Origin of the sequence: Flavobacterium sp. CSZ (assembly GCF_015350725.1) — a bacterium.
In the GTDB taxonomy this organism is placed as follows: domain Bacteria; phylum Bacteroidota; class Bacteroidia; order Flavobacteriales; family Flavobacteriaceae; genus Flavobacterium.
This window is the reverse complement of the sequence record NZ_JADKPQ010000013.1, coordinates 57,672-115,342: the sequence shown is the minus strand read 5'-3', so window position 1 is coordinate 115,342 and position 57,671 is coordinate 57,672. Positions and strand designations below refer to the sequence as shown.

The window sequence follows — 57,671 nt, the reverse complement described above, 5'->3', positions numbered from 1 at the left end:
TACGCCATAATAATGCTTCGGAATGATGTGGCTCTTTATTTAGTATAGTCTGAACTATTATCAGAATATTTTCGCAGGTTTTTTTATTTTCAATAGATAACAACAAATCATCTTCATTTGAAAAATCAAGTGTATTGTATAATTCTGTGATGTGATTAATCTCGTTTGAAAACTTTTTCATTGATGTGCATTTATAGGTAGACGAAATATAAAGAAATAAATAAAAAGGCTAAAACAAAATCCTGCTTAATTTTATTGCCTATGAAAACAATCAAAATATAATTCTCAATTAACTCCATACCATTTTATAATTTGGAACTGAAGGCGTTTCAATGTAAAACAATTCACGGTCTATCTCAAACTCTACTTCCAGGTTTTCAAGATTACTCGTCCTTACCTTGGATAATAATTGTTTAAACTCTTCAAAAAGAAGCTTTAAGGCTCTTGCTTTAATGACAGCTATTGATTAATTTCTTAATGCTAATTCCTATGGCATAATTTGGGTCTAAATAACTATTTTTACCAACTTATATTGGATTTGTATCGATTCTGGTTATCAAAATGGGATGGTCAACCTTCTGTGAGTTTATATATATATCGGCATGTGAATAATGCGAAAAATACCTTAACAATGAAGACATTTAAATTCTTAAAAAACAAATATAATGTTGAGCTCCTAATTGATATAGGCACTTATCAAGACATTCCATATTATTTTTTTGAAAGTGAGCTTCATCACACCGATTTTTATGAACTTATATTTTTCTCTAAAGGAAATGGCTATTTAGAACTCGATCAGCAAAGAATTGAAATTTCAGATCATACCGTGATTTTTATTTCTCCATTTCAAAAAAGAAGATGGTTTTTAGACAAGACAAAGGTGGAGTGTTATTTCTTGTTTTTCCAGGATAGCTTTCTCTCTAATTTCTTCTCGGATAAACTATTCTCTTTCAGGCTGCAGTTTTTCTACAACAAAACCAAACCGCTCTATCTAAAGGTTGATGATGACTTCTTTTCACAGTTGTCCAATATAATTCAGGAGCTTCTGCGTGAGATCAAAACATTTAGATCAGATAGCCAACATATTATTCGGGCGCTGCTCTACTTTATATTAATCAAACTCAATCGAGTCTATTCAGAGCATTATCTTCTGTCCTCGGAAACAGAAAATAATAGCATTGCATTTATGTTCAAAGAGATTTTACAAAATCAGGTCCGTAAAACAAGAAGCATTGACCATTACGCAAAGCAGTTAGGTATTAGCAGAATAACACTAAATAAATGCATCAAAAAGCAGTTCGGGGTAACGGTTTCTGAAATGGTAAATGAATTTATTCTCTTTGAGATAAAGTCTCTGCTGTCTTATACCAAGCTCAATATAAATGAAATTTCATACCTCTTGCAATTCTCCCAGGCAAATCATTTAACGCGTTTCTTCAAAGCGCAAACAGGGCTCTCTCCAAAAGAATTCAGAAATGCTTATCAAAATGGTAGTTCTGTTATCTAACTGGTAATTCATTCTCCTTACAGATGTGGTAGATTTGTAGTTGAGAATATTTTTATCAAAAGATAGAAAGGCATGCTTATCCAAATCACTAATCAGTATGGTCTTTTCTCAGTAGGAGTCATTTAAAGTATTAGATAATTAAAAATAGCCGTTCGATGAAAAAGCAAACCAAATTTAGATATGTCTTTATTTTGATCTTGCTACCCTTCTCCCTATTGGGGCAGAGACAACAAACCATTGAACTGGCCACTTTGTATAAAAAAGAAAAACTGAAATCTGTAAATAGAGAGATCAAAATCGTCTCGAGTGATAGTGGAGCTTATCTAAAAATATTGGAAAGTAAAAAGGAAGGTATTCTATGGCTGGCTGCTCGGGACTTTAAAAATGGCACAATTGAAATTGAAATGCGGGGAAAAGACGTTTTCCAAAGAAGTTTTATTGGAATTGCCTTTCATGGTGTGGATGATATTCATTATGATGCTCTTTATTGTCGCCCTTTCAATTTTTTTGCCAAGGACTCTGTTCGCAGAATTCATGCTGTGCAATATATTTCTCATCCGGATTTTACCTGGGAAAAATTAAGAAATGAAAAAAATGCGGTTTTTGAAAAAGAAATCATCAATCCACCAAACCCCAATGACTGGTTTACAATGAAACTAGTAATTGACAAGACAAATATTAAAGCGTATATAAACAATGCAACGCTGCCTTCGCTGATAGTGGAAAAACTCAACAATCGAAAATCAGGAAAAATAGGGCTATTTACAGCAGATAGCAGCGGAGGAGACTTTAAAGTCATTAAGATAAATTATAAAAAATAAACCTATTTCTAAATCCTTAACCACAGAGTTTCCCACTCTTGTAAAAAAGGGTATTTCTTCTGGCAGATCTGTCTGCCAACTTTGTTCTAATCTATAAATAAATTTACAGTTATGAGAAAATCAATCATGAAAAACGTTTTATTGCTGGGGTCAGCAACTGCACTAAAAAGTTTAAAAATCTTTCATACTATCCTATTGACGGCGCTGATTGTTTTGAGTTTTTCTGCATGCTCCTATGATCTTGCTCAGGACCTTAATGAGCCTTTGCATGTTGCATTATTTATTGATAAGGACACCATGGCTGTATATCTGAACAATACAAAGTTGGCCGATACTGTTTTATTTAGCCCAGGCGCTGCCAAAAACTTCTTTATAACCGCTCCATGGGAATATAAAAACAGCGCTAAGGTTTTGGTTTCTAATTTTAAAATCTCAGCATTTAGAAATTAATAAAATAGAATTTTTAAAGAACTAGAGCAAAGCGCAATTATTGAGTTCAAAACTAAAGATAATAAGAATCTTCATCAGGACGATTTGGAGTTTAACAACTGGCAGAATTTGTGGCAGAACTCATAATGCAATAAATCAGATACTATTTTTAGTCTAATAAATCGGTAAAACATGCATCAGGTGTAACAAAATGAAAATATGCAGAAACTCGGAAATAAAAGCGGCACATCAAAAAAATTAAAAAACTGAAATATTAAATGTGAATTAAAAATAAGCAAACTATACTATTACTATGAAAAGAATACTTTTAATGATCTTGCTTACTACACCCCTTTTTGCTGCTCCATCACCCAAGGAGACTTTTAGCATCTGGGGAAGGCTTGTAGATAATGGTTTTAGCCCTATTGAATCATTTTCAATTAAGGTTTTCCAACTCAATACTTTTACAAATCAAAAAAAAATAATCCAGGATTTTAAAGTCGCTGACAATAATGGAGAATTTTTAATAAAAAACCTTACTCCTGAAACTTATCTTATTGAAATTACAGTTGAAAGTTATACCAGGTACAGCATCATAAAAACAGTTGGAAATAAAAACGAATCCCTTGGAGAAATTGTTTTACAAAATACCTGGTAAGAAATTTGAAAAATAGATTCTTATCTATTGTTGGAATAGATGCCTTTTCTTTCAAAAAAGACAACATCAAATATTCTTCAATTAGCTGTCCATCAATTAAAAGGCGCCAAAACTTGTCCTTTAGTGGCAAACTTTAGCAAATGACCACAATGCAGCCGATATCTTTTTTGCCAAAGAAAGTTAAGACTCTGAATTTTTAATATTTATAAATAATTTATCCACTCAAAAAAAACTATTTCATCTATAGCAACAGCAATCTTTTTTTTTTAAACTAAAACTCTTCTATATGCTTTATGGATAGCTGATCCATTGCCAAATAAAAGCCACAGGAGTCCGATATACCTGCAAGGGCTTTTAAATATTTTAAAAGCTGTTTTTGTAATCTCATCAATAATGAAATCTTCTGCTCCTATCTGCAATTATTAATTGCTGTTCAGATGAGTCTAAAAATTGGTTAGTCCCATATAATGAACAGATTTCTATTTATTTTTGGCAATTCTAAATCCGAACCCATCATTTCGTGTCCCTTTTGGTGATTGATATCTTACTTCTGGCATATGAATTCCATATTCTAATGGTCTTTCTCTCTCGTCTTGTGTTTCGTAAAACCAACTGACTCCTTTTGAAATTTTATACTGTCCTTCTATAGGTCCTTGAGGGTTTCTTTTATTAACCAAGCTATCCTTTTGGGGATTATACCAATCAAAAACCCATTCGCCAACATTCCCAGTCATATCATATATACCAAGCTCATTCGGTTTAAGAAGTCCTACTTTATGAAATGTGCTGTTTGAGTTTTCTTTAACCCAACCAACTTCAATTGCATTATTACTGCCGCTATAATTATATTTTTTTGTTTTCATTCCACCTTTAGCCGCGTATTCCCATTCTGCTTCTGTTGGAAGTCTTCCTCCTGCCCATTTTGCAAATTCATTTGCTTCGTCCCAAGTTGCAAGCATCGGGTTTTGGTCGATCCACTTGTAATAAACTTTAATACCATGCGCATTTTCAATAGGTGGACTAGGCATTTTTCTGCCTGTTTCTTCACAAAATTCTTTAAATTGTTTAACCGTTACTTCATATTTACCAATGTAGAAATCATCAAGTTCAACTACTCTATGAGGACTAGTAAATCCTTTTATAGAGTCACCCTTCGGACTTACAACAATCTGGTTTTTGCCTTGTTCAAAAGTTCCGCCTTCCACAAAAATCCATTCAATTTTCTCATCACTTTTCTTGCAAGAATTGAGAAATAAAAATCCAATTAAGAATATAAATGTTCGTAAAGTCATTTAAATATTAGTTAATGTTTATAAAATTACTGCCAGCTCATGTATATAACCTAACAAAGGTTTGCAATTATTTACTCAGCAACCCCCTTTGCGAGGTGCACGTTTATAAATTATCTTACTATCACGTTCTACATAGTCGCCAGATATAATTGGATATAAATACTTGGGCGCGTGGGATACACTATGGCTTTTTATAATTATTGTGTCGTTAACTTTCAAGCTTTTTAACTTCTGAAATTCATTGCTGCCAGACTTTTCCAATCCAAAACTAAGTATATAATGATCACTATTAATCTTTACCATAATTCCAAAACCTAATCTTGCCCCTGACGCAAGAGAAACAGAGGTTACAACTCCCTTCATATTGACATAATCTTTAATAGGTTTTCTTATTTTAGCTTCACTAGCATACACTTTTTTACCTGCGGGAGATGCTTCCCATTTTCTAAACATTATGCCATCAGGGGTAGCCTCCCATTTTTTCAGTACATCTTTCTTTTCAGTATTAGAAAGGTTTTTGACTATTGACTTTTTAGAAATTTCATTTTTAATTTCACAATTAGCAAATACCAACCCACTTACTACAACCAAGAATAAGACTAGCACATAAATGATTTTTTTCATACTTTTTACAGCTTTAATTAATAACATAGTTTACCTTCTTTTTAAAGTCTGCAACAAAATTACTTTGATATATTTCGGCTTGAGAGATAAAAATTGTAAATAAAAATGTAAACTTTGTAAATAAATTATTGACAATATGCTTCTTAGTCAAAATCTGATCTCCGGAAAAAGTAAATATCTATTTGTATTGACTTTTATATTGTTTTCTGCTATAATCTACTCAGCCTTTCCTGCGCAAGATAATGACGGCTTTGACTTTGCTAGAAGAGAAATTTTACTTCGGAAAATCGGACATGAATTGCTTTTACAATCAGGCGATAGTACATCAAGAGTACTGCCTGTGAAAAAAATTTCAGAAAATGAATATCAGATTAGGTTTGAGAATGATTTTAGCTTTCAACCAGATTCATTGGTAAATATTACAAGTCGTTTATTAGTCAAAGACCCGTTAACAAGTCATTATATCGTTAAGGTTTTGAATTGTGGTAACTCTAGTGTTGCTTATGCATATGTTATATCCAAAAATGAAAAAGATGATATTGTAGCCTGCATAGGAAGAAGACAGCCCAAAGCCTGTTACATGATTAACATTAAATTCAAACCAGCACAAATAATTACCGCAGACAACAAATATCTTCTGGGAAGTCTGTCAATTTTAGCATTCGTGGGTTTTATTTTTCTAAAATCTGTTAAGAAACGAAAAGAAATATCTGATAATCAAAACACTGGTACTTATTCTTTAGGATCAGTGCTCTTCGATACAAATAGTCGAAAGCTTATTATAAATGGAAATACAATAGAGCTGACCGCAACAGAAACACGGATATTGCTTATTTTCGCTTCCTCTCCAAACAAAACAGTAGAAAGGAACCGCTTACAAAAAGAAATATGGGAAGATGATGGTATAATTGTGGGCCGTAGTTTAGATATGTTTATATCTAAGCTTAGGAAAAAACTTGAATCTGATCCAAATATTAACATTGTTGTTGTACGCAGCAAAGGTTATAAACTTGAAATTAACTAGCAGGAAATATTTTACCGACAAGAGATCTTTCAATACTTTTATTTTTGAAAATTACATCTACTCAGTAAATAGGTTAAGTTTTTTTTTATTGCATTTTGCTCCAATCCCCAACAGGAGATCTAAACCAAATTCATAATACTAATGGGAGACAGACACTAAATACGGTACGCCAATCTCTTCAAATCCCCATAAAATGTATAGAAATTTCTCCTTTTGAACTCATCACAGACAAAAGGTATCCTACCTATCTCAAATGATCTCACAAAACAATTGGAGGACCAGATTGCCTTTATCAAAACCTCAATAGTACGCCTTTGATTTCTGCTTGTTTTTATGTACTCTTAGGAAATGATTTTTATATTTATATTCTCTGTATACTGCAACTATTTTAGTTCTCAAATCCTGATTAAAATAAAAAAAATCTGCCTCGAAAAGGAAGCAGATTTATATAATTTAAAGAAATTATTCTTAGTTATTACTCACTAAGAGCTTAACTTCAATATTAGATCTTGTCGCATTTGAATAAGGACAAATCTGATGCGCTTTTTGGGTCAGTTCCTGAGCTTCTTCAATAGAAACTCCAGGAATATTCACATCCAATTCTACTGCCAGACCAAAACCACCGTCTTGGTTTTGCCCGATACTTACTTTTGCAGCTACCGAAGTTTCACCTGTTTGAGTTTTGGATAAACTAATAACACGATTCAGTGCACTATCAAAACACGCTGAATATCCTGCTGCGAAGAGCATTTCGGGATTGGTAAAGTCATCATTGGCTCCGCCTAAAGCTTTGGGCATCCTAACCTGAAGGTTCAAAATTCCGTTTTCACTTTTTACCTGTCCGTTTCTTCCGCCTTTTGCAGTAACGCTGGTTGTATATAATGTTTTCATTTTATTTTTGAATTTTATTTAAAATTTTCCCAACAGTTTCTTTGAGTTCCAATAGATCTTCTGTTGTTAGATTGAGTTTCTCCTGCATTTTTGCAGGAATTTCACATGCTTTTTGCTGCAAATCTCTTCCTTGATCAGCTAAAAAAACTTCAACAACCCTTTCGTCTTCTTTTTTTCTTTTTCTTAGGACAAAACCCTTAATTTCAAGTTTTTTTAAAAGCGGTGTTAAGGTTCCACTGTCCAGATACAGTTTTTCCCCTACCTGATTCACCGTCAAGCCATCCTTCTCCCAAAGTACCATCATCACAAGATACTGCGAGTAGGTAATTTGAAGCTCATCGAGAAATGGTCGGTACAAACCAATAATTTCTTTTGCGATAACATAAAGCGGAAAACAAACTTGGTTTTCCAACTTGAGAGGGTGGTAATTTTCCATAATTTAATAGCAAAAAGTGGAGTTAATATTATTTTCTGATAATAAATTCCTTCATAGGAATTCTAACTTTCTTCATTTGGGAAAGCCAGTCATTTTGGGTGTCTCTGTAACCCAGATATAAAAGGGTAACACTTTTTAGACCTAACTCCTTAAGGTCCAAAATCTCATTTACCACTTCATTGCTAAAACCTTCAGCCGGAGTGGAATCAATTCTCAGTTCGGCTGCCTGAGCCATTGCTAAACCTAATGCAATATAGGTCTGTCTTGCTGTGTGGGCAAAATGCTCTTCAGGAGTTTGAGCTGCGTAGATTTGCTTGATCTGATCAGTATAACTGCTGAAACGACCTCTTGGTAATTCTCTTACATCAGTGTGATGATCATAAACTTTATCGATTTTCTCGTTAGAATAACTCTCCCATGCGGCAAAAACCAATACATGAGAACAATCTCTCATAACTTCTGGATTTAATGCCCCTTTTACCATTTTCTCTTTCAATTCCTGATTCTCTACAACAATCACGCGGAAAGGCTGTAAACCAGATGAAGTTGGAGCTAATCTTGCAGCCTCTAAAATTTTATTTAAATCTTCTTCCGAAACTTTTTTTGTTGAGTCATATGCCTTAACGGCATGTCTCCAGTTTAAATCTTCTATTAACGACATTTTTTATTATTTTATAAATTAAATATTTGAATCTTAAAATTATTTGAATCAAAATAATAATGCAAAGCTACAGAATAATTAAATTGCATGCAATTTAATTATACGAAATATATTTTTCAAATGAAGTTTATACTATTTGCTTGCATACCAATTGGTGCTAAAAAGCGATTAAGAAAAATTACTTTAACTTAATCGCCCTTTTAAAAACTGCTTAAATTTTATTTTTTAATGCCTGCTTTAATACGGTTTTACTATAATTAAAATTTAGGCAATAAAACTTTGTCAATTACATGAATTATTCCATTTGAGCATTGCACATCTGTAGCGACAATGTTACTTACTCTGCCACTTGCATCGGTGATTTTTGCACCACCAGTCAGGCCAATGGTAAAGTTTTGTCCTGCAAAAGTACTTACAAGCTGACCATTTGTTAGAGCTGATGACTGAACATTTGCACCGGCAACTACATGATACTTTAAAGTTGTCTCAAGAACATTCGATGGAATGGCAGGAAGTCCTGAAAATCCAGTTTCGGTTAAAAAACTTGTAAAGGCTGTATTTGTAGGAGCAAAAACAGTAAAAGGTGAACTGGCTGTTCCTGATAATATTGCTGCAAAACCCGAGGCCGGATTATAGGTCAAAGCTGTTACCAGAGTTGTAAAATTTTTATTGGCAATAGCATGATTCACAATAGTAGGAAGTCCAATAACCCCGTCAACTACATGAACAACTCCATTGGAGGCTTCAATGTCGGGAGTTGTTACTGTCGCGCCACCATTTGTTTTACCTCCATTTACATCGACATTCGCCCCCTTTTCGATATACATACTGATAGTATTTGAAGCTGATGCGCCGCCCTTAGCTAACGTTTTAACATAACCCGTTGTAATTTCACTTGATTTTACTTTTGCACTTAAAACATGATTGAGTAATATTTCCTTTAAAGCAGCAACAGGAACTGCATCAAGATTAGCATAACCTTTAGCAGACAAAAAAGCAGTAAAGGCCGTATTAGTAGGTGCAAAAACCGTATAAGAACCCGAAGAGTTCAATGTGGCAGTGAGACCTGCTTTTTCCAAAGCAGCAACCAAAGAGCTAAGATTAGGATTTGCTTTGGCAATTGATGCGATTGTTTGAGGTTGCTCAGATGGGTTATCATCATCATTATTACATGAAATACTGACTAAAGTAATTAAAGCTAAAAAAGCAATTAATTTAAATTTGATTGTTTTCATAAGATATTTGTTTTTTTATTAACCTAGCTAAGTTAATTAATTTTGTTTAACAAAAACACGAAAAGATTAAACAAAATAAGCATTTTAACATTTACAGACTTTCATACCTAACTAAATAACAAGCACTTACACAAAAACAATAACAGATAAATGTAAGTCTGAAAAAAAAAGTTGACCACAAAGCAATAAATCAATAAGCAAATGAAAGAGACTTTGCTAAATATACCAGTATACTCAAATATACTTTATGCTCTAATTATGAATATATAAAAAAACGTTATACATTTAAATCCCCTTAAAACTAATAAAATGATAAAGAACGGTAATATTCTAATAATAGAAGATGATGAAGATGACAAGGAGATTTTAGAAGATGTAATCGTATCTCTTGGCAACACTAACAAAATCGTGTGGAAAATTAATGGAGCGCAGGCACTTTCCTACCTATGTGAGAGTAATGAAAAAATGCTGATTATTTTTTGCGATGTAAACATGCCCATTATGAATGGACTGGAATTAAAGCGCCTTATAGATGCTGACCCTGTTCTCAGAAAAAAAAGCATACCTTTTATTTTTTATTCTACCGCAGCAACTGAAAATGCTATTGAAGAAGCCTACACCACACTTAGTATCCAAGGTTTTTTTAGAAAAGAAAATGACTATCATAAAACAAAATCAATTATCAATAATATCCTGGAGTACTGGAAAAATTGCGTTCACCCAAACACATAAATTTACTGCTTTACAATCTTTGAAAAAGAGCAGTAACTCTCTTGTTTTTGCTTAAAATACCTTATCAGCTTATCAAATCAAAATAATTGTGAAGGTAAATTTTTCTTGCTTTAATTAATTATTTTTAACTCCAACTGCTATTACTTTTCGGATCATAAAACATCACTTAAAAAACCTATTTCATCTAAAGCAACAGAAATCTTATTTTTAAAGCTAAAATTCTTCTATATGCTTTATGATACGCCTGAGTGTTGTAATGGCAATTTCCTTATCCCTATCCTCAGGGGTATACGATTTGCTTCTCATAGAGTTATAAGATAAATCTTTCTTGTGTGAAGAAGAAAGATAAGGTACAATGGTTTTGAAAACGCAGTTCAGGGATCTGGCCTTTAATATTCTTGCCTCATCCCCTGCTCTTAATATGAGTCCCATCTGATCTATGGAAAGCGCGCACTCCACCTTATTATCTGACCTTACATTTTGATCTGGCTCACTGCTGCGCTGGATATCAGTCGACAATCGCATTTTTCGCTCCAAATAGGCAATTTCGTACCTGAACCAGTCCTCCAGAACATATCTTATATTTTCTCTGGTAGGATCAAAGCTTATTTTTTCATTGAATAACAATTGGCTAAATTCTTTATGCCAAAGCAATAGGGCGTTTATTTTCCCCTCTAAAGACTCCTGTAAATTAAGTTGGTTTTCAATTCGATGAGTAAAGTTTATAATATATGGAGGATAATTAAAATTCATCTCAATGAGTAGCTGATCCATTGCTGAATAAAAGCTTGATGAATCAGATATATCTGCAAGGGCTTCTAAATATTTTAAAAGCTCTTTTTGATAGCATATTTCCCTGTAAGTAATCTTGTTTTGCGCTTTATCTGAAATTGAATTATTAATAGCAGTAAACACTATTTCAATTAGAGAGCCATCTGTAGTACTTTGCATTTTTTTAGCTTTAAGCTCTTCGATTCTGAGTAAGATTTCTTTTTTGCAAACTATAAGGTAACGGAGAGGAACCCGCTCGTCAAGACTTAAGTATTGCGCGTAACGGCTTTGAATAAAAGATAACAATTCATACAAAGTATTAATTACTACATCTACAATAGCCGCCAGAACTCCGCTAAGAGCAACATCACTTTTTTGGTATTCCATTACCTTATCGAGCAAATAAACAAAAGAAGAGTGGTGTTTTTGCAACAGTAGACGGATTTGACTTTTTTGGTGTAAAGCAAATACTTCGTTTTTGAGTTGAATTTGAATCTTATGGGATTCTTTTGAAAGATTATCGGCAATAAAAGCTAAATCTTTCTCAGAGAGATCATCGATACTTGTTTTCTTTGGATCTAAGGTTTCCAATATCAATGAGTCTATCCATTCTAAGGGATATACAGTAATCATGATAGTATGGTTTAATGGACATAATACAATAAAGTCTAAAGGTTTTTAAATCTTCCCAGTGTAATGTTACGATACTGGGAAGGCGACATTGAGGTATATCTTTTAAAAAAAATACTTAATTTGGAAAGACTGCTGAACTCAAAATCCTGGGCAATGAGTGTGATTGATGATGGTGAGTTTTCCAGCACATTTTTAATCTCGTTAATGATCGCCTGATCAATGAGGCTTTTTGCAGTTTTACCTGTTACCTTTCTGACTATTTTATTGAGGTAGTCCGGTGTTACAAATAAAGCCCCTGCATAATACTTTACACGGTGCTGTTTTTTGCAATGAATGGTCAGTATGGTCAGAAATTGAACCGTAAGGTTCTGGCGCCTGTTAATCTTAAATGGATTTCCTGTTGAATACCTGTTAAAAATAAATTTTAGTTCATGTAAAAACAAGTCAAAACCAATACGCTGTAACTCTGAATCCTCAACACTTACCCGGCTGTCTTTATTTACAAAATAAATCAGTTTATAAATCAGTGAGAGTACCTGAAAATCTTTGTCCTCAAGACTGATTTTAGATGAAGAGTCTCCAAGTAAAAAAGCAAAAGAGTCCACGAGTTCTTTTTTCAGGCAATTTTCAAATGCAAAACCTGATGTAAAGCAAATTAAAAACAATTGTAGTTTCCCCTTTACTTCAAATATGCTGCAATAAGAGTCTTTAGACAGGACCATCAGATCCTGTGCTCTAAGTTCAGTGGTAAACTCTTTTATCCTAATTTTAAACTCTCCTGATTTTATTAAAACAACAGCATAATTGCGAACTGAAAAGGATTCATTTGAACTAGTTTTAAATACATATTTCTTGATGATGTATATATTGAGACCCTCTTTGGGAAAGTCCTTTAATTCTGTATTGATGAGATCCTTAATCATGTTATGATAATTTCATAAAAGAATAAAAAAGATAAAAGATGTATTGCATGGTTCTACAATTTATCACTAAAGGACTTTTCCATAAAATGATTTTAGAGTATCTGTGATGATTCTTAGTTCATTATATGAGTATTAGTGTTGCTTTCAAATAAAGTTTAGTTAAGCGTAGCGAGCATTGCTATTATGGAGATAACAGCAAGTTGATTTGTCTCTAAAAAAAGTTTAGTGTTTTTGTTTGCTCCTGATTTATCCCAGTCACGGTCCTTGCGCTCATCTGCCGAATAAAGTGAATACCGCGAAATCGATGTGACCGTTAATATCGTTTCTTTGTCATCCTCGCTAAAGGAGCTCTCAGCGATAACTGTATTCTCATAGTTCATTATGTAGCTGCAAGAAATGGAAAATTCTAACTCACGCTTCTCAATTAAAGACTGTAAAAAGTTAATGAGGCTTATTTTTGCAGCGCTGCTAAGTGCACTATTTTGCACCATCAAAATCATGCTCTGATCAGGATCGGCCATGATGGACTCGACAATTTCATCTGTAAAGTATATTAAATTTTTATTGGTACTTGTCCCTTTAAATTGCAATTCCAAAAAACTGACTAGCTGGGTAATCTCCTCCATAGAGTTAGGATACGGATTTTGCAACCAGTAGAGTGTTAACTCATCATAGTAGCTTTTTCCTTTGAAGTCAAAAGGATTTGAGGGATTCTCTGGATTTGGTAAATTCCTTTTTGATTTAATTATCGAACTTTCCCTCTTATCAGATGCATTCAAATCTGAATCAGTGGAACAAGAAATTAAAAAACATAATAAAATGCTGCATAATGATAAACTTTTCATAATTAGGATTATTTGATGTGAATGAGAATTGCTTCTCAGTTCATTTCATCCGGATTAGCGGAACTTCATCGGGCACGATGCCAGATCTTTTCGCTATTGAATTCATGACAAAGCTATCTTCTGGAAAAATTCCCCGCAAGAGAACTAGGGCGGATTTATTGAATTTTCAGTATGGATTTATAATAAATCCACACTACTTTTTCAACATATAAAAGACTACAATTCAAATGTTTGCATTAAATTTGAAACAGATTAAGATAAAAATTAGTGTAACGGCTGTTTTGAAGTGATACAGATGCGTACTACTTCAAAATAGCTCCCCCCAATTATCCTATTATGAATCAAAATCAAACACTTGCAATCTTTCTTTTGCTTTGTCAGGCAATCTCAGCGCAAAAAGAGCATCAATTACCAGACTCACTACAAAATAAGAGTTATGATTATCTCGACGATAAAGCCTACCAACTTAAAAAAGACACCTCCAGAGCTATTGTTTATTTAAACGCCTATTTATCTAAGGCAAAAAAAGAACAGAACTGGAAAGAAATAGCCAATGGTTATCGCAATTTATCCAACCAGACTTCTGATAAAATCACTCTTATATACGCCGATAGCGCAATATATGCTGCAAAAAAAACAAACAATAACACTATAATAGGGTCTGCTTTCCTATCCAAAGGCATCGCTTACTACGCCCTAAAACAGCATAATTATGCTCTGGATAATTATATTACAGCAAACAGTTATTTAGCTAATTCAACTGACAAATACCTTATACATAAATTAAAGTATCATATTGCGCTTGTCAAATACTACTTAGGCTATTATGATGAGGCCATTTCATTACTAAAACAGTGTATCTCTTATTTCAAGAATGAAAATTCCCAACCCTATTTGAATTCACTGCATTTCTTAGGAATTTGTTATAACAAAATAGGAGAATATGGACTCTGCGGTGAAACTAATGCATTAGGGCTGGCAGAATGCAAAAAATTAAAAAGCCCTGAAGTGGAAGTATATTTTATTCATTCCAAAGGAATCAACGAGTACTTTAAGCAAAACTACACCTCATCTATTAAAAATATTTCATCCTCAATTGAAGGACTAAAAGAAAAAAATGACTTTGGAAATGAATCCGTTGGTTATTTCTACATTGGCAAAAGTTATTGGAAAATGGAAAAGTACGAAAAGGCGCTACCCTATTTTGAGAAAGTAGATCAGCTCTTTATCACAAAAGGTTATCTGCGTCCCGATCTCAGAGAAGTCTATGAGCTACTAATCGATTATTATAAGACTAAAGGTAATCCTAAACTTCAATTGTATTACGTAGATCAATTGCTCAAAGCCGATAGAATGCTCAATGAAACCTTTCATTATTTAGTTGGAAAAATAAACAAGGAATACAATACTCAGGAATTGCTCATCGAAAAAGAAAATTTAAAAAAGGAGCTTTTTATAAAAAATCATAAATACTCTGTTTTGATTGGTTTCACGACCTTTCTTTTTTCCAGCTTTATTTTTGTCAACTATCGAAACTTTAGAAATAAAAAATTTTACAAGAAACGATTTGAAGAACTAATGTTGGAGATTAATAATTCGAAAGATAAAATAAGAACCAAAGAAAAAAATGAGAAACCGGCAATGCCGGGTATTAATACTGAAACAGTTCAAATTATATTAAAACTTTTAGAGAAATTTGAAAATGAAAAAAAATATATTGAAAAAGATTGGAAACTCTCTAGTCTGGCTGCTTTTTTTAATCACAATCCAACATATCTTTCTGCTATAATTCATCATTATAAAGAAAAAAGTTTCAACCGATATATAAATGATCTTAAAATAGACTATATCATATCTATACTTTATATAAATAAATTGGTGCGAAACTATACCAACAAGGCTTTGTCTGAGGAAGCTGGTTTTAGCAGCACTGAAAGATTTGTTAAAGCTTTTAAAGCTAAAACTGGAATTTCAACAGCTTATTTTATTGAGCAAATTAAAAAAGAAAACACTAATTCAAATTTATAGTTATTAGAATAAAATGGTAATTTATCATAATTTTAAAAAAGCAATAATGCTTTAAAATATTCAGTAATTTTCACGGTTTGAATCCCGTTGGGGTCACAAAGCCAAATGGCGCCAATTGAAGACAATTGGCGCCTTTTTTTTTCATATATCCTCTAAATATAAGTTTTACTCGTTTTTACTAATTTGTTTTTTAAAACGTCAATGAAGAACTTAAAGGAAAATTTTACCAATAAAGGCGAAAACAATGCTTAAAAAAGAAATGCTAAATGTTAGATTTGAGCAAGCAAACTAAACCAAATTTTCCAATCCAAAAGCAGCTATTTGATCTATAATTGGTAAAGTCTTCAAACCAAGTTCTGTTAATGTATATTCTACTCTTGGAGGGATTTCAGGATAGGCCTTTTTACTAACCAGTTTGTTTTCTACCAGAGAATTCAATTCCTGAATCAGCATTTTTTCACTAATACCTACTACAGCTCTTTTAAGTTCTCCATATCTAATGGTTCTGCTATTAAGCTGATACAAAATCATCATTGTCCATTTTCCTCCCAATAAGCCTAGAGCTTTTTTTACCGGGCAATTTTCGTCACATGCATTAATTATTTTCAGATTTTTTTCCATTGATTTTCAATATTTCTAACTATTTGGTAAGTACCCAACTAAAACGTAAGTACTTGTACAAAAGTAAGTTATTAATTAGTTTTACCAAAAAATTAAAACAATTAAATAAAAAATAAAATGAAAGTATTAGTATTTGGAGCCACAGGCTCACAGCAATTTCATGTAATTGGAGAAGCAAAAAATAAAGGCGCAATTGTTTATGCTGCTACAAGTTCAGAAAAAAACTTTTCAAAACTAGAAGACGCTGGTGCAATCCCTGTATTAGGCGATATGTCTGATGCATTAAAAATGAAAGAAATCACTAAGGAAATTGATGCTGTTGCTTTGCTGATTCCTGTTTCCTTGCCTAATCCGGCAGATGGATTTCAACTTGCAAAAAATGTAATTGATGCAGCTAAGGAAAATGGCGTAAAAATGATAGTTTGGAATACCAGCGGATTTCTGGCACCGCAAAAATTAGGAATTCCTATGGAAGATGTAAAGCTGGATACCAAGGAATATCTTCAAAATTGCGGAGTACCCTATGTTATTATTGAGCCATCTATTTATGCTGAAAATTTATTGGCTCCTTATACAACCGATTATGTAAAAAGTGAAAAAAAAGTAGCTTACCCAACTCCGGAAGATATGCCTATTGGTTATATTGCATCAAGAGATGTCAGCGCTTTTGTGGCAGAAGCTTTATACAAACCAGAACTATCTGGACAATCCTTTCTTGTGAGCGGTTTGGATAACCTGAAAGGAAATGGTCTTGCCGAAAAATTCTCTCTTGGTTTGGGCGATAAAATTGATTTCTACGCAATGCCTCCGCAAGAATTCGGGGATAAATTAAGTATTCTTGTTGGAGAAGAAAGCGCCAGAGGTGTGCAAGGATATTATGAAATGTTGGCAAGTCTGCCAGTATATCCCACAAAATTTAATCCTAAATTGCAGGAGGTTTTAGAAAAACTGCCTGTAAGAATGACTCCAATAGAAGAATGGGTTAAAATCCATAAACATTTTTTTATTAACTAAATTGTAAAAAAAAGCAGCAAGAATAGACTCTTTTTGCTGCTTTTTTATGCCTTAAATTCTAAAAGGACTTTGTACTTTAATGATAGAATTTATAAATTATTTTTCCAAAACTTTATTTATTACATATCGAAATCTTAAATACAGTAAGGCAGATGATGTTAACAACCCCAAAGTCAAACCGTACCAGATTCCCTTTACTCCTGCATTGAAATAAATGCCTAAAATGTAGGCCACAGGCAGGCCAATAAGCCAATAAGCAACAAAGGTTATCAAAGTAGGAATATTTACATCTCCCATTCCTCTTAGTGTTCCTAGTCCAACGACCTGAGTACCATCAAAGAGTTGAAATAGCGCGGCAATTATCAATAATTGTGCAGCCAGCGCTACTACACTTGTATCATTTGTTATCAAATAAGGTAAATATTGATTAAAGAGTGTAAAAATTAGAGCAAAGAACATCATAAAAATGATAACTAGATGATAAGACGCATAAGCAAATTTCTGAAGTCTTTTGTAGTTCTGATTTCCAAAACTATTTCCAACTTTAATAGTTGCCGCCGATGCAATTCCCCCTGCCATCATGTAGGTCATTGCCGCAAGGGTTATTGCTGTCTGATGAGCAGCTTGCTCCGTTGCGCCTATATTGCCAGCCATTAAAGCCGCAACTGCAAATACTCCAATTTCAAAAACATACTGCATCGCTACAGGTAATCCTACTTTTACCACTTTTACAATTTTTGAAAAATCAACAAACTTAACAGAGAAATGCTTTATATAAACCCTAAAATTCTCTGATCGAAGCACATACCACATCATAACCAGCATCATTAAAACCCGATCTATTAATGTTGCAATTCCTACCCCTTGAACTCCCATTGGCTCAATCCCAAACATGCCCTTTACCAAAATCACTGCTATAATTACATTGAGTACATTTCCCCATATCGTTATAGACACTGCTTGTTTTGTAAAACCTAGTCCTTCTGCAAATTGTTTAAAGGTTTGAAATACCATTAAAGGCAGAATAGATAAACTTAAAATAAGTAAGTAAGGTTTTGCCGTTGCAACCACCAGAGGATCCTGATCCGCATGCTGCATGGCAAACATAGAACCATAGTACACTACTAAAAAAAGAAATACTGCAGCTGCAACATTAAGCCATAAGCTGTTTGACAGAAGCTCGGCGCATTCCTTAAAATTTGATTTTCCATTTTCTTGCGCAATCAATGGTGTTAATCCGTAGGCCACACCTAATCCTATGACTAAAACGACCATAAAAACAGAATGAACCAGTGAGACTGCCGCCAAAGAAATAGTTCCTGCATAGTGTCCTATGATAATGGTATCAAAAGTCTGTACCAGTGTATGTCCCAACTGAGAAATTACTACTGGTCCAGCAAGTGTTATTGTGCTTTGGTAATATATCTTATTAGATTTATATTTTTTGAGCATATTAAAAAATTAACTGCCTCAAGGCAGATTGAATGTATTGAAAAAATATACTGTAAAATTTCATTTTTAAAGTATAGCAATTCTTTTATTGCAAATTTATCTTATTCTATAAAAACTGCTATGAAAATATACCATTTTGATAATCTGACAGGAACTGCGTGCTGGTAATTCCTGTCTGGGTTTTAAAAAACCGCATCATATGTCCAGGTTCCGAAAAATGAAGATTATAGGCAATCTCAGCGACAGTCTTTCCAGAATGTATCAGATCATTTTTTATTTCGAAGAGCAGTCTTTGTTTTAAGAGTTCTGTAGCGGTAACATTAAACTGTTTTTTTACACACGTATTAATTGAAATCCTGCTCACATTTAATAAAGCTGCATAATCGTCAATTCTCTGCTTATCCCTGATATGCGTTTCGAGTAACTTTTTGAACTGGTAAGCATAATTATTTTCGGCCCTTTCAATTGAGAGATTATTTTTCTGGGCATATATCCTGTTGAACTTCAAAAGCAGGTAATAAGTAAGAGAGCGGATGATATGAATACTGTCTGTCCTTTGCGCTGCCAATTCTGATTTGATTTCCATAAGCTGCTCAAGTGCTTTTTGCAGTTCTTCTTTTTCAATAGTTATATTTAAAGGAAAATTTAACTGATAGAAATAAAGAAGACGATACGTAAAGTATTTATCTGAGAAAAAATCGTTAAGAAAATTTTCCTGAAAAACCAAAACAGTAAAATCAAGTCCCTCATTATCCAATATCCATTGTCTTTTCTGAAAAGGAGAAATAAAAACCATCGTATTATCAGTTATATTGATTTTCTGCTGATTTAAAATCAGAGTTCCCTTCGCCTTTTTAAAAAGCAAAATTTCAAAAAAATCAGTGTTAAAAGTATCTCGCTCCAAATATCTTTCGCTTAGTACATCTCCATGCAATACATTAAGAAGCATCTCAACACCACATTCTGCTTTATGAAATTTTATTGTTTTCATTCCTTTCTCATTCCTTTTTAATCTCTTAAAATCGTTTTATTAATTTCAGCCTGCTTTAGTAAATTTACAACTTCATTTGCAAATAACTGCCAAATGCAAAAATGAGCCATAATAAATTACAGCCCATTTTATAAAATTGAGTTCTAAATTTATTTAAGAAAGCAGGTATTGATCAGTTGTCTGAATTTTAGCGTAAAAGAATTCTAATGCTGCTAAAAATGAATTGTGTACATCGACAGATTTTACTTTTTGTTCGTTAATCTGAAGGTCCATCGTAGCACAGGCATCGCCAATCACAGTACATTCAAATCCAAAATCAACAGCTGCTCTTGTTCCTGCATCTATACACATATGAGTCATCATTCCTGCAATAACCAAATGCGTTATTTTCTTTGACTGTAAATATTCTAAAAGATCGGTGCCTCTAAAACTATTAGGAAATTGTTTCGTGATTACTTTCTCGCTTTGCAGTCGTTTTACATTTTCATGGATTTCCACTCCTTGAGTTCCAGAAACAAAAAACGGAATGCCTGCGCCAGATATATGCTGTACATGAACAATAGTATCATTTTCTTTTCGGAAATGTTCCAGTATTTTTTTTGCATTTTCACTTGCCGGAATTGGATTTACAAGTACCAATGCGCCATTTTCAAAATATTCTTGCTGTATATCTATTAGTAGTAATGCCTTTTTCATTTTAATTAATTTTTTAATTTTTATATATGTCAAAATTAAAAACTCGTGCAGCGATATCTGCTGCCAAAACACTTTCAAAACATACCATTTTGATAAGCAAAATTTTCTATCTATGCTATTCTCAATTTCATAATCCTATTTTGCTCTTAAAACTTCAGTCCTATTTATAAACAAAAAAGAAGCCCTGTGTGTGTCAGCATCAACAGGGCTCCAAACTATCAAAATTTAAAAGAAACTTCTTTTGGTGGACAACCTTGGCTAATACAGTCCCTTAATAAATTGATAATTCTTTTCTAATGGGTTTTCTTTGTTATTCAATTCTTTAGACTTAATAAGCTGCAGTGTTATTGATTTTATTCTTATCAGAAAAACAATGGCAAGAAGCACAAAAATTAAAATCATAATGGAAAAAACTTGTATCATACTATTTTATTTTTAAGTTAAAAATCGATTAAGGCTGTCAATTATATTTACTATTATTATTTTCTAAACATTGAGCGGAAACGCTATGCGATCTCTCTATTATGCTCTTTGGTCTTTTTTTTGTTATACTTTCATGCTTATTTACCTTGTATAAAATGCCTGTAACACACATAAAAACTATTATTGGAACCAGATAACAGAAACGAATCATAGAGAATTGTTTTTTATTTTATTTTATGTTCAAAATATATTCCGCCAGCTGATCGAGTTTCTGCTGATCCAGCTGCGATTCAAAACCTGGCATCTGTGGATAGTCGGGACGTTTTTTACCTGGATTTTTTATCCATTTCTGCAAATCAGCCACGTTACCTTTATAGATTTTCGCCATTTCAAAAACTGGAGGTCCGACTAATTTTTCATCTATTTTATGGCAGGAGGCACAATACTGGCTGAATACCTTCTGCCCTTTTTCTGCTTCTGACATATCTGCCGAAGCTGCTCCGGCTTCTTCTGCTTTCATTTTGGTTGCAGCTTTCTTTTTCAGGATTTGAAATTCATCGGTTTTAATTTTTACCAGTTCTCTATGTTTTTCCAGCGAATTTGCCCTGTAGATCTGCCTTCCTGAGCCCATACACAAAACCGTAATTCCAAGGAGCATTGCTATTTTATAAAAGTCTTTTTTAATGTTTTCCTTTTCGCCTGTCAATCTCTTCCAAATAAGCCACATAGCGGGAACGGCGAATGCAACTCCGGAGAAAATCACCAAAATCAGGTTCCACCCCATACCTTTAGACGGTAATGTCAGCAATACAAGAGGACCAATCATACACTGGCATAAAGAGGCAGTTAATGCCAAAGAGTAGCCTTTCTTTTGAATATCGTATCGGGTAAATTCTTGATATATCTCTTCAAAGGGGTAACTCTTGCGGCTGTTGTACCAAAATATAAACAATCCCGTAACTGCCAGTGAAGACAGGATAAAATGCAGGTATCTGGGGAAAACATTCGGAAGAAACAATGCGTCTACAAAGCCTTTTACTAAAGCCCATTTTTCAGGGAAAAGCATTAGATTGATATTAGTTAGAAAGATAAATGGAATAAACAGAAAGATAACAGTTGCCAAGGCCAGAATCGAAATATGAACCGCCTTGTGATTCTCCAAGGTTTCCCATGTATATTTATGCAAGTAAGTGAGCAGAAACGCCACTGTAACGAGTGGTATTACCGCAATCCACATTAAACCAGTAAGAGCATTTGCCGAATAAAAGTAAATCGTATATAACACATTAATGCTCAAAAGCGGCGCAATTCCTAATACGACGGCTATACTCTTGTTGACTGTTATGGTTTTAGCTATTTCGTGTGCCAGTATATCATATTCCTTATTTTTAAGTCCTTTTATTTGGGCAATTAAAGCCAAAATAGAACCTCCAAGCATTAGGTTTACAAAAAGGATATGCAATAGAAATGACAGTACCAGAACAACTACAAAAAACCATTCAGGCATTGGCAGCGGCAAGGGAATATCTTTTGGAACCGGAACGTTGTTTTGCAACGCAATATATAAATTGATCATTTTTAAACTTTTGTTATTTTTTATTTGCTAAAACTGCTTTTGTATCTTGTAGTTCACTTACCTCTACACCTTCTGACTGTGCCCCTTCGAGAACATCACCAGTATCCTGAATACTGCGTATATAGGCCGCCAAGGCTTCACTTTCTTCTTGGGTGCCAGGAAAAGGAGGCATATAGGTTCTTCCGTTGTGCATATTGGGTATATAAGATGCCATGGAGTTAATATCGAGGGGTTTTCCAACTCCGTACATGCGCTCAAAAACATCCACCACACTATTTACTCCCTCTGTGGTATGACACCGGCTGCAGGCTATCGCAAAAACATTTCTGCCGGCTTCTACTTTATTTTCCGGTGTAATCTCGGTTACTGTGGTATAGGTGGCATTTTTAAGAAGTCCGTACTGCTGATAAACAGGATAATCTTCCTCCAGTAATAAGTTAGAATACATATAACCTCCAATTACATAAGGTTTTCGGACAAATTCACGCACCCTTTCAAAAAATCCCAGATAAGCAAAAGCCATAAGCACAGGAAACAATACCATATAGCATTTAATCCAGTTGGCTTTATACAACCCCAGAACTGCCATTATTAAGGAAGATGATATACCAAAAATTATAAAGTACTTCATTAAATCGTAATACTTATTAAAATCCATCGTCCCTACTGCCGTACTCATATTAGCGATCATAGCCTCAGGAATGGCTCGGTAATAAATCACCGCTCCAAGAAGAGAAATTGGAGCCCATAGAATAATCCATTTTGAAACATATTTTACAGCTTTCAGCCTTAATTCCGTACCCTTTTTAAAGAAAAGAGTTACCAGCATCATTCCAAAACTTCCCGCCACAAGCATTGCCGTAGGAGTTCTAAACAATAACTGCGGAAGATAAATTGGATTAGTAAACCCATTGAGCAGACTCTTATGTGTATTCCAGTTTCCGGGATCCATCATAAAACTCAAAATAGAAACAATAATTGCCATAGTAATCCAGGAGAATAAACTTAAAAACCATCCAAACCGGATGTGCAATAATTTAGCCCTCAGTGAAGTATTACTGCTCTTCCATGTCAAAAAATAAATCATGATCAAAATTACCTCAGTAACAAATACCAGCCATTCAACAAACCATGCCCAGTAAAAAACACGTATTAAACTTCCAATCGATGTGGGGCTTACAAGTGCAACGGAGAACCATATTCCCACTCCTGTCATTGCACCAAGTGTTGTAGTTATGATAAAAGCAACTTTCATCATATTATAGATTCTGTTGTCCCAGTCTAAATCTGTAATTTGTTCCCTGCCGCTATTCTTAACACCTTTCTGTTCCAGCCATGTTATAAGAGGCATAAAACCCACAGCTAAACCGTGATTAATCATCACGTGAATAATGGCAATAATGGCGATAAGCATCCTATTGTTGAGCCAGTCTAAATGAAAAATTGGAAAGTCCATAAATTATTCTGTTTTTTTACTGCAAATCTCGCATAGTAATTCAAAAACAGCTAAAAACAAATAAGCAGGAAATTTTAATAAACGTTACTTCCGGATTCGTTAAAATCACTATTTATATTGCATTTTATGCTACTGAATTTAGCTTTTCAATACATTGTTTATACTGGTTACACCTTATTATCAAATTGGCAGGATGTATATTACCTTGTATTAAATTATTAAAAACGTAAACAACTAAATCATAAATGATTATATCCAGAGAAAAACAGACAGAGAGACAAAATATTTTTCAAAACAATAATGGAGTAATATTGAATACTAATCCACACTTTGACCTGACTAAAACAATAAATAAAACCTGAGCAAATAGTCAATATAAACTAAGAAGGCTGAAAAAAAATAATTTCTCAGCCTTCTTTTTTGTGCAATTCTCAAGGAAAATTACTTCTGATTTTTTGCCAGATGTTCATCCGGTTTTTTCATAAAGTCATCTTTACAGACCGATGAGCAAAAACCGTATAATTTTCCTTTGTAGGTAACGGTATCACTAACGCCGTATTTGCTGACATCCATGTTGCAGCTAAAGTCCAGATTGCTGGCGTAGGTTAATTTATTGAGCGGATTTTTAGGATCTTTAAACGTATTTTCAGATTCCATTGTATGGGGATGATCGTGCGGATGCGCTTTTGTTTCTTTCTTATTACAGCTCAAAACAATTGCAATACCGGCAATTAAAAGAAATTTTTTCATTGTACTCAAGTTTAGATGATTATTTTGTTAATGCAGAATGATAACGGTTACTAACCTCATTCCAGTTTATGACATTCCATAAAGCGCCCAGATAATCCGCACGTTTATTCTGGTATTTTAAATAGTAGGCATGCTCCCAAAGATCTATGCCTAATATTGGTACGCCTTTATTTTGGGTATCATCCATGAGTGGACTGTCCTGATTGGCAGTCGTAGAAATCTCCAGCTGATTTTCACCCGACACGTAAAGCCATACCCAACCCGAGCCAAAGCGCGCGAGTGCAGCCTGGTTTAATTGCTGTTTTAAATTCTCCATACTTCCAAATTTTTCATTTATCGACTTTAGAAGTGTAACCGAAGGTTTTGTATTTTTATCAGGCGTTAATACAGACCAGAACATCTCGTGATTATAGTGTCCTCCTGCATTGTTTCGCACTGCAACTGGTAATGATGATGCCTTAGAGAACAGCTCATAAAGTGTCATTTTATCCAATGCTGTACCTTTGAGCGCATCATTTAAATTCTTTACGTAACCCGCATGATGTTTGCTGTAATGGATTTCCATTGTTTTGGCATCTATGTACGACTCCAGGGCATCATAAGCATAAGGCAGCGGTTTTTGTACGAACTGAGCTGATACTGATACGCACAGCAGCAGCATTACTATTAAAATTTTATTGTTTCCCATTTTTTATTTTTTACTGGTTTGATAATCTGCGGAACTGCTCAGGTGTGGTACTGGTCTGCCTTTTAAAAAAAGTAATAAAATAGGACGCATTTTCAAAACCGAGCTGATCAGCAATTTCATTTATAGAATAATTGGTAAAATGAATAAGCCGCTGCGCTTCTATCACGATACGTTTTCGTATCAAATCACCTGCTGTATAATTGGTTACTTCCTTGCATATCTTGTTGAGATAATTCGGAGTTACATTAAGCAGGTCCGCATAAGCGGCAGGCATTTTTTTAATTTTAAAATCTTTGTCGATGAGTTTCTCAAATTCTTTTATTTTCTGCTGTTTAGGTGAATTGTTGACCACAAATCCTGAGGGATCATAAAGCCGTTCCAAATCGAAAAGCAGGATATTAAGATACGATCGAAGCACTTTTACCGATTCTCTTCTATGGAGACTGAACTCTTTGAAAAATATTTCAAGCAGATACTCCCACTTGTCTGCTTCCTCTTCACTAAGCCTGACAAATAACTTAGAAGTATCATGAAGAAATGAAAACTGGTCTAAAATGTTATTGTTATAACGCAGGGAAAAGAAATCTTCAGTAAAACAGATAATTTTTCCTTTGGCTTTTCTGTTAATGTCTATAAAGCTTATACAACGAGGTTTTACAGCGATGACTTTAGCGCTGTCAAGACGGACTTTTTGATTGTCAATACTAATTTCTCCTGCTGCATCATCTATAAAGAGAAGCATAAAGAAATTCTGCCTGTGAGGATATTCCAATAAAGGAAACCTTTGCAGCAGATTAGTAATATTATCCATCCAGAAATGACTCTCATCACCTGTGAATAGACTCAGGCTGCGGTCTGGTATTTCTGATATTTGCATTTTTTTGATTTTATGATTAATACTAAAACGAGAGTATTAACCGCATCTGGGAGGATGGTAAATCGAAAAAATATAACTGGACTTATGACTTTCAGCGTGCAGCGCCGGAAACTTTTTTTTGAAGACAAAACGCACCGCCTTGAATAAAAACTGATCTGGATCCTGTAAAAACAGCTGCACTTCTTTATAGGTTACCGTTGGAAATTTCTGCTCCTGTTTGTCATTTGCTTTTAATTTATATTCGAGATAGCATTTTCCGTTGCAAATGGGGATTGTATCAAATCTGTTGATGCAGACATTTTTGGCAATATAATCCTGATTGATGTAAAAATCACCAATAATCCAAGTACTGCCTGCATTTTGAAACGCGAGCAGCATAAGAATAAATAAAGTGATGTATTTTTTCATCAGTAGACTGTTATTTGGCCTCACTTTCTTCTAAAAGAATTTTTACATCAGCAATTAGTCTTGTGGTTTCCTTTGGATTTGTGCCATCATAAACCCCGCGAACGTGCCTGTCTTTATCTATAAGCAGAAATCCGCCGCTGTGCACAAAACCTCCCGGCTCATTTTTATCCGGATATGCCGTTGCAAAATAGCTTTCGGTTGCAATTTTATAGATACTGTCTCTGTTTCCCGTAACAAAATGCCAATTCTTTTTTATGTCGTGATCCACCGTATAAGCTTTAAGGCGCGGTATTGTGTCATGATCAGGATCAATGGTATGCGAGAGAAACAATACCTCGTTATTAGTTTTGTAAACATCATACACTTTTTTAAGTTGTGTGTTCATTTTCGGGCAGATTGAAGGGCAGGAAAGAAAAATAAAATCGGCTATATAAATCTTGTCGTCAAAAGTATTATTGGTAATTTTCAGACTATCCTGATTCGTAAACGAAAAGTCTTTGATACGCGGATACTGCGTTTCATTTCCTTTTACTATTGGATTTCCTAATATTGGAAGTTTCTCCTGAGCTTTCTCACATGATATTACAAGTAGAGAATGCAAAAGAATCAAAGCTATTTTTTTCATTTTTTTATTATTTAAATATTTAATCAAGCAGATTATGTTATAAACTGCTGACTTGTTTGCATGTATAATTTCAATGAAGATTCATCAATAAAGTCCATTGGGTTTTTCAAATAAGGATATTGCAAAGCCTATAACAAACAACGCTAAATAAAGTTGTTGTTGTAGATTGATGAGGATATGACTTCATAAAGCCAACTGACCAAAACTTTTAAATTTTCTATGTTAATCTTTTATCTTATTAAGAATAAATGAATACAGAAAAATCAACTTAGTTCATAGCAATAGCGGTATTGTCAAGTTGCAAAAGGCAATGACAAATTTTTCTTAATGAATTTGAAAAGAAATTTAGATGTATAAAATAGTGGCGGGCGGGCGAAAAGTAGCAGAGGAAATTCCAATTGGTTTGCTGCTTAAAAAAGCAAAAACATTTTTGTGATATCCTACTGGAGGTAAAAAAGTAAAGTTTACTTCAGAGTTGCAGATATAGACAATCTCTACTTTTTCTTTAAGAATGTCCTGCATTTGCTTTTCGTTATCAGAATATTTTTTAAGACTTTTTTGCAGTTCACATCGACCATTACAAGAGTTAAAAATCTGTTTGCGCTGTACACAGATTGTTTTGGCAATTTCCTGCTGATTTAGTTTAAATGAAGCATATACAAACATGCTTCCCAAAGAGGGAAGAAAAATTAGACCACAAAGTACTATGATAATATACTTTTTCAAGATTGCCAATTTGTTTATAAATGCAAAAATACACTAATTTTGTTTTTATTTGGGAGAAACTTATTGTTTCCTTTCAACAAAAAATATTGATCAACATTATAGAAATAAACCAATTTTTAACTCCGGTCAAACAACAATCAATAAGTATAGACTTCATACTTTTTCTCTCCCAAAAAGCTTAGACGAATGTGGAAAATTTTTTGCTATTTAATTATGAAATTTTTACTACAAAATTTAAGGAAGACTTATTTAACCAAATAAATAATCATTTTGTTCAAAAAGATTTCGAAAATCAAATAAATTTATTTTAAAATCCCAGACAGTAATTCATAGAGCCAATGAAAGACAATTCTGCCTTAAGTATAACAATATTTTCAAATACTTCATAATAATTGTAGAATTGTCTCCCAGATTAATACCGCAAACAAATTGAGTTTTTATATTTTTTTACACCAATACCCAACAGGACATCTAAACCAAATTTACAAAGCCAATGAAAGACAGACATTACATGTAGTTAGCCAATTTCTTCAAATCATCCAAAAAAGATTTTGTAATTTGTCCCGTTGAGGTCACAAACAAGCCAAATGGCGCCAATTGAAGACAATTGACGCCATTTTTTATTTAAAAAAGTATTAATAAATATTTTAGCTATTTTTTTAAAATTTCGTTTCTTTTTTAGAAAGTGACGACAAGCCTTAGTATTTCATATCTTTACATATTCCCTATTTCCAGATTTTTTGATGATCCTGAGCGCATTAAGGCTACTGTTTCTTCATGAGAAGGCGGGCGTTCAGCTTTCATTAATTTGTCTATAATATAATCCCTTCTTGCGGGGGCTGTTCCTTTTTCAGCTTCGGCAAGTGCTCCTTTGAGTTTGTCTGCATTTAGTTCCGTACAAAAAGCTGGAGTTCCCGGTTCCTGCCTCCACGACAAGTTAAGGTTTCCCCCATCTACAGTATCAAAGCCTATTTGATCAACTAGTTCAGCGGCTAATTTCTTATGCTCATCGTTATCCGCAGCTAATGATATTGCTAACCTTCCTTCCTCCCCGGCAGCTTTACCGTTGTGCTTGAGCGTGTGACCCAGGACAATATTAAAAGCTTTTACAACCGGTCTTCCCAAAATTTCGGAAATATATTCACTTTCAGTTTTTCCTTCCAATTCCGGCAACTCTCCATCACGTAAAGGAGAATAATTAGAGGTATCCATAATAATAACCTCTTGGGGCACATCCTGAAATAAACTTTTCGGCAGGTCTTTATATGCTTTGAAAGGAATGGACAAAATGATAGCCTCTACGTCTTTAACAACGTCATTAAGTGTGGCAGCCTTTGCTCCCAAACGTTCAGCAATTTTGCTAAGCTCAGCGAAATCCTGAGTGTTGGTTACTTTAACCTGGTGTCCTGCATGAGACAATTTTTCTGCCAGTGTGCTGCCAATAGCACCTGTTCCAATAATTCCTATCTTCATTTTTTTATCTTTAATTTTTTGTTGTGTACTGTTTAATTTGCTGCATCCCGATACAAAATAAAGTGCTTAAGTATCAGCTGTTTGTTTTGTATTATCGATTTCAGCCTTTATTTGGAAGTTAATAGTCTTTGAGAAGATCCCAATACCTAAATCACCTTGTTGCAACATATTGATAGAGAATATTTTAATAATAACCAGTCTGATTAGTGCTAAGATATTCTAAACCCAATGCTATAAAAACGGACGAATTGCTTCGTCAGCCATTTCAAGATATTGAGCACGCTTGCTTACTTCAGCTTCGTGTAATGCCACTGCTAAGGCTTCCTTATCGAGATCGTGACAATAGGCGGGAGTACCGGGCTGCTGTCTCCATGATCCGGAAAGCGATCCACCATCAATAGCATCAAAGCCCATTTCGTTAATAAGTGCCTGAACAATCTGTTTATGTTCTTCCTTATCACCTGCAACAGATAAAGCTATTCGGTCAGGGCTTCCTTCAGGTTTTGATTTTGAAGCCAGACTTGTTGAAAGAATATTGTTGAAAGCTTTGATAACAGGGTGGCCTAACACTTTTGCAGCCCATTCACTGTCTGTTAATCCATCCTTGAGATTCAAATTCTCTCCGTCACGGGCAGGATAGTAATTACCGGTATCGATGATAATAGCCTGTGATGTGGACAAGATTTCAACCGGAAGTTTTTCCATTGCCGTAGGAGGTACAGCAACTATTACGATGTCTTTAGCAGATGCCGCATGTTCTACGGTCACAGGCGTTGCACCAGTTTTTTTAGCGACTTCTGCTAATGATTCCGGCCCTCGTGAATTTGCAATTATTACTTTATGCCCCAAGGCAGTCAAATGTCCGGCAAGTGTACTTCCAACGTAGCCGGATCCTATTATTCCTATTTCCATAATATATTTAAATTTATCTGTTGTTTTGTTATTATTCTTTAATCACACGGGAGCACTCTGTATTTCGTCCAAGGTTTAGGATAAAATACAGAAAGGCTTTCCGTGGTGTTTTATAAGATGTGTATCTGTTAATTTAAGCTGCTGCCTTTGAATTCGTTTGGCGTGCTGCCTACTTCCTTTTTGAAAAGGCGGGAAAAGTAGGTTACATTTTCAAAGCCAAGCAAATGCGAAATTTCAGTTACGTTAAGTTCGCCTTCTTTCAACAGATTTTTTGCCTCAGCGATTAAAAAAAGATGAATGAGCTCCAAAGCCGTCTTTCCTGTTTCCTGCTTTAGCAAATCGGTTAAATAGCGGGAAGATATATGCAGCTTCTCTGCCATTAGGGATACTGTTGGCAATCCCACGTTTTTAGTTTTTCTTTCTTCGAGGTTAGCAGCCAGTAACGTATTAAACTTAGTGACTGTAGAGCCCGTCAGCTCCTTACGGTTAATAAACTGTCTTTTATAAAAACGCTGTGCATATTTAAGCATCGAATCCAGATGGCTTACAATAATAGCTTTGCTTAGCTCGTCAGTATTATTATGGTATTCTTTTTCAATGCTGAAATACAAATTCCAGATGATATCCTCTTCTGCAGGTGAAAGATGCAATGCCTCATTGACCTCATAATCAAAATAACCATATTTCCTGATTTCGTTATAAAGTGATGTTCCCGGTAAAAAATCTTCATGAATAATAATCAGGAATCCCTTTTCTTCCAGTTGAACATTTTTAAAAACCACTTTCTGCAGGGGCTTTACAAACGACATTGAACCAAGGTCATGGTCGTATTTTGTTTTTCCGTAATGCATGCTGCCGGATTTTAATTTTTTAAATCCGATGATGTAAAAGTCTGAAGAAAATTCAAGAACATTAGCAGCGTCACATTTGCCACGTTCACCATAAGCCGCACTAAAAAGAGGACTTTCAGGAGTTTTTATACCAAGAGCTTCATGAAGATCGCTGATTTTATTGAAATGTTTCATTGTCGTCAATTTTTAAAATAGAATTAGTAAATTCGGATTCTTACAATTTTAAATTTCTATTAACCGTGTGCTGCCACAGAAACATCCTGCCATGATTCCCATGTTTTCAGGCGTTCTTCATAGGTATGTTTTACCCAAGGATATGTAGTTTTTCCTAACAACAATCTTAATGGGGGATTATCAGCATCTACCAGACTTAATATTGCTGTAACTGTAGCTGCTGGATTACCGGAATCCTGCTCATTAGCGTGCTCATAAAAATCTTTTCTAATGTCATTGTAAGCCGTTATTGATTCGCTCAATGCGAGAGAAGTAGTACCGAAAAAATCTGTAGAGAAACCACCTGGTTCTAATATCGTGGTTTTAATACCAAATCCATTTACTTCGCCGGCCAAAGTTTCGATAAGGCCTTCAACTGCAAACTTGGATGCACTGTATAATCCCATTAATGAAACGGTATTCAAACCCAAAGCACTTGAAAGCTGAATAATTTGTCCTGAATTTTGCTGACGCATAATAGGCAAAATAGCCTGAATAGTCCACAATGAACCCAGTACATTGGTTTCGAATTGTGCCCTAACGTCTTTTTCATTCAGTTCCTCTACAGCCCCAATGTGACCAAAGCCGGCATTGTTTATCAATACGTCGATCTTTCCAAAATGCTTTTTTGCAGCTGCAATTGCTTTAAAACTTTCGCTTTTGTCAGTAACATCAAGTTTTAGCACCAACAGATTTGAGGAAAACTCTTTGGTCAGTTCTTTTAATGTTTCAGGATTACGAACCGTTGCAACGACATTATCGCCACGTTTTAAAAATGCTTCTGTCCAAATCCTCCCGAATCCTCGGGATGCACCTGTTATAAAAATTGTTTTTGCCATTATTTTAATTTTAATATTATAATGACAAAGTTCTGCTTATTAGTAGTAGTGATTGTGATACAAAAGTAGGCAATAATGAAACATTTTAACGATTTGTTTATAAGCCAAAAGATCTTGAAAATAGTTCTTATCTCGTTAGAAGCAAGATCTACTTTTACAATCAGTTTTCTTTAAAGAGATTTAGGATTTTTTTTAAACAAGCCTCTATTATATTTTACTACATCCTGATGAGAAGGATAAGATGGCAGCGTTGAAAGATCAATAATAGTCTTATCTCTTAACAAAGGTGCTTCTTCTTTTACAGCATCAAAAAGTGCCTGTTTTAATTCTTCTGCAGTAAGTTCAGTACAATAAGCTGGCGTTCCTGGCTGATGTCTCCATGATTCAGAAAGATCTCCAGAGTCAACTGCATCAAAACCAGCATCATTAATTAATCCTGCAATTATTTTTTTTGCCTCTTTATCATCACCTGCAATAGCCATTGCTATTCTGTTTTGAGCACCGGATTCTTTTTCTCCATTTGCTAATGTTTCTGCCAATAAGTTATTGAAGGCTTTTATTACAGGTCTTTCCAATTGCTCAGAGACCCAAACACTTTCTACTTTTCCGTTTTTGATTTCATCAATATCGGCATCACGAAAAGGATAGTAATTCGAGGTATCCACCACAATTACATTTTCAGGAACGTTTGCAAATAAATCTTTAGGCAAAGTTGGGATGGCTATTGTTGGAACTGATAAAATGATGATATCTACATCTCTTACAACATCATTTAGAGTTGCGGCTGAGACACCTAATTCTTCAGCACGGGCTTTTAATTTTTCAGCATCACCTGAATTATTGACTTTCACACTGTGACCCGATACTAACATCTTTTTTGCGATCGTACCTCCTATTGCGCCGGTACCTATTATTCCTATTTTCATAATTTAAAACTTTAAAGAGATTATGTTTGCAAAATTAGACTAAAAACACTTTACTTTGTATAGTCCTTTCCCAAAGGAAAGCAACATAAAAATTTTATTATGTCGAAAAAAAAACCTTACTGTGAGTGTCTAAATACCGTTAAACCAGTGCGGGACACGCTAGAAGTAATTAATGGGAAGTGGAAATTATCCATTATTATTTCAGTTGGTGTAGGCAATAGCCGATTTACAGAAATTCAGGAAAGTATTCCTGGACTAACACCAAAAGTTCTTTCTAAAGAACTTAAGGAACTTGAGCAGCACCAATTGATCAAAAGAGTCATAACAAACGATTATCCGGTCAAAGTAACGTATCGCCTGGAACCCTATGCCGATACTTTAACACCAATTATTTATGCTATGAAAGATTGGGGATTAAACCACAAGAAGAAAATTTTTCAGGAAAGTTAATTCGTCAAAAGTTTAAATTGCATAAATCCCCAACAGAACATCCAAACCAAATTTATAAAGCCATTAAAAGACAAACACTAAACATAGTAAGCCAATCTCTTTAAATCCTCCATAAAATAGTGCGTAATTTGTCCTCTATGGGGCACTACAACCAAATGGCACCATTGCAACAATGGGCGCCATTTTTTATTCAAAAAAGTTATAATTAATTATATTATGTCATTTTTTGTATTCGTTTCATTTATTCGAATCATACAAGAACAAAGAAATATCTAAAGCAATACATTAAACACTATCTATATCTAATTTACTACCAATCAAAGGTTAAACAATTGGATTCGAGTATCAGTTCTCCAAGGCAAAACAGGGCTCCTCACGAGCCCTAGCCTCGATAGCAGTGGAAATCCTTTTGTGCCGGGGTTCGGCACAAAAGATTGAAACGTATAGCGGGAAGAGCTCCTAAAAAATAATATTAAATATCCTCCCATTGCTATTTTACTATCACCTATAAAATCAAAAAGCGCCCCTTTCAATGAAAAGGACGCTTTTTTATACTTTTTTAAATCTTAATTAAAATTAAGCAGACAAATAATTAACTGAAATAGAGATACTATCCTCAAGCTGCTCCCTGGCAATAAATGCTGTTATAAATTCACGCACTTCACTGTCAGTCCCGCACTCAATCTCAAATGAGTTGATATGGAACTCTTGGTCCTGATCCAAAATGTGTATGATTTCCGTGTAGCCCTTAGAGATTAAACTGCCTTTTAATTTAATGATATTTGACTGCTGTTTGCCGTCGAGTTCTTTTCAAACCTTTAGCTTCATACCCTTTTCCATTGCCGGTAATTTAAAATAATATGTGTTGGTATTTCCTATCAAATATAAAAATTATTAAATACTATTTAGTTTAAGTATGCGGATTTAAATTGAATTTTTGTGATCGACATCAATTATGATCGGCACTGGCCTCTGAAATTCAACAACAGCAGACTCACAGGGAAAGCTGCTTTCACTCACCAATGCCTGAAATACAAACTCATAAAATACGACTTCAAATCCATTTTATTATTTCAGGTACTCCACTTCTTATAATGCCACTTTTTCGATCCCCAATAAGGCTTGCGTTTTCTGCAAAATTTCAATTTGAAAGTATCGAATTCTATTTTAGCTAATCTACTTCAGCATTTCTTTAAACTCCAGAACAGTCCGACAGTACAGTAATATTGTTTTCGAACATTTTAATATAAGTTAAGGTCACATGAGCATCCAAATTTTAAAAGTTTTTCAAGGCCCAATTCCCTTTTCACTCTTTAAGTTTTATCACGATATTTAACGCATTATTGATATTGACTTAACAATTATAGAAGCTCTTCTATCCCTTTGGAAATAAATACTTAACACACCAATTTAATAAATTTTAAAAGAAAATTTTAATTCAGAATAAATTCAGAATTGGGTTAGACTTTCGTCCAAAATAAGGAATCATTTCCCTATCCCAGGCCGAAAAAACAACTATTCAATTTTACATATGCAATCCAGCAAAAAACGTTCAACTTAACCTCCAAAGTATGGAAATTCCTTATGCTCTTTCTTTAGAATCAGTTTGTCCCGATGAAGCTGAAATCAAAAAAATAAATATCAATGTTATTGATAACTATTCAAAGCTCACGCTTTCTTTGTTTTTTCTACCACTGTTATTGTTAACCTCAATTGTTTTATTTCTTTATTATCACAATGCTTTATCTGCTAATGGATATGTAGAAATTCAAAAGAATAGTTTTTTATTTCTTAATTCAAAATTGTCGCAATTTCCAAGTTTTGAATATAATCTTACGCAGTTTGGAGATGCTGTAATTTTTTTATCATTCTTATCTCTATTTATCGTATACGCTCCTAAAATATGGGAATCCTTACTATTGGCTTTGCTGGTTTCGTCTATATCGTGCTCACTAAAAAAAATGTTTGCCGTACCAAGACCGGCTGTAATGTTTAATAATAATAGTTTTGTTATTGTTGGAAAAACTTTATGCGGAAATAACAGTTTACCATCAGGACATTCTACCGTAATTTTTACAATGCTTACGGTTCTTTTGTTTGCGCTGATGCCAAAAAAAAGAAGCCATAAATTTATATGGATTTTTTCGACTATCATTGGAGGATTGATTTTTGCATCCAGCAGAATTGGCGTTGGAGCACATTATCCGCTTGATGTTATTATTGGCTGTATTATTGGGTATATATCAGCACTTTGTGGTATTTTTATCAGCAGAAAGTATAAAATTTTAAACTGGATTGGCAATAAAAAATACTATCCGTTCTTTATTTTATTATTACTCGTTTTTAGCGTTTTAACAATTGGCAGAACAATTAATGAAAACTTAATAATATATTATTTCTCACTAACGAGTTTATTGGTATCATTATACAAAATAACAACTATTTATGTTAAAAAATAATCTAAAAATAACTCATTTTGCTTTGCTGATGAGTGCCCTTAATTTTTTGTTCTTTTATTTTCCATTTTACAGCTTTGTTTTTAATCATTTAGACTATAAAAGCTTCAATGGTGTAATTCTGGTTATCAGTTTAGTTATTTTAACATTGGTTTTAAATGCTTTTGTTTTTTACCTGATTTTTTTTCTCTCGCGTTTCGTTGGAAAAATTTTGTTGATCATAACCTTTATTATCAATGCTCTTGCCGTTTATTTTGTCAATACTTATAGCGTTATTATTGACGAAAGTATGATTGGTAATGTACTGAATACAAATTATGAAGAGTCCAGCAGTTTTTTCTCCATAAGACTAATACTATACATCGTTTTCCTTGGCATAATTCCAAGTATTTATATCTATAAGGTCAAAATAATAAATGTGACATTGAAGCAGTTTTTAATCACTACTTCGCTTACTCTTTTATTTATTCTGACATTGGTATTTGCTAATGCTAGTAATTGGCTTTGGATCGATAAAAATTCAAAAACATTAGGCGGGCTTGCCATGCCTTGGTCCTACTCTGTTAATACGTCTCTTTTTTACATTCATAAATTCAAAAAAAACGAGAAGGAAATTTTACTTCCTAATGCTGTAATAAAAGACAATCAAAAATCTGTTGTCGTTTTAGTTATTGGAGAATCTGCAAGAAGCGAGAATTTTTCTTTGTATGGATACAAGAAAAACACAAATCCGCTGCTTTCTAAAGTTCCTAATTTATTTCATTTTGATGGTACTTCCTGCGCTACTTACACAACTGCAGGTGTAAAAGGTATCTTAGAACATACCAATACAGATGATTTATATGAAATTTTGCCTAATTATTTATACCGAAATAATGTAGAAGTTGTCTGGCGAACTTCAAACTGGGGAGAGCCTCCCGTTCATATTAAAAATTATAAAAACCGGGCTGCATTAATGCCAAATTGTAAAGGTGCAGATTGTAACTATGATGAGATTCTTTTGACGGGATTAAAAGAACAAATTTTAGCCAGTACAAAAAACAAAATATTGATCATACTACATACCAGTACAAGTCACGGACCTACTTACAGCAAAAAATATCCACCGCAATTTGAGACTTTCAAACCTGTTTGTAATAGTGTCGAATTAGGAAAATGTTCTCAAACAGAGCTTATTAATGCTTATGATAATACAATTGTTTATACCGATTATATACTATCTCAGGTTATTGAAGATCTAAAAGAATTAAAAGAATATAAGAGTACCATGATTTTTGTATCAGATCACGGAGAATCCTTAGGAGAAAAAAACCTGTATATGCATGGATTGCCTTTGAGTATTGCACCTAAAGAACAATACGAGATTCCTTTTATAGTTTGGGTATCTGATGGCTCAAAACAACTTAAGTCCAATAAAACATTGACTCAGGGTAATGTCTTTCATAGTGTTTTGAATTTTTTAAATATAGAAAGTCCTATTTATGATGAGAAAATGAACATTTTTAAATAAGGCATATTTTCTTAAAAGAATTATATCAGTCCGAGCATATGAAATTGAAAACTATATATTTCTTCTCTGAATTCACTATATTAGATTTATCAAAAGTGCATTTTGAGGAGAATTATAAAAACAGAATAGTGTTCCTATATTCAGTTTTTCTTCAAAATTCAGAACTAAATTTGGCTCATGAAAATTTTAATTGTAGAAGATGAGCAGGAAATTGCTCAAAGTATTAAAAATTATTTTAAAACAAACGGCATTCAGTGTGAAACTGCCGAACGTTACGATTTGGCTTTGAGTAAAATTGAATCCTACGATTATGACTGTATTTTACTGGATCTGATGCTGCCTGATGGTGATGGTTTTGATATTCTGAGAGAATTAAAAAGAAAGAATAAAACGGATGGCGTAATTGTAGTATCGGCAAAAGAAACATTAGAAACCCGTCTCCAAGGCTTTAACCTTGGAGCAGACGATTACCTCACCAAGCCCTTTCACCTGGCGGAACTTCTGGTTCGTATGCAGGCGCTTATCAGACGCAAGAATTTTAAAGGAAGCAACAGTATTACTTTTAATGAAATCGTCATTGAAATCTTTTCAAAATCAGTCACCGTAAATGATATAAAACTTGATCTTACCAAAAAAGAACTCGATCTGCTTCTTTTTCTAATGGGCAACGAAAACAAAGTACTTTCCAAATCTGCTATTGCCGAACACTTATCTGGCGACATGGCCGATATGCTGGACAACCACGATTTTATTTATGCGCATATCAAAAATCTAAAAAAGAAACTACATCAGGCGGGCAGCGGTGATTATATCAAAACAGTATACGGTCTAGGATACAAATGGGAAAATGAATAACAAAAAACTACTTCAAAAAACAACCAACAGCTTTTTATTATTTGCTGTTATAATACTTTTAATATCAGCTCCCCTATTTTATTATATAAGTCAGTGGCTTTATATTTATGAAACTGATGAAGTATTACATTTTCATAAAGGCGCCTTTATAAAAGAAAGCCGTAAACATTTTACAGAACAAGACATTAAAGCCTGGAACAAGTACAATCACGAAGTTATGATCGTTGCTGATATGGGCGTGACCAAAGATTCTATTGTAGGTAAAATGATCTACGATTCTATTGCTGCCGAAAAAGAACCGTTTCGCGTACTTTATGCTCCGGTAAACATCAACGGTAAAAAATATACATATACCGAAAGAATAAATCTTCTGGAAATGGAAGGAATGGTATTTAGTATCGCCGGAATGTTTCTCTTTATAATCATTATGCTGCTGATCGGCATTATCTGGATATCCAAAGCCACAGCTGCAAAAATCTGGAGTCCGTTTTACAATACACTGAACCAGATTGAGGATTTTGAGATTGATAAAAATAAAGCACCACATTTTATCCCTACTGATATTGATGAGTTCGACAGGCTTAACAAAAGTCTTGAAAGATTAATTGAAAAAAACACTGCCATATATAAAAGCCAGAGGGAATTTGTAGAGAACGCTGCACATGAACTTCAGACTCCTTTAGCCTTGTTCCAGACCAAAATTGATACATTGGCGCAAATGGATTTAAACCAGGAACAATCTATTCTTATTTCTTCGCTTAATAGTGATGTTTCAAGACTGAACAGACTCAATAAAAACTTATTATTACTTTCTAAAATTGACAACGAAAGTTATCTGGAAAAAAGCACTATCGTTCTTAATGATTATATCAAAAAGCATCTGGACTTTTTTACGGAACAAGCCAGCGCTAAAAATCTTACCATTATAACCGAATTTACAACCACATTAAGCATTACAGGAAATCCGGCTTTAACAGAAGTTTTGATCAATAATTTGTTTTTGAATGCCATTCGTCACAATGAAAAAAATGGATGTATCATTATCACTACTCTTGACAACGAATTGGCGTTTTTAAATACAGGACAAAAAACACCACTAATAATCGATAAACTTTTTAATCGTTTCTCTAAAACAAATCCGTCTTCTCAGGGAAATGGACTTGGATTGGCGATCATTAAAAAAATTACCGAACTCAATCATTGGCAAATAAACTATTCTTTTAATAACGAATTGCACCGTTTTAGCGTCAAATTCTAGAAAATTCAAACTTCCTACAGAATCACTTTTCAACTTTGTACTATAATTTTTTATCAATCATAAAAATTTAGTACTTATGAAAAATTCAATTCTAACATTTTTAGCGTTGCTTTTTTCTTGCTTTGCCATCGCGCAAAATCTAAGCGAGAAAGAGGTTCCTACTATTGTAAAATCAACTTTTCTTATTTCTTATCCCGATCAAATCAATGTAAAATGGGAAAAAGAAAAAGGAAGTTATGAGGCCTCTTTTACAATTAAAGATAAAGAACACGCTATGGTTCTTGATCCTGAAGGCACTATCCTGGAAACCGAAGAGGAAATAGACGTAAATAAGCTACCTGCAAACGCCTTGGCTTATATCAATACCACTTACCCAAACAAAAAAATTAAAGACGCTGCAAAAATAATTGATGCTTATGGCATCATTACGTTTGAAGCGCAGGTCACGTCAATTGACCTCATTTTTGACAAACAAGGAACATATATTAAAAGCATAGCAGACTAAAACCATTAAAATGAAATTAAAGATAATTCTAGTGTTATCGTTTATTGTATTCACAATTTTCAATATATCGGCACAAAACAATTCAGCAACAATCTCAGGACAAGTTAAAGACAAAACTTCAAAAATTATCCTTCCCTACGTTAATGTAGCCTTAAAATCAGCCAAGGACCAGAAATTTCTTTTTGGAACTGTAACCTCCGAAGACGGGCGTTTTAAGCTCGTAGCAGTTCCATCCGGAAATTATATTTTAGAAATAACTACTATAGGCTATAAAATAAACACTCAAAAAGTATTTGTGGGTACACTTTCAGATTTCTTAGATCTGAATACCATTGAAATCGAAGAAGATATCAACGCTCTGGAGGAAGTTATTGTAACTTCTAAATCTCCCGAAATGAGCGCCAAAATGGATAAAAAAGTATTCTCAGTAGCCGATAATATCACTCAAAGCGGTGGTTCTGTACTGCAATCCATGCAAAATCTTCCGGGCGTAACCTTAAACGACGGAAAAGTACAACTAAGAAGCAACGACAAGGTAATGGTGCTTATTGATGGTAAACAAACGGCTCTGACCGGTTTTGGAAACCAATCCGGACTGGATAATATTCCGGCTTCTGCGATTGAAAAAATCGAAATCATCAACAATCCGTCTTCTAAATTCGATGCCAACGGCAATGCCGGAATCATCAATATCATTTACAAGAAAAACAAACAAGAAGGTTTTAACGGTAAAGTGGGAATCAGTTCCGGATATGGAGCACTTTGGGAACGCAAAGCCAATTTACCAACCATTCGTCCGCAATATCAGGTAACGCCAAAAATCAATCCATCACTTTCGCTGAATTATCGCAAGAACAAAATAAACGCATACGTTCAGGCTGATTATCTTTATACGGAAACACTCAACAAAAACGAATTTGTAACGCGTACTTATGATGACGGAACCATTATCAATCAACAAACAGTTAGAAATCGTAATACACATTTTACAACGCTAAAAAGTGGAATCGACTGGAATTATAACGAGAATAATACCTTTGCTTTTTCAGGACTTTTTGGAAGTGAAAAAATTATCGATAACGGAGACGAACCTTTCTTTAATCAGGATTATTCGCAAAGACTTCGTTTATGGCAATTTCTGGAAGATGAGCTTAAAACGACCGTTATGGCAAGTGCTTCTTATGAACATAAATTTAAAGAAGCCGGACATAAATTAAACGCAGGAATAAATTACACGTATCACCGTGAAGATGAAAAATATTTCTTTACCAATATTTTGCCAACATTTACCGGACAGGATTCTTTTAAACTGTTGTCTGATGAAAAAGTAATCGACATAAATCTTGATTATATTCAGCCTTTAAAATACGGGCGTTTTGAAACAGGTTTCAAATTCAGAAACAGGGAAATCCCGACAAATATGCAGTTTTTTCCAGGACAAAACTCTCCTATTGATGCCAATGCGGGTGGATGGGCCAATTATAAAGAAATCATACCGGCACTCTATTCGAATTATATTTTTGAGACCAATAAAATCGAAGCAGAAATAGGACTTCGCCTCGAATATGTAAAACTGCAATATGATGTAAACCCAAATCATCCTACTTATAAAAGTGATGGTTATAGTTATACAGAACCATTTCCTAGTGTACGATTTGGATATAAAATAAATGAAAAAGATAAACTTACCGCTTTTTACAACAGAAGAGTTGATAGGCCCAGCGAGGTTGATATTCGTATATTTCCTAAATACGATGACGCCGAAATCATAAAAGTTGGAAACCCTGCGCTTCGTCCACAATTTACAAGTGCTTTTGAAGTTGGTTATAAAAAGACACTGACCAAAGGCTATTTTACTGCGGTTGTATATTACAGGATCATAAACGGAACAATCGCACGAATTGCAACAACAGTTCCGCGAAGTACGCTTATTTATAATGTATTTCAAAATGCAGATGAAAGTACATCAACAGGAGTTGAAGCAGTATTTTCTAAAGAAGTTACTTCATGGTATTCTTTTAATGTCAATGGAAATTTGTACCAAAATACAATTGATGCCTTTACTGTAACAAACTTATATCCTGTTCCAAGTACCTATTACGGAGAACGCCAACAGATGGTTTCGGGAAATTTAAAATGGAACAATACATTACAATTAAGCAAAACACTTAAAGGTCAGGTTTCGGCAATTTATTTGGCTCCTGATATTATTCCACAAGGCAAAGTAGGTTCCAGATTCTCTGTCGATCTTGGCCTCAAAAAAACAGTTCAAAAAGGAAAAGGAGAAGTTTTTCTAAATGCCACAGATATTTTTAATACATTAGTCTTACAAAAAAAAATAAAATCAGAAGGTTTTAGCTACATCAGTAAAGATTACTACGAAACACAGGTAATTAGATTTGGGTATAGTTTCAAATTTTAATTTTTCCAATAAATCTAAAATTCAGAATTAATTCAGAATTGAGTTGTAAAATTTATCCCTATTTAAAAAATTTATGCTAAAACTAAATCCTGCCAGAAGTAGATATTCAGTATTATACTGTTTTATAATATGGTTTTTAATCGTATCACAAATTCTGAGAATTGCCTTTTGTGTATGGCAATATAACGAAGTTTCATGGAATATGATCGATTTACTGCGTACATTGTTTACCGGTTTATTCTTTGATATTGGTACAATTGCCTTCGTGTCACTCACAGCCGTACTTTACTATACCATTATGCCCAATAGATGGATTGGTTCGGTTTTAGACAAAATACTGATTTATTTTTTCACGGCTTTAACTGTATCTATTCTGGTCTTTACTTTTTTTGCAGAACTCACTTTCTGGGACGAGTTTAAGACCCGTTTTAATTTTATTGCTGTTGATTATTTAATTTATACCCATGAGGTCGTTGCCAATATAGAACAGTCCTACCCGCTTCCGTTACTTGTAGGAGGCGTACTGCTGCTGACATTATTGTTTCTATTTATCTTTTACAAAAGAAAAGCCTTTAGTAATACTTTTAATAGTAAAGCAAGTTTAAAGACAAGACTTTCGGTTTTAGCCGGCTTTGTAGCAGTTGCTTTGTTCTTTGGATCTTTTATTGATAATTATCAGGCAGAATGGTCTGCAAACCGTTACAATTCTGAAATCTCAAAATCAGGGATATATTCCTTTTTTGCAGCCTTTAGAAACAATCAGATGAAATATGCCGATTTTTATACCTCTATTCCTAATGATAAGGCTTTTGGTATTATCAAAAATAAACTTTCAGATCCTAATACAAAATTTACAGCAGAAGGCTATTCTATTCACAGAAGCATAACCGATAGCGTAGCTTCTGCAGAGAAAAAAAATGTCGTCTTTATTTTGGAGGAAAGCCTTAGTGGAAGCTTCCTGAAAGAATTTGGAAACAAGGGAAATATTACTCCTTTTATGGACAGTCTGGCACAGAAAAGTATTTTCTTTAATGACCTTTATGCTACAGGAACCCGAACAGTACGAGGAATGGAAGCTGTAACGCTTTGTATTCCCCCAACTCCCGGACAGTCTATTGTCAAGAGACCGGAAAACAAAAATCTTTATACAGTATGCAGTGTTTTTAAATCAAAAGCTTATGACTGTAATTTCTTTTACGGAGGCGACGGATATTTTGATAATATGAACGCTTATTTTGGAGGTAACGGATTTACCATTTATGACCGTGGACGTGGAAGTGTGCTCAGTGACAAGATTAAAACAACACGAAACAATATCAACGACAGCGAAGTGACTTTTGAGAACGCCTGGGGAATCTGTGATGAAGATATTTTCAATAAAATGCTGAAGGTGGCTGATGATCAGTTTAAAAACAAAAAGCCGTTTTTTAATTTTGTAATGACCACATCCAATCACAGGCCATATACTTATCCGTCAGGAAAAATTGATATTCCATCTGGGACAAGCCGCGAAGGAGCTGTAAAATATACTGATTTTGCTTTGAAAGAACTCTTTAGAAAAGCAAGTCAAAAACCATGGTTTAAAAACACCGTATTTGTTATAATTGCTGATCATTGTGCCAGCAGCGCAGGAAAAGACGAAATTGATGTAGCAAATTACCATATTCCAGCCTTCATTGTAAATTTGCCTGAAGAGTATAATCAAAAAATAAACAAGCAGTGTTCCCAAATTGATCTTTGGCCAACGTTATTTTCTATTTTTCAATGGAATTATGAATCTGATTTCTTTGGAAAGAACGTGCTGGATCCAAATTTTGAAGAGCGCGCCTTAATGGGAACTTACAGAAAATTGGTACTGATGAAAAAAGAAAAAGTCATGATTTTATCGGATCAGAAAAAACAGGCTTTTTACTCCTGGAATAAAGCAGACAACAGTTTGAAATCGCTTCCTATAGATCAGTCGTTCCTCGAAGAAACTATATCCTGGTACCAGACTGCCGATTACCTTTTTACAAATAAACTTCTAAAATAAAAAAATGACTTCTATTCATTTTATCATTAACCCCATCTCAGGCAGCGGGAAACATAATCTGTCTGCTTCTTATCTCATGCAGCATTTTCCTGTCAATGAGTTTAGAATTGAAGTTGATTATACCAATCATAAAAAGCATGCTCTTGAATTAACCCAAGCTGCTGTAAAGCAAAACCCAGATTATATTGTTGCCTGTGGAGGTGACGGCACCATCAATGAAGTAGCCTCCTGTATTGTGGGTACCTCTATCATTCTCGGAGTAATTCCCGTTGGATCTGGTAATGGACTGGCTTCAAATCTAAATATTCCAAGGGATTTTAAAAAAGCTATTGACATTATTAAAAATGGAAAAACAACGGCTATAGATGTTGGAAAAATAAATCAGTTTTACTTTTTTAGCAATATGGGAATTGGTATCGATGCTATGATTATAAAGAAATATGAACGCTCAGGCAACAGAACATTATCGTCTTATGTCAAAGCGGCGCTCTCTTCAAGTTTTCAGTACAAAGCTCAGCCCACAATTGTAACTTTTGAAGAACAACAAATTAAGGTAAATCCCTTTATGCTTTTTATCTCCAATTCAAATGAAATGGGCTACAACATGAGTTTAACGCCAAAAGCAAGTTTAAGTGATGGTATACTGGACATGGTAATTATCCCGGAACTCTCATTTTTTGAAAAACTCATGCTCGGCTTTAATGTGCTTCGAAATACTATAGACAAATTTGAAAAAGCAAAACATAACCAGGTAAAAGAGGTACATATCGAAATGCCTCAGAAGATTTTCATTGATGCGCAGATCGACGGTGAGCAGCGTTATTTAAAAACAAATATCATAGTGGTAGGTGTACTTCCTAAAGGTTTACAGGTCCTGGTTTAATTTTACGGTTGATTTTAGTTCATCTCTGAGTAAGCCCCTAAAAGATCTTACTCAGAGATTTTTTTTGAAACTATCCTGCTAAAATACGGTCCATCTCTAAGACATAGCAATTTTTGTTCACATTGATGTTGATATCAATGCCAATGCTTCCTTCTCCGTAGGGTTGATATTTTTTTAAATTGGAAACCAAAAAAAGTCCAACAACAGGTATATGAACTGCGTTGCCAAATGCATAATTCCGCTGTCTGCTCCAACAAAAATTTCCGTATTGGCTATAACGGCCCCAATTTCACGTATATCTTTACTGTAAAAACTTGTGGCCTTAAACCTGATTTGAGAAACATTTTCAATAGGCAGAATTTCAATAATATTATAATCCCGTTCGTATCTTCTTTGCAAAAGCCCATAAAAATCTGTCCACCATAATTCAGAATAACACTTGTCACCTGTGGCAAAGGTAAATATTGCAATGGTTTTCTTCTGATTATCAAATTTTTTATTAAGAATTTCTCTGCCCTTTTCTATTTCTTCACTGCTTAATTTTAGATCAATCGCTGCTACTGGATTCGAAGTGTTTATTTTGAGTCCAAGAACCTTTAAATAATCCCTAAAATTATAGACTGGATATTTGGCAATATGATCGTAATCATCATTTTTGATCAGGTCTTCCTCTATCGCATCACCATAAAATTTGTAAGCTGCGCTGGAAATTTCTACAGCTGACCTGCCTGATGAGGAGTCCTTATCTACATTTAAAACCATATCATATTTTATCTTTTTAATGGTCATCCATACTTTTAAATAAGCAAAAAGATACCTGAAAGGCTTTTTGGGAAGCACAATAACCTCTCCGATCTGAGGATAATTTTCTAAAATAACAGGCATTAATCCGCCTTTAACAAAAAGATCAATTTGAGCATTTGGAAAAACAGAACTGACTTCTTTTATTAATGGCGTAATTAATAACAAGTTACCCAATCTGCCATTTGGCCTGCAAATGAGTATCCTTTTTATCTGCGCAGGATTCTCCAGTACTTTTGCAGAAGTTTTAGACGTTCCTATGTTTCTGGTAAAAAAGCGCATGACAGTTCTTCGTGCAACATTTATTTTTTTTGAAATTTTCATTCTTTACAATATGGGTTAAATGCTATTTCCATAGCTAGTGGTATTTCGTCTATTGCCAAAAAGTTAAATAGCTTTTGCATCAAAACTGCATTACCATTGCGCCTCCAAACTGTTGTCCGTTGTAAAATGGCATGATCATCGAGGTCGTCTTTTTATTCTTAGAAGGAAAAATATTCTTGGTATAAGGAAAAAGCCAATACGCCGCTTTTGTACTCAATATTCCTATTCCCGCTCCAGCGGCAACATCGGTAAGCCAATGCCTGTTATTATACACCCTGAAAAGTCCTGTTCCAGTAGCAACTATATATCCGCTTATTCCGTACCAAATCGATTGGTCTTTATATTCCTGGTACAGAAATTCTGCTCCGGCAAAAGCATTCGCAGTATGTCCCGAAGGGAATGAGTTATAAGACGTACCATCTGGTCTTTGTACGTGTGTAATGTCTTTTAAGGCAAAAACCGTTGCACTCATCATCAAATATGAAGTCGCTAAAATGATCGATCTGTCTTTTAGATTATTTTTACCCTTTATCCCCATCGCATTAAGTGCATAAACAGAAGCTGCGGGAGCGTATTGCGAGAAATCATCAATAGTGATTTTGTTATCAATATCTTCTGTTACTTCATCTCTAATATTAGTATTAAAGCCCTTTAGCCAATCACTTTCCAGTCCAATTAAACCATAGCCAATCAAAACTCCGGGAATAATTAACTGTTTGTAATTAAATTTTAAATTCGGGACAGTATCTATTACAACAATACTATCTAACACTTTATTTTGTGCCTGAGCAGCAGAAATTCCCAAAAGGAATAATAGAAAAACTTTTCGCATCTTGAAAATATTAGTGATTAATGTGTCCATGTGAATTAACTTTGAATTGTTTTTTCTCATTGTAAATAAGTATGATAATTTGAATTTTTGTAGACAATTGCCAAAAGGCTTGGCAGCACAATTAACAATAAAGGCATAGCAACAATAAATCCCCCTATTACGGCTATAGCCAAAGGCTGATGCAACTCAGAGCCCGTTCCAATGCCAATTGCCAAAGGCATTAAAGCAATAATCGCTCCTATTGCGGTCATTAATTTTGGCCTTAATCGTGTCGAAATCGAATAGATTAAAGACTGATTAATATCGGATGTTATTTTAAAAGTTTCACGGAATTGAAGGAAAGTAAAAATGGCGTTTTCGCTAATAATCCCAACAATCATAATGATTCCGGTATAACTGCCCACATTCAAAGAAACATTGGTTATAAAAAGCAGTAAATAACTTCCTGAAATTCCCAGTACTGAAATGAAAAGAATAATCAAAGCGGCTCTAAAATCCCGGAACAAAAACAGTATAACACCAAAAACCAAAAGTGACGAAGCAATCAAAATCAGTAATAATTCTTTAAAAGCCTGCTGTTGCTCTTTGTAAGCCCCGCCGTATTCGATATAATACCCTTGTGGCAATTTGATGTTCTGATCTATTTTCTGCTGAATTTCATTCATTACACTTCCCAAACCGCTATTATCAAGTCGTGCCGTTACAACGCTCATCATTTGCAGATTTTCTCTTTGTACTTCAGCACTTCCAATTTCAGGCGTAATCTTAACTAAATTCGAAAGCGGAATTGATTGCCCTCCCGGAAGAAATACCTGCAATTGTTTGATTTGGTCCAAAGTTCTTTTTTCGGAGTTTTTATAAATCAAACGAATCGCAGTGGTTTGCTCCTGTTCTAATAAAGTACCAATAACATTTCCTTCAAGCTGTGTCTGCATCTGAAACTGTAAATCGGCTGGAGTGATGCCATATTGAGCAAGCAAAGTATAATTGGGTTCAATATTAACACTTGGTCCCGCCAGAACAATACCGTCAAAAACGTCCGCAGTTCCTTTGGTTTTTTCGACCAATGCACTTACGCTTTTTGCAATTTTACTGAGTTTCTGTTGGTTATTTCCATAAATTTTAACTTCAACAGGAGAAACAGAACTCATCAAATCACCAAGCATATCACCTATTACCTGTCCAAAATCAATACGCAAAGCAGGCTGACTGTTTTCGACTTTTGCTCTTATATCATCAATTACATCATTGGTCGTTCCGGATCTGTCTTTTTTTAGTTGAATCAGATAATCTCCCGTATTGGGTTCTGTAATAAAAAAACCCATTTGCGTTCCCGTTCTTCGGCTATACGCTTCGACATCGGGGTTTTTGATGATTATTTTTTCTACCTCACGCAGTATTCTGTCCGTTTCTTCAAGAGAAGTTCCCGGTGGAGATTCATAATCCAACACAATACTTCCTTCGTCCATTTCCGGTAAAAAACCCGTTTCAAGATTGGGCAGAATCAGAAAAATAGATCCTATCAGCAACAAACAAAAACCAATGCTCAAAGCTGGTCTTTGAATAAAAAACGAAACCCATTTTTGTTCTTTTACTTCGTGAATTGGATGTTGTTTTTTCTCAACCGTTTTTCCTTTTTTAGAAAGCATCAGATAAATAACCGGAAGTAATAACCACGTTACCAGAAAAGAACAGATTAAAGTGATAATCATGGTATCTGTCAGGACTTTAAAATACGAACCTGCTACTCCGCTCATGAGCACAAACGGTACAAAAATTACAATGGTGCTAATGGACGAACCCAGCATTGCCGGAAATAAATAATCAATGGCTTTTTGCAACAAAGTGGTTACGGGTTCATCCGGATGTTCTTCGTGCGTGCGATGAATTTGTTCTACAACAACAATTGCATCGTCTATAATTAATCCCAAAGCTGCTGCAATTGCGCCAAGAGTCATAATATTAAAAGTCTGTCCTGAAAAATACAGTACAATAAGTGTCAAACCTAAAGTCACCGGAATCGTGATTAAAATAGTGGCACTTGCTTTTACTGATTTTAGAAAAAGAACTGCAATAATAATTGCCAGAAACAATCCGATAAGAAGACTGTCTGTAACGCTTTTTACGGCGTCATTAACAAAATTCGCCTGCTCATAAAACGGTTTTATCGTAATGTCTTTAGGCAAAATCTTTTTAAGTTCCTGCATCTTTAGATTCATTGCATCAGACATCACAATTAGATTGGCGTCGGGCTGTTTCATCACCGCAATCAGGATGCTTTCTTTTCCGTTTGCATTGACTTTGATATACACTTTTGCCTCTCTGATTTCGACCAGACAAATGTCGCTTAACCTTACAATACCTTTACTGTTGTTGCGGACAACCAGATTTTCAAGTTCATCTTTCTTGTCCAATTGTGCATCGGTAACCGTTAAATACAAATGGTGATAATCTGCCAGATAACCATTTGATTTTATAAAATTAGTTTCGCTCATTACCTGCGTTACCATTGCCGGAGTAATGCCGTAAGCGCTCATTTTTTGATAGTCTAATGAAAGCCAGTATTCTTTTTCCTTTCCTCCTACAATCCTAATCTCGCTTGTACCCTGAATTTGAGATAAAAATGGTTTTATGGTATAAGTAGCGATCTTTTTTAAATCTACCGCAGATCTATCTTTGCTGTCAATGGCATAACCAATAACCGGAAGTATCGACGGATTCATCTTTTCGACCGTAACCTGCAAATCCGGCGGAAGATCATTTTTAATTTGATTGATCTGCGCTTCGATTCGGGTTTTGCTCAAATCAATATCTGATTGCCAGTCCATAAATGCCGAGATCTCGCAGCTTCCTCTACTTGTGGTGCTTCTTACGGTTTCTAATCCCTGTACTTTTTTAATGGCACTTTCCAGAGGTTTGGTAACGGTAATCATCATTTTGTCTACAGGTTGATGACCGGCATCTGCAATGATTTTTATTTTCGGAAATGTAATTTCAGGAAATAATCCGGTCTGCATTTTGGAGTACGAAAAAATCCCTCCCAGAATAATCAGGAAGATAATTGTACTTAATCCGTTTTTATGTCGGGCAAAAAAAGGCAGCATACTAGCTTATTTATTTGTGATTTTTATTTTGATGGTATCTCCAACGCCATAATTTCCGGTAAGCAAAATTTGATCTGACGGGTTTAATTTTGGCGACAAAATCTCGATTTTGTTCAACGATTCAATTCCTTTTTTTATCGGAATTTTCACCGCATGATCTTTCCCTGTAACTTTCATAATCCAGAAATCCGTTTGTGTTTCATCACTCAAAACTGCTTCTTTAGGCAGACTGATTGTTTTACTTTCAGTAGTTTTATCGATTCTGACTTTTACAATTAAATTCTCCGGAATATTTGAGTTTTGAAGCGTTTTCAAAATAACATTCTGCGTTTGCGATGCCGGATCAACAGTTGGCATGTATTTTTGAACTTTTGTTTTAATAATCGTTCCGTCAGGTAAATACACGTTTAGTACTTCGTTGACTTTTACATATCTTTTCAGTTCGTATGGAAGACTCAGCACAATCGAAAAGCTCGCCGCATCATTTATAATTGCCAGCGCATCACCTTCCTGAACATAATCGCCTTTTTGCACATTAACTGCTGTAACATATCCGTCACATGTTGCTCTTAAGTTTATGGCACCGCCAAAATTGAGACTGCGATCGAGTTTATTAATCGTATTTCCAAGTACTTTTGCCTCACGGGTTTTAAGAGAAAAAAGTAGCTGATTCTTTCTAACAAAATCATTAGATACTGCATTCACAACATCCAGATAACCGGTTGTATTGGCTTTAATCGTGTTTTTAATCAAATAGGTTGTTGTGGCATTCACGTCAATAAAACTCTCGATTGCTGCAGTATCAATATGCGTTACAGTTACCGGAACACTTACTTCTGCAGGAGTTTCCTGCGGAACTGTTTTGTTGCAGGAACCCAAAGAAATCATCAGGATTAGTAAGGGTATTACGACTGTATAGCTCTTTTTATTCATTCGATTTCCAGTAATTAATTTCATTAATAATCTGTAGTTTATTAACTGTATTTTGTGCCATTGCGTCCTGAATCGAAATAATGTTACTAAGCGCAATAATATATTCTGTGATTTGTGCGTCTCCGGTAACCAATAGTTTTTTGTTTGCCTCTATAAGCGTTTCGGCTACAGAAAGCTGTGATTGCAGCATTATATTGGTTTCTGCACTTTGATTAAATTTCTGATTGAGCAATAAAAGCTGTTGGTCGTATTGCCTTTTAAAATTCTTATTGTAACTGTCAATTGTAGCCAGCGCCATACTGTTTTTTTGATGCTGAAGACTTCTCTGATTTCCATCATAAATAGGAATACTCAAACCTAAACCCACGCTAAAACCAAAATTTTTATAGCCCTGATAAATAAAACTCGAATTATATCCGGCATCTCCCAAAAGAGATAATGCAGGTTTGTAAGTGTTATCGATAAGCTTATCTGAATTTTTTATTTTTAAGCTGTCAATTTCAAATTGCTTGAAAAAAATACTGTTCTCTTGCTGATTTAATTTAATCGTTAAATCGGGTGTTTTAAGTTTTACAAAAGTGGTGTCTTTTTCTCCCGTAAGATAATTTAGCAAAGCCAAATCGTTCTGATATTGCTGTTTGAGCTGCAAGGCGGCTAATTCCTGTTGTTTGACCGTTGCGTTAAAAATGAGATAATCTGTTTGTTTGTAAATAGAATTTCGGGCAAGTTTTTTCAGAATCACTTCTTCTTCTTTCAAAAGTGAGGTGATTTTGTTGTTGTATTCCATTTGGGTTTCGGTACCAAAAGCGGCAATATATTGTGCGATAATGCTTTTGTCTAAATCCTTAACGGCTATTTTTTTATTGACGATCAATGCATCTTTAATCAGCTTAAAAGAATCTGCCTGCGAATTGAGCTGATTTTTACTCAATATCCTTTTATTGACACCAACCAATGCCGAAACCATTTGTCCGTTACTCAAAGCCGTATCATAACCATACCCATTAATTACAGGTGCATAATTAGCGTTTAAATTTCCAGCAACCTGAGTTTTATAGGCGGCTCGATTGAGCAGACTATCAAGCGTCGAAATCTTAATCTGGTTTTGATAATCAGCCAATAAAGGAGAATTTGTTCGGGCTTTTTGTATAAAATAGCCCAAATCTTTCTCCTGAGAAAAAGATCTGAAACCAATCAAAACAAGTATGAAAAAAAAATACCTTTTCATTTCTATAGATTTCAAGAATTACAGCGAATTATTTTACTACCAAAACCTTAAAAGAATTTGGTACAATTGGCGCACGCGGATGAGGATTTTCTGTGGTTGCTTCCGGAGTTTTTCCAAATTCAGCCGTTGGCATATATAGTGTTCCCGTAGTTTTACTCATCGTAATGGTTCGGGCACCTTTTACAGTAGCAACAGTTTCTAAAACCGCATAACTGTCTTTGTCTTTTTGTTTGATTACGGTCAAAGTTCCTTCTCCGTTAGAGCTGAAAATCAACTTTCGTTTGGCATCAAAAAATACACCGTCAGAACCATCGCCAATTGGTACAGTTGTAACCACTTTTCCGGTAATGGCATTTGTGACTACCAACATTGAGTTTCCGCAAACGCTAAAAAGTCTGTCATTTGCAGTATCAAAAGCCAATCCCGAAGGTTCGTCTCCCGGACTGATATCAAAAGTATTTACGACTTCTAATTTGTTGGCATCAATAACTTTTATCTGATTTTTGTCTTCAATATTTACATAAACCAAACCTTTTGCATTGGTCGCAGAAAATTCAGGTTTTCCGTCAAGCGGAATTGTTTTTACAATCTTATTGCTAACAGCGTCCAGAACTGTTGCGTCGCTGCTTTTGGCGTTATAAACAAATACTTTCTTTGAAAATTTATCATACAAAACAGCATCAGGTTTGATGCCTTGAATTGCCACTTTTTCGATCAATTCAAAAGTGGTCAAATTAACGATTGTAACCGCATTATCAGCTCCGTCGGTTATAAAAGCTTTGTTGAGATCATTGGCAATCGCAATACCATGAACACCTTTTGTATCAAGGATTGTTGCAATTGTTTTATCGGTTTTCAGATCGATAACATTCACTACATTTCCGTGGGAAACAAATAATCTTTGTGCCGGTTCATCTACAGATAAATAGTCCCAGCCCAGATCGCCGGCGACTTTAATTTCTTTGGATAATTTAAGATTTTGCGCCATCAAAAGCGGAGCCAGCAGAAGGAACGAAACAACAGATAAACACTTCATAATTAACGAATTAAAATCTAATCAAAGTTGAAGATCAATCCTGAATTAATTCTGAATTGCTCCTTAAGCAATGCTTAATATTACATTAATTAATACTATGTTTTGTATTAAATCGTAGGTTCTTGTGGCTCACCATGATTATCTGATTCGCCTTTTTTGAATTCCAGTTTTCCGAATTTGTAGTTAAATGAAATTCCAAAAGACTGCACCGGAATATCTTTAACATTTACCTGATGAAAACTTTCGCCATAACTGGTCGATCTTTGGCTCAGGTATTTATTAAACGGATTTGCCATTGTAATTCCAACGCTTGGGTTCTGTCGCATCTGTCAGAATCAAATATAAGAATTTAAGTCATTTAAAAATTAGCTCGCCAATTTACAGAATGATTTAAACATAGATGTGCCTGGTCTAATCATCTGATTCTTTCTAAGCATATGCACAACTTCAATTCCACTCAATGTTCGTCTTGCTGATTCAAAGCTTTTAAAGCCTAATCCGTTTTGTATGCGACACTTGATAAAACGATGATCTTGTTCTACAATATTGTTAAGATATTTACATTGCCGAATTTTAATCTTTGAGAACGAACGCTTGTTATAGACTTTGATCGCTGCAGTATTAGAACCGCTTTTATCAATGTTTATTACTCTTGGCCGGCAATTATTATTAATTGCTTTAATTAGAAAAGACTGAGCGCTCATTCGTTGTCTTTTTCTGGTCAAAAGAAAGTCAACCGTATTACCTAATTTATCTACCGCTCGATATAAATAACACCATATACCTTTTACTTTGATATAGGTTTCATCCAATCTCCAGCTCGTCCCTACTCTGCCTTTTCTCTTCTTCATTTCTAACTCGATGAAAGGTGTAAACTTATAGACCCAGCGTTGAATAGTAGCATGATCAACATGAACTCCGCGCATTTTCATGATCTCTTCAACATCCCGATAACTAAGTGTAAATCTTAGTTTGAAATATACTGCCTGAAGAATAATAGATTTTGGATAGCTATGACCTGTGGTATTCATTTTTTTTTAGTTTTAAAATTCCAAAGATAAAAGCTATTCCCAAATGCGACAGAACCTTGGAACTAAATTAAGCAATGTTTTCAGATTTGCTAAATCATCCCAAATAAAAAACTAGCTTCCAATTAAGCCTATTGCTCAAATCTGTTGTAACTGTTAGCAACTGTTTTTATTTTTCAGCTGTTTGGTTTCGTTTATGTTGTCCAATTCTGGCGTTGCGCTAACTCTTGACAAAAAATGAATAGTTTCAGTTGTTTTTAACTTCTTTGTAGCCAACGCAATTCCACAAATTAGCCCAATTATTGAAATTATAATTCCTAAAATTAATCCGGCTAAATTTTGAAAATTGAAATAAACAATGCATCCAATTCCCAAACCTAACAAAGTTGGCGAAATCACAATTTGAAACCAACCAATCAATTCCGTTATTTTCTCAAGTATTTTGAACATTTTATTTTTCCTTTTCAAGAACCATTTCTAATTCTAATTTAGCACCCAAACCCTCTGATTCGCAAATAACACTTTCATTTCCAACTTTAATTATTTTGACATTTATTTTTTGTCCCACAATTGAATGATTTTCGGAATCATTCAATTGTGTGTACGTTAAAATATATTCGCAATCTGACACCCAATTTATTGAAGCTCGAAGTTCAATTTTATCAACTTTGTTAGTTTCTATTTGTTCAGTTTCATTTCGCAATACTTTCCAATTTTTGTAAAGAGGATTGGTATACTTGAATTTACCCACTTTATAATCAGAACATTTTTTTTCTTGTGAATAAGTATTAAGATTAATGAGAAGGAATATTAACAAAAGAGCCTCTTTCATATAAGCGTTTTTAAATAGTTGCTAATGTTCTGGTACTGTTGCGCGGGTTTTAGACTAAATTAAGACCTATTCTCGGATTTGCCAAATCATCCCAATACAAGACCAACTTTCCATTGAGCCTATTGCCCAAATACGTTTTAGCTGTTGGCAGTATTTTTATTTTTCCGCTTCACTGAGAAATCTTTTCCATTTTTGTTCTTCTAAAATATATGAATATTGATAACCACAGTCATAAATTCTTACTTTGCCTTTAAATTCTGTAGTGTCAACGTAAAACAAACCAAACTCTTTATTATCATATAAAAGTGATATTGAATAGTTTGAAATTGGACAACAACAATAGCCTGTTTTTTTTGCATTTTCAAAAATGCTTTTGAAACTGTCTATTTTTTCTTTAGAAACCTTAAATATTTTCTTTGGGTTCGATTCTGTGCTCGTTATTTGTTTCTCAACAGTTGAATCATAAAGCTTAACAACTATTTGATCACTTTCTGCTACAAGTTCATTAAACGGTAAGCTATTTAAATTTTCATATTTTCCATGATTACAACTTGATATAATGATTAATGCAAGAAATAATTGTATAATTTTTTCCATAGAAGTATTTTGTGGAGTAAGTGTTCAAACTACTGCCAACTTATTTATATGTGTCACAAAACCACACAAACACATCCACATTTAGGTAGATATGTGTGATAAATTTCACACATTATTCATTTTCAAATATATAATTTTTCCACTACAAACTGTCAAAAGCACTTTAAATTTAATTGATGCTTTTTTAGCACTTATATGAGTGGCTATGCAAACAAAAAGCAGAGAAAAAATTAAGATGCGCATGCTAAAATACTGTAATAATCCAAGATAATCTGGTTAGATATTTGAATGCTTCCCGCTACTAAGACAAAGCTTCAGATAAATCTGAAGCTTTTTTGTTTTAATTAATATGGCTGGCCTCATATCGCGGATCAGAAGAAAAAGTTGCGGATCAACACGAAATTTGCAGCTAATCAATAATTTCCCTTATAGTTTAACAAAGTCTTTTATTTAACTTCTAAAATTAAAATGTAATTTTGAATAACTAATTTTATTTGAATATGAAAGCAGAACTAAACATACAAAGCAAAAAGTTAGAACTTATTCAATGGTTATCCACTATTGAAGATTTATCTCTTATTAATAAAATTATAGATTTGAAAAAACAAGAGAATAAAGATTGGTGGAATTCAATTTCTGAAAACGAAAAACAGTCTATTGAAAAAGGATTGCAAGATGCTGAAGCAGGAAAATTAAATTCACATTCAAAAGCGAAACAACTTTATGACAAATGGTTATAAAATTCTATGGACAGATTTACCCTAAGCAAATAAGGTAGAAAATATCAGAGCACATTTTGTGGGAAAATCATATACTAAATTACATGCACTTTTTCTTCAATCCCCAACAGGACATCCAAACCAAAATCCTGAAGACATATAAAGACAGCGCCTACATATAGTAAGCCAATCTTTTCAAATCCTCCATAAAATGGTGTGTTATTTGTCCTTTTGGGTCACAAAAAAATCCCATTTCTTGCGAAATGGGATTTTTTTTAATTTTTGAATTGCAGGGTTCTAATTCACAAAACGGCTTTATCTTTAAGGTTTAAACTACTTTTTACTCAAGCAATATACCTATAATTTGCTCCCACAATGCCAGTAACTGTTCCTCTTTTATAGTATCGGTAAGCGTTCCCGCGTTTGTACACAGGACGACGCTGGTATTTTTAGAAGGAAAATAAAAAGCATAGGCACCGGCTCCGGCTCCACTGCCCTCGTGGCCGATTGCCTGCAGACCACTATTGGTTTTATAAAAATGCAGTCCCAAGCCATATATGGGCGTATCCTGATAATTAACGGCAACCTTCATTTCTTCCAGCGATACGGGTGATAGTAACGTTTTGTCATGGAGCAGCTTGTAGTAAAACCCAGCTATATCCTGAACAGAAGCAACAATACCGTCATCGCCAATGAAGGTAAGTACTGTACCCAACTGCAATTCGCTCACATCGGTAAAAGTGCCGTCTATTTCTAGATAGTTAGCAGTTGTGCCTTGTGGAGCAGCAGTGCTTGCCGAGCCCGCTATATAATAGGTGTTGGAAAGTCCAATGGCGTTA

Annotated in this window: 57 protein-coding genes (2 of these 57 cut by a window edge); 18 read left to right on the top strand and 39 right to left on the bottom strand. The window is 34.3% G+C overall.

What is annotated here, in order from left to right:
* Positions 1–181, bottom strand: the start of a protein-coding gene (locus IRZ78_RS15890) for a tetratricopeptide repeat protein (protein ID WP_194617474.1). It extends 2,201 nt beyond the left edge of the window; 181 of the gene's 2,382 nt are visible here — the first part of the coding sequence; the start codon lies at positions 179–181; its stop codon lies off the left edge, out of view.
* Positions 182–631: 450 nt separating this feature from the next.
* Here IRZ78_RS15890 and IRZ78_RS15885 point away from each other — a divergent pair, with 450 nt between their 5' ends.
* The 4 genes from IRZ78_RS15885 to IRZ78_RS15870 all read left to right on the top strand — a co-directional run bounded on the left by IRZ78_RS15885 (position 632) and on the right by IRZ78_RS15870 (position 3,415).
* Positions 632–1,507, top strand: a complete 876-nt coding sequence (locus IRZ78_RS15885; protein WP_194617473.1) for a helix-turn-helix domain-containing protein — start codon at positions 632–634, stop codon at positions 1,505–1,507.
* A 251-nt stretch (positions 1,508–1,758) separates the two neighbouring features.
* On the top strand, positions 1,759–2,328 hold the full coding sequence (locus IRZ78_RS15880) for a hypothetical protein (RefSeq protein ID WP_194617472.1): 570 nt from the start codon (positions 1,759–1,761) through the stop codon (positions 2,326–2,328).
* A 111-nt stretch (positions 2,329–2,439) separates the two neighbouring features.
* The gene (locus tag IRZ78_RS15875; RefSeq protein WP_194617471.1) at positions 2,440–2,778 is read left to right on the top strand and encodes a hypothetical protein; all 339 of its coding nucleotides are present in this window, start codon (positions 2,440–2,442) and stop codon (positions 2,776–2,778) included.
* Positions 2,779–3,070: 292 nt separating this feature from the next.
* A complete protein-coding gene (locus IRZ78_RS15870; protein ID WP_194617470.1) occupies positions 3,071–3,415 on the top strand; it encodes a hypothetical protein in 345 nt (114 codons plus the stop codon).
* A 479-nt stretch (positions 3,416–3,894) separates the two neighbouring features.
* Here the strand turns inward: IRZ78_RS15870 and IRZ78_RS15865 are convergent, their stop codons facing one another.
* Entirely contained in the window at positions 3,895–4,707 is an 813-nt protein-coding gene (locus tag IRZ78_RS15865; protein ID WP_194617469.1) for an SUMF1/EgtB/PvdO family nonheme iron enzyme, read from the bottom strand.
* A 75-nt stretch (positions 4,708–4,782) separates the two neighbouring features.
* Complete coding sequence (locus IRZ78_RS15860; protein ID WP_228520498.1) at positions 4,783–5,358, bottom strand: hypothetical protein; 576 nt, start codon at positions 5,356–5,358, stop codon at positions 4,783–4,785.
* Positions 5,359–5,467: 109 nt separating this feature from the next.
* Between IRZ78_RS15860 and IRZ78_RS15855 the strand changes: the two genes are divergently transcribed.
* Entirely contained in the window at positions 5,468–6,355 is an 888-nt protein-coding gene (locus tag IRZ78_RS15855) for a winged helix-turn-helix domain-containing protein (RefSeq protein ID WP_194617468.1), read from the top strand.
* 468 nt (positions 6,356–6,823) lie between these two features.
* Here IRZ78_RS15855 and IRZ78_RS15850 read toward each other — a convergent pair whose 3' ends face one another.
* The 4 genes from IRZ78_RS15850 to IRZ78_RS15835 form a co-directional block, all read right to left on the bottom strand.
* The gene (locus IRZ78_RS15850; RefSeq protein WP_194617467.1) at positions 6,824–7,246 is read right to left on the bottom strand and encodes an organic hydroperoxide resistance protein; all 423 of its coding nucleotides are present in this window, start codon (positions 7,244–7,246) and stop codon (positions 6,824–6,826) included.
* Between the two features lies 1 nt (position 7,247).
* On the bottom strand, positions 7,248–7,682 hold the full coding sequence (locus tag IRZ78_RS15845) for a MarR family transcriptional regulator (RefSeq protein ID WP_194617466.1): 435 nt from the start codon (positions 7,680–7,682) through the stop codon (positions 7,248–7,250).
* Positions 7,683–7,710: 28 nt separating this feature from the next.
* Positions 7,711–8,343, bottom strand: coding sequence for an NAD(P)H-dependent oxidoreductase (locus IRZ78_RS15840; RefSeq protein ID WP_194617465.1), 633 nt, complete (start codon positions 8,341–8,343; stop codon positions 7,711–7,713).
* Between the two features lie 257 nt (positions 8,344–8,600).
* Positions 8,601–9,578 (bottom strand): fasciclin domain-containing protein, encoded by a 978-nt coding sequence (locus IRZ78_RS15835; protein ID WP_194617464.1) that lies wholly within the window; start codon positions 9,576–9,578, stop codon positions 8,601–8,603.
* Between the two features lie 309 nt (positions 9,579–9,887).
* Here IRZ78_RS15835 and IRZ78_RS15830 point away from each other — a divergent pair, with 309 nt between their 5' ends.
* Complete coding sequence (locus IRZ78_RS15830; protein WP_194617463.1) at positions 9,888–10,310, top strand: response regulator; 423 nt, start codon at positions 9,888–9,890, stop codon at positions 10,308–10,310.
* A 213-nt stretch (positions 10,311–10,523) separates the two neighbouring features.
* On the opposite strand, the gene IRZ78_RS15825 is transcribed toward IRZ78_RS15830, so the two are convergent.
* From IRZ78_RS15825 to IRZ78_RS15815, 3 genes are all read right to left on the bottom strand, one after another.
* The gene (locus IRZ78_RS15825) at positions 10,524–11,714 is read right to left on the bottom strand and encodes a hypothetical protein (RefSeq protein WP_194617462.1); all 1,191 of its coding nucleotides are present in this window, start codon (positions 11,712–11,714) and stop codon (positions 10,524–10,526) included.
* Positions 11,715–11,749: 35 nt separating this feature from the next.
* Positions 11,750–12,637, bottom strand: a complete 888-nt coding sequence (locus tag IRZ78_RS15820; protein WP_194617461.1) for a helix-turn-helix domain-containing protein — start codon at positions 12,635–12,637, stop codon at positions 11,750–11,752.
* Between the two features lie 155 nt (positions 12,638–12,792).
* Positions 12,793–13,482, bottom strand: coding sequence for a hypothetical protein (locus IRZ78_RS15815; RefSeq protein ID WP_194617460.1), 690 nt, complete (start codon positions 13,480–13,482; stop codon positions 12,793–12,795).
* Between the two features lie 336 nt (positions 13,483–13,818).
* Here IRZ78_RS15815 and IRZ78_RS15810 point away from each other — a divergent pair, with 336 nt between their 5' ends.
* Positions 13,819–15,510, top strand: a complete 1,692-nt coding sequence (locus tag IRZ78_RS15810) for an AraC family transcriptional regulator (RefSeq protein WP_194617459.1) — start codon at positions 13,819–13,821, stop codon at positions 15,508–15,510.
* 288 nt (positions 15,511–15,798) lie between these two features.
* Here IRZ78_RS15810 and IRZ78_RS15805 read toward each other — a convergent pair whose 3' ends face one another.
* Positions 15,799–16,131: a helix-turn-helix domain-containing protein gene (locus tag IRZ78_RS15805; protein ID WP_095955068.1), complete on the bottom strand. Its 333-nt coding sequence runs from the start codon at positions 16,129–16,131 to the stop codon at positions 15,799–15,801.
* A 117-nt stretch (positions 16,132–16,248) separates the two neighbouring features.
* Between IRZ78_RS15805 and IRZ78_RS15800 the strand changes: the two genes are divergently transcribed.
* On the top strand, positions 16,249–17,145 hold the full coding sequence (locus tag IRZ78_RS15800) for an NmrA family NAD(P)-binding protein (RefSeq protein ID WP_194617458.1): 897 nt from the start codon (positions 16,249–16,251) through the stop codon (positions 17,143–17,145).
* A 96-nt stretch (positions 17,146–17,241) separates the two neighbouring features.
* On the opposite strand, the gene IRZ78_RS15795 is transcribed toward IRZ78_RS15800, so the two are convergent.
* From IRZ78_RS15795 to IRZ78_RS15720, 16 genes are all read right to left on the bottom strand, one after another.
* Positions 17,242–18,597, bottom strand: a complete 1,356-nt coding sequence (locus IRZ78_RS15795; protein WP_194617457.1) for an MATE family efflux transporter — start codon at positions 18,595–18,597, stop codon at positions 17,242–17,244.
* A 118-nt stretch (positions 18,598–18,715) separates the two neighbouring features.
* Entirely contained in the window at positions 18,716–19,588 is an 873-nt protein-coding gene (locus IRZ78_RS15790) for an AraC family transcriptional regulator (protein ID WP_194617456.1), read from the bottom strand.
* A 153-nt stretch (positions 19,589–19,741) separates the two neighbouring features.
* Positions 19,742–20,284 carry a cysteine hydrolase family protein gene (locus tag IRZ78_RS15785; RefSeq protein ID WP_194617455.1) on the bottom strand — a complete coding sequence of 181 codons (543 nt, stop codon included), beginning with the start codon at positions 20,282–20,284 and terminating at the stop codon, positions 19,742–19,744.
* 652 nt (positions 20,285–20,936) lie between these two features.
* A complete protein-coding gene (locus IRZ78_RS15780; RefSeq protein WP_194617454.1) occupies positions 20,937–22,283 on the bottom strand; it encodes a cytochrome c in 1,347 nt (448 codons plus the stop codon).
* A gap of 13 nt (positions 22,284–22,296) precedes the next feature.
* Positions 22,297–23,739 carry a cytochrome c gene (locus IRZ78_RS15775; RefSeq protein WP_194617453.1) on the bottom strand — a complete coding sequence of 481 codons (1,443 nt, stop codon included), beginning with the start codon at positions 23,737–23,739 and terminating at the stop codon, positions 22,297–22,299.
* A gap of 441 nt (positions 23,740–24,180) precedes the next feature.
* The gene (locus tag IRZ78_RS15770; RefSeq protein WP_194617452.1) at positions 24,181–24,489 is read right to left on the bottom strand and encodes a YHS domain-containing protein; all 309 of its coding nucleotides are present in this window, start codon (positions 24,487–24,489) and stop codon (positions 24,181–24,183) included.
* 19 nt (positions 24,490–24,508) lie between these two features.
* Entirely contained in the window at positions 24,509–25,150 is a 642-nt protein-coding gene (locus IRZ78_RS15765) for a superoxide dismutase (RefSeq protein ID WP_228520497.1), read from the bottom strand.
* Between the two features lie 37 nt (positions 25,151–25,187).
* Entirely contained in the window at positions 25,188–26,054 is an 867-nt protein-coding gene (locus IRZ78_RS15760) for a helix-turn-helix domain-containing protein (protein WP_194617450.1), read from the bottom strand.
* Between the two features lie 36 nt (positions 26,055–26,090).
* Positions 26,091–26,462, bottom strand: a complete 372-nt coding sequence (locus IRZ78_RS15755) for a hypothetical protein (protein WP_194617449.1) — start codon at positions 26,460–26,462, stop codon at positions 26,091–26,093.
* Positions 26,463–26,472: 10 nt separating this feature from the next.
* Complete coding sequence (locus IRZ78_RS15750; RefSeq protein WP_194617448.1) at positions 26,473–27,087, bottom strand: SCO family protein; 615 nt, start codon at positions 27,085–27,087, stop codon at positions 26,473–26,475.
* 345 nt (positions 27,088–27,432) lie between these two features.
* Positions 27,433–27,813, bottom strand: a complete 381-nt coding sequence (locus tag IRZ78_RS15745) for a hypothetical protein (protein WP_228520496.1) — start codon at positions 27,811–27,813, stop codon at positions 27,433–27,435.
* A 714-nt stretch (positions 27,814–28,527) separates the two neighbouring features.
* Positions 28,528–29,301: an NAD(P)-binding domain-containing protein gene (locus IRZ78_RS15740; RefSeq protein ID WP_347349836.1), complete on the bottom strand. Its 774-nt coding sequence runs from the start codon at positions 29,299–29,301 to the stop codon at positions 28,528–28,530.
* Between the two features lie 216 nt (positions 29,302–29,517).
* On the bottom strand, positions 29,518–30,198 hold the full coding sequence (locus IRZ78_RS15735; protein WP_194617446.1) for an NAD(P)-binding domain-containing protein: 681 nt from the start codon (positions 30,196–30,198) through the stop codon (positions 29,518–29,520).
* 128 nt (positions 30,199–30,326) lie between these two features.
* Positions 30,327–31,223, bottom strand: a complete 897-nt coding sequence (locus IRZ78_RS15730) for a helix-turn-helix transcriptional regulator (RefSeq protein ID WP_194617445.1) — start codon at positions 31,221–31,223, stop codon at positions 30,327–30,329.
* A 59-nt stretch (positions 31,224–31,282) separates the two neighbouring features.
* Positions 31,283–32,101, bottom strand: a complete 819-nt coding sequence (locus IRZ78_RS15725) for an SDR family NAD(P)-dependent oxidoreductase (protein WP_194617444.1) — start codon at positions 32,099–32,101, stop codon at positions 31,283–31,285.
* A gap of 170 nt (positions 32,102–32,271) precedes the next feature.
* Positions 32,272–33,027, bottom strand: coding sequence for an NAD(P)-binding domain-containing protein (locus IRZ78_RS15720; protein WP_194617443.1), 756 nt, complete (start codon positions 33,025–33,027; stop codon positions 32,272–32,274).
* Positions 33,028–33,126: 99 nt separating this feature from the next.
* Here IRZ78_RS15720 and IRZ78_RS15715 point away from each other — a divergent pair, with 99 nt between their 5' ends.
* The 9 genes from IRZ78_RS15715 to IRZ78_RS15675 all read left to right on the top strand — a co-directional run bounded on the left by IRZ78_RS15715 (position 33,127) and on the right by IRZ78_RS15675 (position 45,398).
* Positions 33,127–33,477 (top strand): helix-turn-helix domain-containing protein, encoded by a 351-nt coding sequence (locus tag IRZ78_RS15715; RefSeq protein WP_194617442.1) that lies wholly within the window; start codon positions 33,127–33,129, stop codon positions 33,475–33,477.
* Positions 33,478–35,048: 1,571 nt separating this feature from the next.
* Positions 35,049–35,936, top strand: coding sequence for a phosphatase PAP2 family protein (locus IRZ78_RS15710; protein ID WP_194617441.1), 888 nt, complete (start codon positions 35,049–35,051; stop codon positions 35,934–35,936).
* Positions 35,923–37,443 carry a phosphoethanolamine--lipid A transferase EptA gene (gene eptA, locus IRZ78_RS15705; protein WP_194617440.1) on the top strand — a complete coding sequence of 507 codons (1,521 nt, stop codon included), beginning with the start codon at positions 35,923–35,925 and terminating at the stop codon, positions 37,441–37,443. Before IRZ78_RS15710 ends, eptA begins: the two co-directional genes overlap by 14 nt.
* A gap of 177 nt (positions 37,444–37,620) precedes the next feature.
* Positions 37,621–38,298 carry a response regulator transcription factor gene (locus tag IRZ78_RS15700; RefSeq protein WP_194617439.1) on the top strand — a complete coding sequence of 226 codons (678 nt, stop codon included), beginning with the start codon at positions 37,621–37,623 and terminating at the stop codon, positions 38,296–38,298.
* The gene (locus IRZ78_RS15695; protein WP_194617438.1) at positions 38,291–39,556 is read left to right on the top strand and encodes a HAMP domain-containing sensor histidine kinase; all 1,266 of its coding nucleotides are present in this window, start codon (positions 38,291–38,293) and stop codon (positions 39,554–39,556) included. Before IRZ78_RS15700 ends, IRZ78_RS15695 begins: the two co-directional genes overlap by 8 nt.
* Before the next feature lie 76 nt (positions 39,557–39,632).
* Positions 39,633–40,061, top strand: coding sequence for a PepSY-like domain-containing protein (locus tag IRZ78_RS15690; protein WP_194617437.1), 429 nt, complete (start codon positions 39,633–39,635; stop codon positions 40,059–40,061).
* A gap of 10 nt (positions 40,062–40,071) precedes the next feature.
* Positions 40,072–42,483, top strand: coding sequence for an outer membrane beta-barrel family protein (locus tag IRZ78_RS15685; RefSeq protein ID WP_194617436.1), 2,412 nt, complete (start codon positions 40,072–40,074; stop codon positions 42,481–42,483).
* A 73-nt stretch (positions 42,484–42,556) separates the two neighbouring features.
* Positions 42,557–44,515: an LTA synthase family protein gene (locus tag IRZ78_RS15680; RefSeq protein ID WP_194617435.1), complete on the top strand. Its 1,959-nt coding sequence runs from the start codon at positions 42,557–42,559 to the stop codon at positions 44,513–44,515.
* Between the two features lie 4 nt (positions 44,516–44,519).
* A complete protein-coding gene (locus tag IRZ78_RS15675; RefSeq protein WP_194617434.1) occupies positions 44,520–45,398 on the top strand; it encodes a diacylglycerol kinase family protein in 879 nt (292 codons plus the stop codon).
* A gap of 174 nt (positions 45,399–45,572) precedes the next feature.
* Here IRZ78_RS15675 and IRZ78_RS15670 read toward each other — a convergent pair whose 3' ends face one another.
* The 11 genes from IRZ78_RS15670 to IRZ78_RS15620 all read right to left on the bottom strand — a co-directional run bounded on the left by IRZ78_RS15670 (position 45,573) and on the right by IRZ78_RS15620 (position 56,113).
* Positions 45,573–46,523 (bottom strand): lipopolysaccharide heptosyltransferase family protein, encoded by a 951-nt coding sequence (locus tag IRZ78_RS15670; protein WP_228520495.1) that lies wholly within the window; start codon positions 46,521–46,523, stop codon positions 45,573–45,575.
* 79 nt (positions 46,524–46,602) lie between these two features.
* Positions 46,603–47,385, bottom strand: coding sequence for a phosphatase PAP2 family protein (locus IRZ78_RS15665; RefSeq protein ID WP_228520494.1), 783 nt, complete (start codon positions 47,383–47,385; stop codon positions 46,603–46,605).
* 26 nt (positions 47,386–47,411) lie between these two features.
* Positions 47,412–50,459 carry an efflux RND transporter permease subunit gene (locus IRZ78_RS15660; RefSeq protein ID WP_194617433.1) on the bottom strand — a complete coding sequence of 1,016 codons (3,048 nt, stop codon included), beginning with the start codon at positions 50,457–50,459 and terminating at the stop codon, positions 47,412–47,414.
* Positions 50,460–50,465: 6 nt separating this feature from the next.
* Positions 50,466–51,416, bottom strand: a complete 951-nt coding sequence (locus tag IRZ78_RS15655) for an efflux RND transporter periplasmic adaptor subunit (protein ID WP_194617432.1) — start codon at positions 51,414–51,416, stop codon at positions 50,466–50,468.
* On the bottom strand, positions 51,385–52,620 hold the full coding sequence (locus IRZ78_RS15650) for a TolC family protein (protein ID WP_194617431.1): 1,236 nt from the start codon (positions 52,618–52,620) through the stop codon (positions 51,385–51,387). The genes IRZ78_RS15655 and IRZ78_RS15650 overlap by 32 nt, the downstream gene beginning before the upstream one ends.
* A gap of 28 nt (positions 52,621–52,648) precedes the next feature.
* Positions 52,649–53,656 carry a YncE family protein gene (locus IRZ78_RS15645; protein ID WP_194617430.1) on the bottom strand — a complete coding sequence of 336 codons (1,008 nt, stop codon included), beginning with the start codon at positions 53,654–53,656 and terminating at the stop codon, positions 52,649–52,651.
* A gap of 107 nt (positions 53,657–53,763) precedes the next feature.
* Positions 53,764–53,982, bottom strand: coding sequence for a hypothetical protein (locus IRZ78_RS15640; RefSeq protein ID WP_194617429.1), 219 nt, complete (start codon positions 53,980–53,982; stop codon positions 53,764–53,766).
* A 39-nt stretch (positions 53,983–54,021) separates the two neighbouring features.
* Positions 54,022–54,687 carry an IS6 family transposase gene (locus IRZ78_RS15635; RefSeq protein ID WP_194617428.1) on the bottom strand — a complete coding sequence of 222 codons (666 nt, stop codon included), beginning with the start codon at positions 54,685–54,687 and terminating at the stop codon, positions 54,022–54,024.
* A gap of 153 nt (positions 54,688–54,840) precedes the next feature.
* Complete coding sequence (locus IRZ78_RS15630; RefSeq protein WP_194617427.1) at positions 54,841–55,134, bottom strand: hypothetical protein; 294 nt, start codon at positions 55,132–55,134, stop codon at positions 54,841–54,843.
* Position 55,135: 1 nt separating this feature from the next.
* The gene (locus IRZ78_RS15625; protein ID WP_194617426.1) at positions 55,136–55,516 is read right to left on the bottom strand and encodes a hypothetical protein; all 381 of its coding nucleotides are present in this window, start codon (positions 55,514–55,516) and stop codon (positions 55,136–55,138) included.
* 156 nt (positions 55,517–55,672) lie between these two features.
* Positions 55,673–56,113, bottom strand: a complete 441-nt coding sequence (locus IRZ78_RS15620) for a hypothetical protein (protein WP_194617425.1) — start codon at positions 56,111–56,113, stop codon at positions 55,673–55,675.
* 500 nt (positions 56,114–56,613) lie between these two features.
* Between IRZ78_RS15620 and IRZ78_RS15615 the strand changes: the two genes are divergently transcribed.
* Entirely contained in the window at positions 56,614–56,853 is a 240-nt protein-coding gene (locus IRZ78_RS15615) for a hypothetical protein (protein WP_194617424.1), read from the top strand.
* A 319-nt stretch (positions 56,854–57,172) separates the two neighbouring features.
* Here the strand turns inward: IRZ78_RS15615 and IRZ78_RS15610 are convergent, their stop codons facing one another.
* On the bottom strand, positions 57,173–57,671 hold the 3' end of the coding sequence (locus IRZ78_RS15610; RefSeq protein WP_194617423.1) for a serine hydrolase domain-containing protein. It continues 620 nt past the right edge of the window; only the last 499 of its 1,119 coding nucleotides appear in the window; its start codon lies beyond the right edge, outside the window; the stop codon is at positions 57,173–57,175.

Coding starts and splice junctions, on each gene's coding strand:
- IRZ78_RS15885 (WP_194617473.1), top strand. CDS start 632: ATGAAGACATTTAAATTCTTAAAAAACAAATATAATGTTGAGCTCCTA.
- IRZ78_RS15875 (WP_194617471.1), top strand. CDS start 2,440: ATGAGAAAATCAATCATGAAAAACGTTTTATTGCTGGGGTCAGCAACT.
- IRZ78_RS15870 (WP_194617470.1), top strand. CDS start 3,071: ATGAAAAGAATACTTTTAATGATCTTGCTTACTACACCCCTTTTTGCT.
- IRZ78_RS15865 (WP_194617469.1), bottom strand. CDS start 4,707: ATGACTTTACGAACATTTATATTCTTAATTGGATTTTTATTTCTCAAT.
- IRZ78_RS15860 (WP_228520498.1), bottom strand. CDS start 5,358: ATGTTATTAATTAAAGCTGTAAAAAGTATGAAAAAAATCATTTATGTG.
- IRZ78_RS15855 (WP_194617468.1), top strand. CDS start 5,468: ATGCTTCTTAGTCAAAATCTGATCTCCGGAAAAAGTAAATATCTATTT.
- IRZ78_RS15850 (WP_194617467.1), bottom strand. CDS start 7,246: ATGAAAACATTATATACAACCAGCGTTACTGCAAAAGGCGGAAGAAAC.
- IRZ78_RS15845 (WP_194617466.1), bottom strand. CDS start 7,682: ATGGAAAATTACCACCCTCTCAAGTTGGAAAACCAAGTTTGTTTTCCG.
- IRZ78_RS15840 (WP_194617465.1), bottom strand. CDS start 8,343: ATGTCGTTAATAGAAGATTTAAACTGGAGACATGCCGTTAAGGCATAT.
- IRZ78_RS15835 (WP_194617464.1), bottom strand. CDS start 9,578: ATGAAAACAATCAAATTTAAATTAATTGCTTTTTTAGCTTTAATTACT.
- IRZ78_RS15830 (WP_194617463.1), top strand. CDS start 9,888: ATGATAAAGAACGGTAATATTCTAATAATAGAAGATGATGAAGATGAC.
- IRZ78_RS15825 (WP_194617462.1), bottom strand. CDS start 11,714: ATGATTACTGTATATCCCTTAGAATGGATAGACTCATTGATATTGGAA.
- IRZ78_RS15820 (WP_194617461.1), bottom strand. CDS start 12,637: ATGATTAAGGATCTCATCAATACAGAATTAAAGGACTTTCCCAAAGAG.
- IRZ78_RS15815 (WP_194617460.1), bottom strand. CDS start 13,482: ATGAAAAGTTTATCATTATGCAGCATTTTATTATGTTTTTTAATTTCT.
- IRZ78_RS15810 (WP_194617459.1), top strand. CDS start 13,819: ATGAATCAAAATCAAACACTTGCAATCTTTCTTTTGCTTTGTCAGGCA.
- IRZ78_RS15805 (WP_095955068.1), bottom strand. CDS start 16,131: ATGGAAAAAAATCTGAAAATAATTAATGCATGTGACGAAAATTGCCCG.
- IRZ78_RS15800 (WP_194617458.1), top strand. CDS start 16,249: ATGAAAGTATTAGTATTTGGAGCCACAGGCTCACAGCAATTTCATGTA.
- IRZ78_RS15795 (WP_194617457.1), bottom strand. CDS start 18,597: ATGCTCAAAAAATATAAATCTAATAAGATATATTACCAAAGCACAATA.
- IRZ78_RS15790 (WP_194617456.1), bottom strand. CDS start 19,588: ATGAAAACAATAAAATTTCATAAAGCAGAATGTGGTGTTGAGATGCTT.
- IRZ78_RS15785 (WP_194617455.1), bottom strand. CDS start 20,284: ATGAAAAAGGCATTACTACTAATAGATATACAGCAAGAATATTTTGAA.
- IRZ78_RS15780 (WP_194617454.1), bottom strand. CDS start 22,283: ATGATCAATTTATATATTGCGTTGCAAAACAACGTTCCGGTTCCAAAA.
- IRZ78_RS15775 (WP_194617453.1), bottom strand. CDS start 23,739: ATGGACTTTCCAATTTTTCATTTAGACTGGCTCAACAATAGGATGCTT.
- IRZ78_RS15770 (WP_194617452.1), bottom strand. CDS start 24,489: ATGAAAAAATTTCTTTTAATTGCCGGTATTGCAATTGTTTTGAGCTGT.
- IRZ78_RS15765 (WP_228520497.1), bottom strand. CDS start 25,150: ATGCTGCTGCTGTGCGTATCAGTATCAGCTCAGTTCGTACAAAAACCG.
- IRZ78_RS15760 (WP_194617450.1), bottom strand. CDS start 26,054: ATGCAAATATCAGAAATACCAGACCGCAGCCTGAGTCTATTCACAGGT.
- IRZ78_RS15755 (WP_194617449.1), bottom strand. CDS start 26,462: ATGAAAAAATACATCACTTTATTTATTCTTATGCTGCTCGCGTTTCAA.
- IRZ78_RS15750 (WP_194617448.1), bottom strand. CDS start 27,087: ATGAAAAAAATAGCTTTGATTCTTTTGCATTCTCTACTTGTAATATCA.
- IRZ78_RS15735 (WP_194617446.1), bottom strand. CDS start 30,198: ATGGAAATAGGAATAATAGGATCCGGCTACGTTGGAAGTACACTTGCC.
- IRZ78_RS15730 (WP_194617445.1), bottom strand. CDS start 31,223: ATGAAACATTTCAATAAAATCAGCGATCTTCATGAAGCTCTTGGTATA.
- IRZ78_RS15725 (WP_194617444.1), bottom strand. CDS start 32,101: ATGGCAAAAACAATTTTTATAACAGGTGCATCCCGAGGATTCGGGAGG.
- IRZ78_RS15720 (WP_194617443.1), bottom strand. CDS start 33,027: ATGAAAATAGGAATAATAGGTACCGGCGCAATAGGAGGTACGATCGCA.
- IRZ78_RS15715 (WP_194617442.1), top strand. CDS start 33,127: ATGTCGAAAAAAAAACCTTACTGTGAGTGTCTAAATACCGTTAAACCA.
- IRZ78_RS15710 (WP_194617441.1), top strand. CDS start 35,049: ATGGAAATTCCTTATGCTCTTTCTTTAGAATCAGTTTGTCCCGATGAA.
- eptA (WP_194617440.1), top strand. CDS start 35,923: ATGTTAAAAAATAATCTAAAAATAACTCATTTTGCTTTGCTGATGAGT.
- IRZ78_RS15700 (WP_194617439.1), top strand. CDS start 37,621: ATGAAAATTTTAATTGTAGAAGATGAGCAGGAAATTGCTCAAAGTATT.
- IRZ78_RS15695 (WP_194617438.1), top strand. CDS start 38,291: ATGAATAACAAAAAACTACTTCAAAAAACAACCAACAGCTTTTTATTA.
- IRZ78_RS15690 (WP_194617437.1), top strand. CDS start 39,633: ATGAAAAATTCAATTCTAACATTTTTAGCGTTGCTTTTTTCTTGCTTT.
- IRZ78_RS15685 (WP_194617436.1), top strand. CDS start 40,072: ATGAAATTAAAGATAATTCTAGTGTTATCGTTTATTGTATTCACAATT.
- IRZ78_RS15680 (WP_194617435.1), top strand. CDS start 42,557: ATGCTAAAACTAAATCCTGCCAGAAGTAGATATTCAGTATTATACTGT.
- IRZ78_RS15675 (WP_194617434.1), top strand. CDS start 44,520: ATGACTTCTATTCATTTTATCATTAACCCCATCTCAGGCAGCGGGAAA.
- IRZ78_RS15670 (WP_228520495.1), bottom strand. CDS start 46,523: ATGAAAATTTCAAAAAAAATAAATGTTGCACGAAGAACTGTCATGCGC.
- IRZ78_RS15665 (WP_228520494.1), bottom strand. CDS start 47,385: ATGGACACATTAATCACTAATATTTTCAAGATGCGAAAAGTTTTTCTA.
- IRZ78_RS15660 (WP_194617433.1), bottom strand. CDS start 50,459: ATGCTGCCTTTTTTTGCCCGACATAAAAACGGATTAAGTACAATTATC.
- IRZ78_RS15655 (WP_194617432.1), bottom strand. CDS start 51,416: ATGAAATTAATTACTGGAAATCGAATGAATAAAAAGAGCTATACAGTC.
- IRZ78_RS15650 (WP_194617431.1), bottom strand. CDS start 52,620: ATGAAAAGGTATTTTTTTTTCATACTTGTTTTGATTGGTTTCAGATCT.
- IRZ78_RS15645 (WP_194617430.1), bottom strand. CDS start 53,656: ATGAAGTGTTTATCTGTTGTTTCGTTCCTTCTGCTGGCTCCGCTTTTG.
- IRZ78_RS15640 (WP_194617429.1), bottom strand. CDS start 53,982: ATGCGACAGAACCCAAGCGTTGGAATTACAATGGCAAATCCGTTTAAT.
- IRZ78_RS15635 (WP_194617428.1), bottom strand. CDS start 54,687: ATGAATACCACAGGTCATAGCTATCCAAAATCTATTATTCTTCAGGCA.
- IRZ78_RS15630 (WP_194617427.1), bottom strand. CDS start 55,134: ATGTTCAAAATACTTGAGAAAATAACGGAATTGATTGGTTGGTTTCAA.
- IRZ78_RS15625 (WP_194617426.1), bottom strand. CDS start 55,516: ATGAAAGAGGCTCTTTTGTTAATATTCCTTCTCATTAATCTTAATACT.
- IRZ78_RS15620 (WP_194617425.1), bottom strand. CDS start 56,113: ATGGAAAAAATTATACAATTATTTCTTGCATTAATCATTATATCAAGT.
- IRZ78_RS15615 (WP_194617424.1), top strand. CDS start 56,614: ATGAAAGCAGAACTAAACATACAAAGCAAAAAGTTAGAACTTATTCAA.